The organism is Phytopseudomonas seleniipraecipitans (assembly GCF_900102335.1).
Lineage (GTDB): Bacteria > Pseudomonadota > Gammaproteobacteria > Pseudomonadales > Pseudomonadaceae > Aquipseudomonas > Aquipseudomonas seleniipraecipitans.
Genome location: NZ_FNBM01000002.1, coordinates 278593 through 335877, shown reverse-complemented (window position 1 = coordinate 335877; position 57285 = coordinate 278593). Strand labels below are relative to the sequence as shown.

52 protein-coding genes (1 of these 52 only partly in view) are annotated in these 57285 nt (G+C 63.0%); 20 read left to right on the top strand and 32 right to left on the bottom strand.

Annotated elements, in window-relative coordinates:
- From BLS60_RS06375 to BLS60_RS06345, 7 genes are all read right to left on the bottom strand, one after another.
- Window positions 1–930: the 5' portion of a Na/Pi cotransporter family protein gene (locus tag BLS60_RS06375; protein ID WP_092366012.1), read on the bottom strand. 714 nt of this gene lie to the left of the window's left edge; the window shows 930 of its 1644 coding nt (coding positions 1–930); it begins with the start codon at window positions 928–930; its stop codon lies beyond the left edge, outside the window.
- Between the two features lie 318 nt (window positions 931–1248).
- Window positions 1249–2079: a hypothetical protein gene (locus tag BLS60_RS06370; RefSeq protein ID WP_167357651.1), complete on the bottom strand. Its 831-nt coding sequence runs from the start codon at window positions 2077–2079 to the stop codon at window positions 1249–1251.
- Window positions 2079–3791, bottom strand: a complete 1713-nt coding sequence (locus tag BLS60_RS06365) for an AAA family ATPase (RefSeq protein ID WP_092366009.1) — start codon at window positions 3789–3791, stop codon at window positions 2079–2081. Before BLS60_RS06365 ends, BLS60_RS06370 begins: the two co-directional genes overlap by 1 nt.
- Window positions 3792–3805: 14 nt before the next feature.
- Window positions 3806–5275: an OmpA family protein gene (locus BLS60_RS06360; protein WP_143024586.1), complete on the bottom strand. Its 1470-nt coding sequence runs from the start codon at window positions 5273–5275 to the stop codon at window positions 3806–3808.
- Window positions 5276–5531: 256 nt separating this feature from the next.
- Window positions 5532–6305: a TerC family protein gene (locus BLS60_RS06355; protein WP_070882159.1), complete on the bottom strand. Its 774-nt coding sequence runs from the start codon at window positions 6303–6305 to the stop codon at window positions 5532–5534.
- A gap of 101 nt (window positions 6306–6406) precedes the next feature.
- Complete coding sequence (locus BLS60_RS06350) at window positions 6407–7711, bottom strand: CitMHS family transporter (protein WP_070882160.1); 1305 nt, start codon at window positions 7709–7711, stop codon at window positions 6407–6409.
- 309 nt (window positions 7712–8020) lie between these two features.
- Window positions 8021–8935, bottom strand: coding sequence for an AEC family transporter (locus BLS60_RS06345; protein ID WP_070882161.1), 915 nt, complete (start codon window positions 8933–8935; stop codon window positions 8021–8023).
- A gap of 99 nt (window positions 8936–9034) precedes the next feature.
- Between BLS60_RS06345 and BLS60_RS06340 the strand changes: the two genes are divergently transcribed.
- The 11 genes from BLS60_RS06340 to BLS60_RS06290 all read left to right on the top strand — a co-directional run bounded on the left by BLS60_RS06340 (window position 9035) and on the right by BLS60_RS06290 (window position 20383).
- Window positions 9035–9439 (top strand): GFA family protein, encoded by a 405-nt coding sequence (locus BLS60_RS06340; protein ID WP_070882162.1) that lies wholly within the window; start codon window positions 9035–9037, stop codon window positions 9437–9439.
- A gap of 287 nt (window positions 9440–9726) precedes the next feature.
- Window positions 9727–11688: a methyl-accepting chemotaxis protein gene (locus BLS60_RS06335; protein WP_092366003.1), complete on the top strand. Its 1962-nt coding sequence runs from the start codon at window positions 9727–9729 to the stop codon at window positions 11686–11688.
- Window positions 11689–11831: 143 nt separating this feature from the next.
- Window positions 11832–12218, top strand: coding sequence for a response regulator (locus BLS60_RS06330; RefSeq protein WP_092366000.1), 387 nt, complete (start codon window positions 11832–11834; stop codon window positions 12216–12218).
- 117 nt (window positions 12219–12335) lie between these two features.
- A complete protein-coding gene (locus BLS60_RS06325) occupies window positions 12336–12659 on the top strand; it encodes a hypothetical protein (protein WP_092365997.1) in 324 nt (107 codons plus the stop codon).
- A 642-nt stretch (window positions 12660–13301) separates the two neighbouring features.
- Entirely contained in the window at window positions 13302–13982 is a 681-nt protein-coding gene (locus BLS60_RS06320) for a (2Fe-2S)-binding protein (RefSeq protein WP_070882329.1), read from the top strand.
- Window positions 13982–14980 (top strand): FAD binding domain-containing protein, encoded by a 999-nt coding sequence (locus BLS60_RS06315; protein ID WP_092365994.1) that lies wholly within the window; start codon window positions 13982–13984, stop codon window positions 14978–14980. The genes BLS60_RS06320 and BLS60_RS06315 overlap by 1 nt, the downstream gene beginning before the upstream one ends.
- Window positions 14977–17199 carry a xanthine dehydrogenase family protein molybdopterin-binding subunit gene (locus BLS60_RS06310; RefSeq protein WP_092365991.1) on the top strand — a complete coding sequence of 741 codons (2223 nt, stop codon included), beginning with the start codon at window positions 14977–14979 and terminating at the stop codon, window positions 17197–17199. The genes BLS60_RS06315 and BLS60_RS06310 overlap by 4 nt, the downstream gene beginning before the upstream one ends.
- A 68-nt stretch (window positions 17200–17267) precedes the next feature.
- Window positions 17268–18236, top strand: coding sequence for an XdhC family protein (locus BLS60_RS06305; protein ID WP_092365988.1), 969 nt, complete (start codon window positions 17268–17270; stop codon window positions 18234–18236).
- A gap of 1 nt (window position 18237) precedes the next feature.
- Entirely contained in the window at window positions 18238–18801 is a 564-nt protein-coding gene (locus tag BLS60_RS06300; RefSeq protein ID WP_092365985.1) for a nucleotidyltransferase family protein, read from the top strand.
- A gap of 239 nt (window positions 18802–19040) precedes the next feature.
- Window positions 19041–20045, top strand: coding sequence for a TerC family protein (locus BLS60_RS06295; RefSeq protein ID WP_092365982.1), 1005 nt, complete (start codon window positions 19041–19043; stop codon window positions 20043–20045).
- A gap of 50 nt (window positions 20046–20095) precedes the next feature.
- Window positions 20096–20383: a hypothetical protein gene (locus BLS60_RS06290; protein ID WP_070882171.1), complete on the top strand. Its 288-nt coding sequence runs from the start codon at window positions 20096–20098 to the stop codon at window positions 20381–20383.
- 316 nt (window positions 20384–20699) lie between these two features.
- Here the strand turns inward: BLS60_RS06290 and BLS60_RS06285 are convergent, their stop codons facing one another.
- Window positions 20700–21695 (bottom strand): LacI family DNA-binding transcriptional regulator, encoded by a 996-nt coding sequence (locus BLS60_RS06285; protein WP_092365979.1) that lies wholly within the window; start codon window positions 21693–21695, stop codon window positions 20700–20702.
- Between the two features lie 168 nt (window positions 21696–21863).
- Between BLS60_RS06285 and BLS60_RS06280 the strand changes: the two genes are divergently transcribed.
- Genes BLS60_RS06280 through BLS60_RS06270 form a run of 3 tightly spaced genes read left to right on the top strand, consistent with a single transcriptional unit; the run spans window position 21864 to window position 25349 of the window.
- Window positions 21864–23030, top strand: coding sequence for a Gfo/Idh/MocA family protein (locus BLS60_RS06280; RefSeq protein WP_244153370.1), 1167 nt, complete (start codon window positions 21864–21866; stop codon window positions 23028–23030).
- Window positions 23027–24085 (top strand): sugar phosphate isomerase/epimerase family protein, encoded by a 1059-nt coding sequence (locus BLS60_RS06275; RefSeq protein WP_092365974.1) that lies wholly within the window; start codon window positions 23027–23029, stop codon window positions 24083–24085. Before BLS60_RS06280 ends, BLS60_RS06275 begins: the two co-directional genes overlap by 4 nt.
- Window positions 24086–24128: 43 nt before the next feature.
- Complete coding sequence (locus tag BLS60_RS06270; protein ID WP_092365971.1) at window positions 24129–25349, top strand: nucleoside permease; 1221 nt, start codon at window positions 24129–24131, stop codon at window positions 25347–25349.
- Window positions 25350–25392: 43 nt separating this feature from the next.
- Here the strand turns inward: BLS60_RS06270 and BLS60_RS06265 are convergent, their stop codons facing one another.
- Genes BLS60_RS06265 through BLS60_RS06255 form a run of 3 tightly spaced genes read right to left on the bottom strand, consistent with a single transcriptional unit; the run spans window position 25393 to window position 27885 of the window.
- On the bottom strand, window positions 25393–27063 hold the full coding sequence (locus BLS60_RS06265) for a phosphoethanolamine transferase (protein WP_092365968.1): 1671 nt from the start codon (window positions 27061–27063) through the stop codon (window positions 25393–25395).
- Window positions 27064–27079: 16 nt separating this feature from the next.
- Window positions 27080–27619, bottom strand: a complete 540-nt coding sequence (locus tag BLS60_RS06260; protein WP_070882177.1) for a cytochrome b/b6 domain-containing protein — start codon at window positions 27617–27619, stop codon at window positions 27080–27082.
- Window positions 27619–27885: a PepSY domain-containing protein gene (locus BLS60_RS06255; protein ID WP_092365965.1), complete on the bottom strand. Its 267-nt coding sequence runs from the start codon at window positions 27883–27885 to the stop codon at window positions 27619–27621. Before BLS60_RS06255 ends, BLS60_RS06260 begins: the two co-directional genes overlap by 1 nt.
- Window positions 27886–28032: 147 nt before the next feature.
- On the opposite strand from BLS60_RS06255, the gene BLS60_RS06250 reads away from it, so the two are divergent.
- Window positions 28033–28698, top strand: a complete 666-nt coding sequence (locus BLS60_RS06250) for a response regulator (RefSeq protein WP_070882330.1) — start codon at window positions 28033–28035, stop codon at window positions 28696–28698.
- Window positions 28695–30044, top strand: a complete 1350-nt coding sequence (locus tag BLS60_RS06245; RefSeq protein ID WP_092365962.1) for an ATP-binding protein — start codon at window positions 28695–28697, stop codon at window positions 30042–30044. Before BLS60_RS06250 ends, BLS60_RS06245 begins: the two co-directional genes overlap by 4 nt.
- A 49-nt stretch (window positions 30045–30093) precedes the next feature.
- On the opposite strand, the gene BLS60_RS06240 is transcribed toward BLS60_RS06245, so the two are convergent.
- The 11 genes from BLS60_RS06240 to BLS60_RS06190 form a co-directional block, all read right to left on the bottom strand.
- Window positions 30094–32043, bottom strand: coding sequence for a DUF7844 domain-containing protein (locus BLS60_RS06240; protein ID WP_092365959.1), 1950 nt, complete (start codon window positions 32041–32043; stop codon window positions 30094–30096).
- Window positions 32040–32360, bottom strand: a complete 321-nt coding sequence (locus BLS60_RS06235; RefSeq protein ID WP_070882181.1) for a DUF2388 domain-containing protein — start codon at window positions 32358–32360, stop codon at window positions 32040–32042. The genes BLS60_RS06240 and BLS60_RS06235 overlap by 4 nt, the downstream gene beginning before the upstream one ends.
- A gap of 76 nt (window positions 32361–32436) precedes the next feature.
- Window positions 32437–32754 carry a DUF2388 domain-containing protein gene (locus BLS60_RS06230; protein ID WP_070882182.1) on the bottom strand — a complete coding sequence of 106 codons (318 nt, stop codon included), beginning with the start codon at window positions 32752–32754 and terminating at the stop codon, window positions 32437–32439.
- A 190-nt stretch (window positions 32755–32944) separates the two neighbouring features.
- Window positions 32945–33157 (bottom strand): DUF1127 domain-containing protein, encoded by a 213-nt coding sequence (locus BLS60_RS06225; RefSeq protein WP_070882183.1) that lies wholly within the window; start codon window positions 33155–33157, stop codon window positions 32945–32947.
- Between the two features lie 411 nt (window positions 33158–33568).
- Window positions 33569–35005 (bottom strand): NAD(P)(+) transhydrogenase (Re/Si-specific) subunit beta, encoded by a 1437-nt coding sequence (locus BLS60_RS06220; protein ID WP_092365955.1) that lies wholly within the window; start codon window positions 35003–35005, stop codon window positions 33569–33571.
- A 3-nt stretch (window positions 35006–35008) separates the two neighbouring features.
- Window positions 35009–35335 (bottom strand): NAD(P) transhydrogenase subunit alpha part 2, encoded by a 327-nt coding sequence (locus BLS60_RS06215; protein ID WP_070882185.1) that lies wholly within the window; start codon window positions 35333–35335, stop codon window positions 35009–35011.
- 53 nt (window positions 35336–35388) lie between these two features.
- Window positions 35389–36510 carry a Re/Si-specific NAD(P)(+) transhydrogenase subunit alpha gene (locus tag BLS60_RS06210; RefSeq protein ID WP_092365952.1) on the bottom strand — a complete coding sequence of 374 codons (1122 nt, stop codon included), beginning with the start codon at window positions 36508–36510 and terminating at the stop codon, window positions 35389–35391.
- Window positions 36511–37106: 596 nt separating this feature from the next.
- On the bottom strand, window positions 37107–37478 hold the full coding sequence (locus tag BLS60_RS06205) for a hypothetical protein (protein WP_070882331.1): 372 nt from the start codon (window positions 37476–37478) through the stop codon (window positions 37107–37109).
- Window positions 37479–37693: 215 nt separating this feature from the next.
- A complete protein-coding gene (locus tag BLS60_RS06200; RefSeq protein WP_092365949.1) occupies window positions 37694–38503 on the bottom strand; it encodes a putative RNA methyltransferase in 810 nt (269 codons plus the stop codon).
- The gene (gene dapE / locus BLS60_RS06195; protein WP_092365946.1) at window positions 38503–39645 is read right to left on the bottom strand and encodes a succinyl-diaminopimelate desuccinylase; all 1143 of its coding nucleotides are present in this window, start codon (window positions 39643–39645) and stop codon (window positions 38503–38505) included. The genes BLS60_RS06200 and dapE overlap by 1 nt, the downstream gene beginning before the upstream one ends.
- A gap of 274 nt (window positions 39646–39919) precedes the next feature.
- The gene (locus BLS60_RS06190; protein WP_070882189.1) at window positions 39920–42517 is read right to left on the bottom strand and encodes a glycosyltransferase; all 2598 of its coding nucleotides are present in this window, start codon (window positions 42515–42517) and stop codon (window positions 39920–39922) included.
- Between the two features lie 229 nt (window positions 42518–42746).
- Between BLS60_RS06190 and tcdA the strand changes: the two genes are divergently transcribed.
- Complete coding sequence (gene tcdA, locus BLS60_RS06185) at window positions 42747–43562, top strand: tRNA cyclic N6-threonylcarbamoyladenosine(37) synthase TcdA (protein WP_092365943.1); 816 nt, start codon at window positions 42747–42749, stop codon at window positions 43560–43562.
- On the opposite strand, the gene BLS60_RS06180 is transcribed toward tcdA, so the two are convergent.
- The 4 genes from BLS60_RS06180 to BLS60_RS06165 all read right to left on the bottom strand — a co-directional run bounded on the left by BLS60_RS06180 (window position 43559) and on the right by BLS60_RS06165 (window position 46670).
- Window positions 43559–43963, bottom strand: a complete 405-nt coding sequence (locus tag BLS60_RS06180) for a SufE family protein (RefSeq protein ID WP_092365940.1) — start codon at window positions 43961–43963, stop codon at window positions 43559–43561. The genes tcdA and BLS60_RS06180 overlap by 4 nt on opposite strands.
- A complete protein-coding gene (locus BLS60_RS06175; RefSeq protein WP_092365937.1) occupies window positions 43960–45165 on the bottom strand; it encodes an aminotransferase class V-fold PLP-dependent enzyme in 1206 nt (401 codons plus the stop codon). Before BLS60_RS06175 ends, BLS60_RS06180 begins: the two co-directional genes overlap by 4 nt.
- 80 nt (window positions 45166–45245) lie before the next feature.
- The gene (dapD, locus tag BLS60_RS06170) at window positions 45246–46280 is read right to left on the bottom strand and encodes a 2,3,4,5-tetrahydropyridine-2,6-dicarboxylate N-succinyltransferase (RefSeq protein ID WP_070882193.1); all 1035 of its coding nucleotides are present in this window, start codon (window positions 46278–46280) and stop codon (window positions 45246–45248) included.
- Window positions 46281–46322: 42 nt separating this feature from the next.
- Entirely contained in the window at window positions 46323–46670 is a 348-nt protein-coding gene (locus BLS60_RS06165; RefSeq protein ID WP_092365934.1) for an ArsC family reductase, read from the bottom strand.
- A gap of 198 nt (window positions 46671–46868) precedes the next feature.
- On the opposite strand from BLS60_RS06165, the gene BLS60_RS06160 reads away from it, so the two are divergent.
- On the top strand, window positions 46869–48509 hold the full coding sequence (locus BLS60_RS06160) for a Na+/H+ antiporter (protein WP_092366551.1): 1641 nt from the start codon (window positions 46869–46871) through the stop codon (window positions 48507–48509).
- Between the two features lie 12 nt (window positions 48510–48521).
- Here BLS60_RS06160 and BLS60_RS06155 read toward each other — a convergent pair whose 3' ends face one another.
- The 6 genes from BLS60_RS06155 to leuS form a co-directional block, all read right to left on the bottom strand.
- Window positions 48522–49673, bottom strand: a complete 1152-nt coding sequence (locus BLS60_RS06155) for an acyl-CoA dehydrogenase family protein (RefSeq protein WP_092365931.1) — start codon at window positions 49671–49673, stop codon at window positions 48522–48524.
- 160 nt (window positions 49674–49833) lie between these two features.
- Window positions 49834–51123 carry a lytic murein transglycosylase gene (locus BLS60_RS06150; RefSeq protein ID WP_092366548.1) on the bottom strand — a complete coding sequence of 430 codons (1290 nt, stop codon included), beginning with the start codon at window positions 51121–51123 and terminating at the stop codon, window positions 49834–49836.
- 70 nt (window positions 51124–51193) lie between these two features.
- Window positions 51194–51361 carry an alternative ribosome rescue factor ArfA gene (arfA, locus tag BLS60_RS06145; protein ID WP_092365928.1) on the bottom strand — a complete coding sequence of 56 codons (168 nt, stop codon included), beginning with the start codon at window positions 51359–51361 and terminating at the stop codon, window positions 51194–51196.
- 86 nt (window positions 51362–51447) lie between these two features.
- Window positions 51448–52482, bottom strand: coding sequence for a DNA polymerase III subunit delta (gene holA, locus BLS60_RS06140; RefSeq protein WP_070882199.1), 1035 nt, complete (start codon window positions 52480–52482; stop codon window positions 51448–51450).
- Window positions 52483–52523: 41 nt separating this feature from the next.
- Window positions 52524–53129, bottom strand: a complete 606-nt coding sequence (locus BLS60_RS06135; protein ID WP_070882200.1) for an LPS-assembly lipoprotein LptE — start codon at window positions 53127–53129, stop codon at window positions 52524–52526.
- A gap of 114 nt (window positions 53130–53243) precedes the next feature.
- Window positions 53244–55850, bottom strand: coding sequence for a leucine--tRNA ligase (leuS, locus tag BLS60_RS06130; RefSeq protein ID WP_092365925.1), 2607 nt, complete (start codon window positions 55848–55850; stop codon window positions 53244–53246).
- 181 nt (window positions 55851–56031) lie between these two features.
- On the opposite strand from leuS, the gene BLS60_RS21835 reads away from it, so the two are divergent.
- Together BLS60_RS21835 and BLS60_RS06120 are read left to right on the top strand one after the other, a co-directional pair.
- A complete protein-coding gene (locus BLS60_RS21835; protein ID WP_092365921.1) occupies window positions 56032–56361 on the top strand; it encodes a hypothetical protein in 330 nt (109 codons plus the stop codon).
- Window positions 56362–56464: 103 nt separating this feature from the next.
- Window positions 56465–57229 carry a YdcF family protein gene (locus BLS60_RS06120; RefSeq protein WP_092365918.1) on the top strand — a complete coding sequence of 255 codons (765 nt, stop codon included), beginning with the start codon at window positions 56465–56467 and terminating at the stop codon, window positions 57227–57229.
- Window positions 57230–57285 lie beyond the last annotated feature (56 nt).

The window sequence follows — 57285 nt, the reverse complement described above, 5'->3', positions numbered from 1 at the left end:
GTCCGGGCGATCCGGCAGCAGCCAGTTGCAGAAACGCGCCATGAGACCGAGGGTCGGCAGCATCAGCACGCAACGCAGGCTGTTGTAGAGCACGTGAAAACCGATGACCAGTTCCGCCGGATGCCAGTTGAGGCTGTCCAGCCAATGCACCAGCGGATCGAGTACCGGAATCACCAGCAGCAGGCCGATCAGCTTGTAGAGCAGGCTGCCCAGGGCCACGCGGCGGCCGGCCTGGCTCTGCATGCTGGCGTTGAGAAAGGCCAGCACGCCGCTGCCGATATTGGCACCGATCACCAGACCGATGGCCACCGGCAGGCCGATTACCCCGGCGCCGGTCAGCGTGGCGGTGAGCAGCACCGCGGCGAGGCTCGAGTAGGAAATCAGCGCGAACAGCGCGCCGATCACGGCGTCGAGCAGCAGGTCGCCGGTAAGCGAGGCGAACAGTACGTGAATGCCCTTGGCCTCGGTGATCGGCGTGGCGGCCGCCACGATCAGTTGCAGGGCAAGGATCATCAGGCCCAGGCCGATGGCCACGCGGCCGAGCTGGCCAGCACGGGTCTGCTTGCGAGAGAGGAAGAACACCACGCCGAGGAAGATCAGCAGCGGCGACAGCCAGCTGAGATCGAAGGTCAGCACCCGCGCCATCAACGCCGTGCCGACATCGGCGCCAAGCATGATCGCCAGCGCCGGGGTCAGCGCCATCAGCCCCTGGCCTACAAACGAGGTAACCAGCAGCGCCGTGGCGTTACTGCTTTGCACCTGCGCGGTCACGGCGATGCCGGCGACGAACGCCATGGGCCGTTTGCCGACATTGTGGCTGAGCACGCGACGCAGCTGCGAGCCGTACACCCGCAAGATGCCCGTACGTACGATATGCGTGCCCCAGATCAGCAGGGCAATGGCGGACAATAGATTGAGCAGAGTCAACATCACGCATCTCCCTGATACGCAGATTCGATCCCGATACTGGGGGATACTGCCGATGATGGGGAATGACGCCGTGTAGCCACGGCGGATCGACCCGGCTCGTGATTTACCTATGAATGTAGTTCGCCTGGGACGGCCGTTGGCCGCGGCTGGCAACGACCACACCGCGAGAGTGAAGACTCTGCTGCGTAAAGACAAGCTGGCAGCGTACGGCAGCGGGTTTGAGGCAACGCCGGTGGTGAAGTTCGCAGGGATCTGCCTAGCAGCAGGGACAAAAAAGGGGCCTTGTCAGGCCCCTTGCGATCAACACGGACGGTTGCTTCAGCGTATATCCACGGTCAGCGCAGGCGTACCGAAACTCTCCAGTGTTGCGTTGGAGCGTTGCAGGTACTCCCTCCAGAACGCTTCCAGTTTCTGCAGGGTATTGCCTGAGCGGTAGGCGCCTTGAGCGGCACCTGAGACCAGTCCGGCACCGTGCACGTAAACACGGGCGCCGCCTAGATTGGCGAACAGCTGCTTGTGCTCGACCTTCTGCAGTTCAGCAGCCGGGTCGAGGGTGCGTACCTGGTTGGCGCTGTAGAAACTGCCGAAATCGCTGTTTTCCAGCATGTCGGAAACCAGCAGGACGACCTTGTCCAGGGCCGGGCGGCCGGCAATGTCGTCACCGATCTTCTGTAGGCTCGCAAACACCTCGCTGCGGGCGATGTCTTCACCGGGCTTGCCGAAACTGCCGACGAACTGTTTGCCGAACGTCTTCTGAAAGAACACCGTCTGCTGCTTGAGGCAGCTGTCGAGTTGCTTGAGGCTGTTAGTGCCGATGCTGTTGCGCACCTTGCCCTGCAACGGCGAGTCCAGCGTGCCGGCGAATTGCAGCTTCATGTAGTTGTTCTGCAGGAACGCGGAAAACTGATAGAGGCGCACGCTGTCGCCTGGCTTCACGTAGCGCATGGCGTGCTCCCAGGCGCTGCGCTGCAGCTCCTGGGACATCTGTACCGTCTCGTCGATGATCACCACCAGCTCGCGCCCTGACGGCGCGGGCTGTTGCTGGGTCAGTTGGGCGTGCGGGTAGCAGCCGGGAATGTCGTTTCGTTCTTCGGCCAGCGCCGCTGCCATGGGCAGCAGGCACAGGCCGAGTGCAAACAGCCTGCGCATCAGGCGCCTGCCTTGGCGCGGCTGATGGCGAGTTGTACTTTCTGCTTGCTAGCCAGTTTGCCGGTATCCACGCCCAGCTCGCTGGCGATGCTGTTGAGTTCCTCGCTGGTGTAGATGGTCAGGTCACCCAGGCTGGCGATCAGCGTGGCTTCGTCTTCAACGGCAGGGGCTGGAGCGACAACCGCAGCCGTGACGCTGTCCTCTACCAGCGGTGCCGGTGCAGCTGGTGCGGCAACTGGCTCGGCCAGCGGAGCAGGAGCGGTAACTGCCACCGGAGGCGCTGCACGCAATGCCTGGCGCTCCTGTTCGAGGGCAATACGCTCGCGTTCCTGGTTCACTTCACGGCGCAGCTTGGCGAGTTCGTCCTGGCCGGCCTTTTCTTCGGCGCTGACGAGCTCCTGAGCCTTTTTCGCGTCTTCACGGGCTTTCTTCTGTTCTTCGCCGCTGACATACAGGGCGAAGCTGCGACGGTGCCCGCGATCGGTGCTACCGCCCAACGCGTGGCGATGTTCAATGCGTTCTTGCAGGCTGCTCAGCTGGGCTTCGGCATCCCGGGCGACCTGGTCGCGTTTGAGCTGGTGGAAGCTGGCGAACTCGCTGGCGCTGCTGAACCCGGTGATGTAGCCCGCGGCTTCTTTGGACTGAATGCCCGCGAAGGAACGGAACATGCCGATCAGCACACCGATGATCTGCACACCGACAAAGATCACCGAAAGAATGATGAAGGTCAGCTTGTAGGCAAAGATGCGGTCGCCGGCGACTTCGCTGTTGGCGCGCTGGTCAGCCGCCTGACCGTCTGCCACGGCATCGGCCGGCAGTTCGAACGGCGAGTTGCTTGATGCCGCGCTGAACGGGTCGTTGCTTTCTGTCTGCGCGTAAGGCGAGTCGTTGACCTGCTGGGTTTCCAACTCGTTGATGGTCGAGGCGCGGATCAGGTAAGCACCCACGGCAAGGATCAGGATCAGCGCAACGGCAATGATGCTTTTCCACCAGGTCGGGGTGACCGTGGCGTTGTGCTGCACGCGGTTGATGATATGCAGGTACTTGGGATCAGCGTTGTCCAGCTCGGTGTGGTCGAGGTCGACGTTGTTGTCCGACTGCAGTTTCTTGGCTTCGTTATCGCGTTTGGCCTGGGTGTGCCACAGGCGCGCTTTGCTGATCAGGCCGTTTTTGTGGATCTCCGCGCCCATCAGGTGGGTCGCCGGAACCAGAATGGTGCCGATCAACACCGAGATGACGATGGCCGAGAACTCCGCCTGGTTGGCGGAAATGTTGTTGGCGATAAAGGGTGACAGCACCAGGGCGAAGATGAATGCTTCGAGGATCACCAGAAAGATGCTGGCGCCCCACAAGGCCATGCCGGTCGGCTTGCGACCGCGTTCTTCGACCTTGTTCAGGTAGTTGGCGCACTTGTCGTAGAACGCTGCATCCTTGTTTACGCGCTCGTAGAACCGGTGGTACTTGGCGCACAGCTCACGCTCGGTCTTGTACCAGACAGTGTCATTTTCATCGCGGTCTTCGACCTGGGCGCGACGTGAGGCGCTGGCCACATGGCCGATCACCGGGAAGGAGCAGGCCAGGTTGAGGAAGAAGTACTTGACCGCTTCCCACCAGCGGATGACCACGATGGTCAGCAGCATCAGCCCGAGCAGCGGCCAGACGATGTAGCGATAGGCCGCCAGGGCCGTTGTCAGCGTTTCGAACAGTTCCATTTCGTTCCCCAGGTTCAGCCGCGCACAGGCGCATAGGCAGCGGCGTAAGGTTCGCCACCGTTGTCGTAATACAGTGTGCCGTCCAGGCTCTTGTCGCCCGCCTTGCGCAGTACCACATCGATGCACGACACCGGCGCCTTGTTCGGCTGGTCGACGAACACGCGATAGAGGATGGCGTCTTCGCCCTCGTAGGTGTTGGCGGTAGCGGCAAGGGTGTCGTTTGCCTTGCCCTTGTTGTTGGCGTAGTCGCGGGTCACGTAGACCTTGGGGTTCTGCACCAGCGTGGCGTTGTCACGCAGCACCGCGACAGGCGACAGGGTCACCAGATGACCGTTGACCAGGCTGGCCCAGGCGCGCCCGTTCATGCCCGGCAGGTAGTCGCGGGTGGCATGTTCGTTGAGGCTGGCGCCGGTGGCGAAGCTCTTCACCTCGCCGCTCAGACGCGGGGTATCGGCTTGGCAGCCACTCACCGGAATCTCGTTGGCATAGGCGCTGGATATGATCGCAAAGCCGCCGCTTTTGGGTTTGATCGACTGGGCCAGGTTCCACTCGCTGCCACGCGCAGGCTGACCCCCAAAGTCGACCAGGGCGCGATTCACTGCACGTGCCGCCGGTTTGCCCGGTTTGGCTGTGCCTGGCTGCTCGGTTTTGCTGCCCGTGGCTGCAATTGGCGTCGATTTTTTCGGTGCGCTGGTTGCGGTGCCGTGGGCCAAGTATTTGGGATTGTTCTGCTCGGCGTTGACGCGTTTGACCAATGTTGCACGGTCGTTCACCTCGACGATTTCCACCCGGCGATTCTTGCCGCGCTGCAATGGGTCGGTATTGTCGGCAATCGGTCGCGAGGCGCCTGCGCCCTGAAAGTACATGCGTTCCTTGGCGATCCCCTGCTCGGCGAGAATGCTGGCCACCGCGCGGGCACGGCGCTCAGACAGCGCCTGGTTGGTCGCCGCACTGCCGGTGGCATCGGTATGGCCGACCACCAGAATCGCGGTGGTGCCTTTCTCGCCCGGCTTGCCGGCGAAGGCGCTGGCGAGCTTGCGCACCTGGCGTTGGCCATCGGTGCTCAGGGTCGCGCTGCCCAGCGGGAACATGCCTTCGTCCTGCACTTGGGCAACGATGCCTGCTTCTTCTGGCGCGGCGCCAACTTTAACGGCCGGGGTCTGCAGGGTTTCAACCTGCATGGTCAGGTTCTCTTCCCTGGCCAGTTGTTCAAGGCGCTGTAGGCGGTTCTTGTAATACAACGCCAAGCCACAACCGGCAGCCGCACCGACCGCTGCGCCGGCAATCAACGCGCCCTGGTCGCCCTTGCCTGCGGCCGCGACTGCGGCAGCGCCTGCCAACGCACCCAGCACACCGCCCGCCAGGCAGTTGGTGGTGTTGCTATTAGAACTGGAGAAATCGTTAAGGGTGGCGCAACTGGTGGTCACCAGGCAGATGGCGACCGCCGTGGCAGTCATCCGGAAGGAGTGGCTTAAAGAGGCCAATATGATGGTTCCTGTTTGTGTGGCTGAGCCGCAGAAACAGAAACGACAACGCTAACTGCTTCGTCCATGAGGCTGGCAATTCGAAATCAGCCGATCCTTGAAAGGCGCAGATTTCATCACATCGATAATGGCACGACAATGGCGTCAATAAGAAAATGTCACATTTCTTGACGCAGACCGGCGCGCGGCACCGAATCAGCCATAAAAAACGGAGCCCGCGGGCTCCGTTTTTGGGTGAGGCATCAGCTCAAGCCGATCACTGCCCAGGCACGTCCTTGCGCAGTTTCACCGGGTCGACGTCGTCCTTGCCTTCGGCGCGGCGACGCGCGGTGCGCATGCGGATGTTCAGCGCTTCCACGCCCAGGGAGAAGGCCATGGCGAAGTAGACGTAGCCTTTCGGTACGTGGACTTCGAACGCTTCGGCGATCAGTACGGTACCCACCACGATGAGGAACGACAGGGCCAGCATCTTCAGGCTCGGGTGTTTCTCGATGAAATCGCTGATAGCGCCTGCGCAGAGCATCATCACCAGAACGGCAACGACGATGGCGGCGACCATCACCGGCACATGGGAGACCATGCCGACCGCGGTGATCACCGAGTCCAGCGAGAACACGATGTCGATGATGGCGATCTGAATGATGGTGCCAATGAAGTGTTTGGCCGCGCCTTTCGGCTGGTCGACGTTTTCTTCTTCACCTTCCAGGCCGTGGTAGATCTCGCTGCTGCTTTTCCACAGCAGGAACAGGCCACCGAAGAACAGGATCAGGTCCCGCCCGGAAATCCCCTGGCCAAACACGTGGAACAGGTCGGTAGTCAAACGCATGATCCAGGTGATCGACAGCAGCAACAGAATGCGCGTGACCATGGCCAGGGCCAGACCGAAGAAGCGGGTGCGCGCCTGAAGGTGCGGCGGCATGCGGCTGACCAGAATGGCGATCATGATGATGTTATCGATGCCCAGGACGATTTCCAGGGCAGTCAGCGTCAAGAAGGCAACCCAGATTTCCGGGTTAGTCAGCCATTCCATAAAGATTCCTTGCAGGTGATTTGAACGACTGGCCCGCGAATAGGGCCAGGAGGCCAAATTCTAGCCTCAGTCATGTGAAATTTTCGTCAAAACGTTTCGGCTTAGCTACCGAATAACGGGAACACACCCAGTACCAGCGCGGCTGCGAGGATCGCCATGCAGATCAATATCGCCCACTTGAGGGTGAATCGCTGCAGGTCACCGAACTCGATTTTCGCCAGGCCGATCAGCAGGTAAGTCGACGGTACCAGCGGGCTGAGCAAGTGCACTGGCTGGCCGACGATCGACGCACGGGCCATTTCCACGGCGCTGATGCCGTATCCCGACGCGGCCTGGTTGAGCACCGGCAGAATGCCGTAGTAGAAGGCATCGTTGGACATGAAGAAGGTGAACGGCATGCTCACCAGTGCGGTGATCACCGCCAGGTGCGGGCCCAGCGCGTCGGGTATCACCGCCAGCAGGCTCTTGGACATGGCGTCGACCATGCCGGTGCCGGTCAGGATGCCAGTGAAGATGCCCGCGGCGAAGATCAGGCCAACCACCGCCAGCACGTTGCCGGCATGGGCGGAGATGCGGTCTTTCTGCTGCTGCAGGCACGGGTAGTTGATGATCATCGCGATGCTGAAGGCGATCATGAACAGCACGGGCATGGGCAGCAGGCCGGCGATCAGGGTGGTCATCAGAACCACGGTGAGGATGGCGTTGATCAGGATCAGTTTCGGGCGCCGCGCTTCGGGGAACTGCGAGACGCTGATCTCATCCTGGGTGACCTTGCCTTCCGGCAGTTGCAGCACGCCCAGGCGCTTGCGCTCACGCAGGCCATAGAGGTACGCGACGCCGAACAGCACGATGGCGCCGACGATCATGCCTGGAATCATCGGCACGAATACGTCCGATGGGTCGACGTGCAGGGCGCTGGCGGCGCGTGCGGTCGGGCCGCCCCACGGGGTCATGTTCATGATGCCGCCGGCCATGATGATAAGGCCGGCCATGATCGTCGGGCTCATCTTCAAACGGCTGTACAGCGGCAGCATGGCGCCAACGCAGATCATGTAGGTGGTCGAGCCGTCGCCGTCCAGGGAAACGATCAGGGCCAGCGCCACGGTGCCGACGGCGACCTTCAGAGGGTCACCCTTGACCAGCTTGAGGATCATGCGCACCGGCGGGTCGAACAGGCCCGAGTCGATCATGATGGCGAAATACAGGATGGCGAACATCAGCATTACGCCGGTTGGCGCGAGCTTGCTGATGCCTTCGAGCATCATCGGGCCGATCTGGGTGGCGAAGCCACCGATCAACGCGAAAATGATCGGGATGATGATCAGAGCGATGAGCGCCGACAGGCGTTTGCTCATGATCAGGTACATGAAAGTCGAAACCATGGCAAAGCCAAGGAAAGTCAGCATGGAGATTCTCCGGACGTGATTCGGCTACGGTGCGAGAAGGCGGTCAGCGTTAGCGAGGGGGCGAACGGAGGGGATGCAGCAGGCGCGGGGAGCTGGGGCGGAGCATGGTTGTTTTACCTGTTTTGTTCTTGTTGGTGGCAGCTGCGGGCCTCTCTGGCGGCAGCTCATCGACCGATCTTTTGTCGGTCAGTGGGCGGATGCTAGAACACCAAGCTTTCTGCCAGCTTTCGTCGAAAACAGATAATTGAACCGTGTTCGCGGTGTGCGTGCGCGGCCAGAGATGACGCTCCAGGCCGCGACAGCCGAGTGCTAGAGCGCGTGCTCCAGCAGATACAGCATGGCCACCAGCGAAGCGGCGGCAAACAGGTGCTGCAGGGTGATGATGCCGGCCATCAGATTTCCGTCCCCGCCCAGCTGGCGTGTCAGCACGTAGGAGGTGGGGGCAGTCGGCAGGGCGAAGAACAACACCAGCACGGTGCTTTCCATGGCCGGCAGCTGCAGCGCGTACGCCACGGCGAACGCCAGCAGCGGCATCAATAGCAGGCGCAGCACGCTGTTCCAGGCCAGGGCTGGAACTTCGCCGCCCAGCAGTTCCGGCTTCAACGCCGCACCGACACACAGCAAGCCCAGCGGCAGGCTGGCCGCAGCCAGCATGCCCAGCAGGCGATCACTGCCGCCTGGCAGCCCCAGGCCGCTGAGATTGACCAGGGCGCCGGCCAGGCAGGCGAGGATCAGCGGGTTGCGGATAATTGGGAGCAGCAGGCCGCGGGCGCTGACGCCGCGCTCGGCGGTTAGCGACCACACCGATAACACGTTGACCGTCGGCACCATCAGCGCCAGCATCAGCGCGGCCAGGGTCAAACCGGGCTGGCCAAACAGGCTGCCCACCGCAGCAAGGCCCAGGTAAGTATTGAAGCGCAGAATGCCCTGACTGAACGCGCCAAAGCGCGAGGCCGGCCAGCCGCGCAGGCGGCGGACGATCAGCAACGCCAGCCAGGCGATGCCCAGCCCCAACAGCACCGCGAGTGCCATGCGCGGCAGCTGCGGGTTGTTCAGCGGCGCGTTGGCCAGGCTGTTGAACAGCAGGGCCGGGAACAGGATGAAGTAGTTGAGGCGTTCAGCGCCGGGCCAGAAAGCCTCGCTGGGGAAGCCGCGACGACGCAATACATAGCCGCCGACGATCAGCGCGAAGAGTGGCCAGAGGGCCAGAAGCAGTTCGGTCACGGGAGCCCCCGGTGGTGGTGAGCGTGCATCTTCGCCAGTGCAGCATGAACAGGCAAGCCAGGACGAGCGGTTAATGACGACACGATTCAGGAGCGGGCGATGAGCGATATCCACCGTGGTGGCTGCCAGTGCGGCGCCGTGCGTTACCAGTTCCAGGCGCCGCTGCGCGACATCGCGCACTGCCACTGTTCGATCTGTCGGCGCAGTACAGGCGGCATTCTGGTGACGTGGATCACCGTGCCGTTCGAGGCTTTCGTCTGGCTACAGGGTGAGCCGGCGCGCTATGCCTCGTCGACGACCTGCGCGCGGTACTTCTGCGGTAGTTGTGGCGCCCACCTGGCCCTGTTCACTTCGCTCAGCCCACAGAGCCTGGATGTGACCATCGCGACGCTCGACCATCCCGAGCAGGCGCCGGCCGACCGGCACATCTGGACGCAGAGCCGGTTGCCCTGGCTCACGGTCGATGCGCAGCTGCCCGAGGAGGTGCAGGAGCACATCGACTGAGCGAATCTGCCTCAGCCCTGCCAATTCACAGACTGCTTCCATGAGGCGCCGGGCGCCCAGCTGCCCGTTGGAGGTGTCATGTTCGCGGCGGGTTACCGGCCACTCGCTCTAAAGAATGGCAGCGCCGCGCCGATGAACAGTGAGTCTGCCTTAACCCCATGCTTTGCGTGCCGCATTGATATGCGCTTCCTCCTGCCTAACGCGCCGTCATAAAAAGCGCGACCGCAGGCATTATGTTTTCGCTTCGTCAGCCCAGGTCTGCGAAGCAGATGAATAGGTGATGCACCGTGCTCAGAAATATCCCGTTGAGCCTCAAGTTGCTGTTGATACTCGCGTGCCCGGTATTGGGCTTTCTCTGGTTGGCGACGCTGCAGGTGGTGGGGAGCTACCAGACGCTGCAGGAGATGGACCGGACGCAGGAGGCCAGCGCCGCTGCCCAGAAGGTCAGCCAATTGATTACCGTGGTGCAACGCGAGCGCGGCGCCAGTGGCGTTTTCCTGGGCAGCCAGGGCAAGAGCATGCAGGACGTTCTAATACGCATGCGCGGACAGACCGATACCGCGTTGGCCGAAGCTCGCGCGCTATCTGGTGAGGCCGAAGCGCAGCTCGACGAGGCATTAGCTGCCTTGAACGGCCTGGATGCGACCCGCGGGCAGATCGACAAGCTGGCGATCAACAACCGCGAATCGGGGGCGCGTTACACCGCCATCATTCGCACGCTAATCGGCTACACCCATGCTCTGGAGCGCAGCGTCGACGACCCTTCGCTGGCGCGAGCGCTGTCATCGCTCAACCAGTTCATCGAGATGAAGGAGCGGGCAGGCCGCGAGCGCGCCATGCTGGGCGTAGTGTTCAACCAGGATCGTTTCGACGCCGACCTGCTCTCTACCTTCAGCCGCAACCTCGGCGAATTCTCCGCCTATTCGGAAGGTTTCAGGCGCAATGCGTCCGCGGCGTTCGTGGGCAAGCTCGATGAAAAGATGCAACAGCCCAGTGGGCTGGAAGTCGCCCGCCTGCAGAAGCTGGCCTTCGAAACGCCGCTCGGCCAGCCGCTGGGCGTGAAAGCGGAAACCTGGTTCCAGACCTCCACCAACCGCATCGACTTGATGGGCGAAGTGGAGACCGAGCTGGGTCAGAGCGTCAGCACCCTGGCGGGCGAGGCACGCAACCAGGCCGCTGCGGTGCTGTGGATGACGCTGATCGGCGTGCTGGTGGCGTTGGCCGTGGTGGCCGTGTTGTCGTACCTGATCATCAGCAACATCCAATTTGCCGTGCGCGAGGCGAACACTGCGTTGCTGGCGCTCTCCAAGCGCGACCTCACGGCGCGTTCCGCGTATCAGGGCAATGACGAGTTCGGCGCAATTACCCGCAACCTCAACACCATGGCCAGCGAGCTGGCGCAGACCATCCGGGAGATAGGCTCAGCCACTGCCCAGGTGGCCACCGCAGCGGAAGAATCCTCGGCGGTGACGCTGCAGACCAGTAACAGCCTGCAGCGCCAGCGTCAGGGCACCGAGCTGGTGGTGACGGCGATAAACGAGATGAGCGCGACGGTTCGTGAAGTGGCGCAAAGCACCAACGACGCCGCTGACATGTCACGCCAGGTGAACCTGAATACCACCCAGGGTCGGCAGGAGATCGAGCGTACGGTCGAGGTCATCCGTGAGCTCTCCACCCAGGCTGACGAGACGGCTCGGATCATTGGCGATCTGAAGCAGGAGAGTGATTCGATCTCCACGGTGCTCGACGTGATTCGCGGTATCGCCGACCAGACCAACCTGCTGGCCCTCAACGCGGCGATCGAGGCTGCCCGGGCCGGTGATCACGGGCGTGGTTTCGCTGTGGTGGCGTCCGAAGTCCGCACGCTGGCGCAGAAGACTCAGGAGTCCACGGTCAGTATTCAGGAGATGATCGCCAATCTGCAAAAAGGCTCCGACCTCGCCGCGCATTCCATGCAGGAAACCCTTGGCAAGGCACGCGCGGGGGCGGTCAATATCGAGCGTGCGGGTGACCTGCTGGCCGAAATCGCTGCCGGTGTCGCGGGCATCAGTGATCGCAACATGCAGATCGCCACGGCGGCTGAAGAGCAGAGTGCGGTAGCCGAAGATATCAACCGCAATGTCGTAGAGATCAACGACGTGGCCATTCAGGTCAGCTCCGGTGCCGAGCAAACTGCGGCGACCAGCCTGGAACTGGCACGGCTGGCCGAGCATCAGCAGAAGCTGGTGAGTCGCTTCCAGCTGGGGTAATCACCTCACCTTTGGCATCGCCCGGCCTGGACGGTGGGCGATGCACGGGCTGGCTGCATTGCCGGTAGTCGAAATAGCAGAAGATTTATGAATCTTGCCCAGGGCGGCGGGTCAGAGCGTGACCCCACTGCTGGATCAATGCGATGCCACTGATAGTCATAGCCGAAGACGAACGCTCCATCAGAGAGCTCCTCGTGGAAATCTTCGAAGAACAAGGCCACCAGGTAAAGGCGTTTCCTTGCGCCGATGATGCCTGGGAGTTCCTTGCCAGCTGTGATGGTCAGGTGCAGATGGTGCTGACCGATTTCAGCATGCCCGGCGATATCGACGGTATTTTCCTCGCCCACCTGATCCGCGATCGCTTCCCGGATCTGCCGATCATCATCTCCTCCGGCTTTCTGGAGGGCACCAACGATTTCGAGGGCCTCAATGTCGCGGTGATTCCCAAGCCGTGGACGGTCACCCAGTTGCTCGACATGTGCTCGGCAATGACCCCGCAACCTCCTTTGCCCGGTGCCAAGCAGGCCTGAGCGAGCCGCTTGCCGGCCGCTGTTATCGGCCGCACTACGGAGCGCATCATGTGACAGCGCAGAAACGTCGGCAGGTATGTAAAATCGCCGCCCCGTTTTACAGCTGGAGATGTCACGTTGGCCATTCACTACTCGCCTTCCCAGAACACGGTCGCCTGTGGCCGCACCGGTTCGAGCCTGAGCGTTACCGAGGATCAGACGCAGGTTTCCTGCAAGCTGTGCCTGCGTTCGCTGGAGAAGGAGGCTGCCCCTGCCGAGGCGGTCAACCGCACGCCAAGCCTTGCTGAGCTGCGCGCGGCTGCCCGTGCTGCGAAGACCGCGACCAAGCAAACCGAGCCGAAGGCAGCGGTCAGCGTCCGGGCGGCGTGGCAGCACAAATTGGCGCAATTGCCAGGCCGTAATCGCTTGCCACGTGGCGCGGCCCGTCAAGCCTTCGTCTAGGCCGCATCGACCAGGGCCTGCGGCGGATGCGTTGCGGCCCCGGTCCGATCCCTCAATAGCTGTTCTCGTTCGATTGCCTGGCTGATAGCTCACCAGGACGCTTTTTAAGCGCCGATGACAATTTTTTTATTGCCTATTACTCCGCCGCTCGCCTGTTAATCGTCATGGCGATGGTGAGTGGCTCGCAGCGTCTGTTTCCATGAATAGGCAAGTTTGCTCACGAAAATGCGGGTGGCGGGCCGCTCGATACGCGGCAGCGCCTCTGTTATCGGCAGCTGCATCCCCGCAGGTGCAACGGCCGCCACTGGCCAATTTTCGATTGATGAGCCTCGTTCATCACGCCTTGTAGAATTCAATGGCTAAACAGCCGCGAGCGCAGCTGCTAGCGTCAATGGTTGCCGGCATTCGCGACGAGGCAATTGTTTGGGCTTAAGGCTCGTTTTCTCATCCAGTCAGGTAGGCAGCCCAGGACTGATTGGTCGAGGAGCGCAGGCCCGTGCGCGCTTCCGAAAAACACTGAACCGAAGCGATAGCCGCAGCTACCAAGCTCAATGCCTTGCGCAGTGCCATTAAAACGAAATGAGTCGTGGCGGCTTCCCGGACCGGGCGGCTGCCAACATGAGCGACCTAGAGGTGACCGTGATGAAAGACCAGAAAACCGGGCCAGGTCCGGTGGTGGAAGTGGACCCGTCTGCGTTGGCAGTGATGCCGACGCGCCGCAGCTTCCTCAAGTTCGGCGCCTCGGGTATCGCTGCCAGCGCGCTGTCCGGCCTGCTGCCTGATAGCGCGCTAGCGGCCGTCCAGCAGGCTGCGCCGGTGGTGGACAGCTCCGCGCCCGGCGTCGGCGAGCAGCGTATCCGCCTGACCGTGAATGGGCAGGTACACACGCTGAACGTGCCGGCCAATGCCATTCTGCTCGACGTGCTGCGTGACCGGCTGCAACTGACCGGTACCAAGAAGGGCTGCGATTACGGGCAGTGCGGCGCGTGTACGCTGTTGGTCAATGACGTGGCGATCAACAGCTGCCTGTCGCTGGCCGTGCAGCACGACGGCGACAGCATCACCACCATCGAAGGCCTCGCCCAGGGCGGCACGCTGCACCCGGTGCAGGAAGCCTTCTGGGAACACGATGCCTACCAGTGCGGCTACTGCACATCCGGGCAGATCATGAGCGCCGTGGCAATTCTCAAGGACCCGAACATCCCCAGTGATGACGCCAGCGTGCGCGAAGCCATGAGCGGCAACATCTGTCGCTGCGGCGCCTACAAGAACATCCTCAGCGCGGTGCAATCCGCGCGTTCGAAGATGGGAGGGACGGTCTGATGCGTACGTTTACTTTCGTGCGTGCCGAGTCGCCCGCACACGCCGTTGGCTCGATGAGCGGCGACGCGCCACGCGCCTACCTGGCCGGCGGCACCACGCTGCTAGATCTGGTCAAGCTCGACGTGATGCAGCCCGAGCAAATCGTCGACATCAATCACCTGCCGTTGAAGCAGGTCGAGCGCCTGGCTGATGGCCGGCTGCGGGTCGGCGCGCTGGTCAGCAATACTGAACTGGCCAATCACCCCCTGGTGCGCGAGCACTACCCGGTGTTGGCCGAGGCGATTCTTGCCGGTGCGTCCACGCAACTGCGCAACAAGGCCACTACCGCCGGTAACCTCATGCAGCGGGTGCGCTGCAATTATTTTCGTGATGGCGCCTCCGCCTGCAACAAGCGTGAGCCGGGCTCCGGCTGCGCGGCCATCGGCGGGCTGAACCGTAGCGTGCACGCGGTGCTGGGCACCAGCGATCAGTGCATTGCCACGCATCCGTCGGACATGTGTGTGGCGATGGCCGCTATCGGCGCACAGGTGACGGTACGAGGCGTTGCTGGCGAGCGCGAAATTCCGTTCGCCGACTTCCACCTGTTGCCCGGCGACACGCCATGGCGCGAGCATGCGCTGGAGCGCGGCGAGCTGATTACCCACGTGACCCTCGACGCGCCGCTGGCCGGCAGTCGCTCTGCCTACCTCAAGCTGCGCGACCGCGCTTCCTACCAGTTCGCCCTGGCTTCCAGCGCGATCATCCTGGTGCTCGACGGGCAGCGCATCGCCGACGCACGCATCGCCCTTGGCGGTGTGGCCAGCAAGCCGTGGCGCGCCCGGGAGGCCGAGCAGGCGCTGATCGGCCAACGGGCAACGCCGAAAATCTTTGCCCGCGTTGCTGAGCTGGCACTCAAGGGCGCGCGCGGCTATGAGCACAACGCCTTCAAAATCCCACTGGGTCAGCAGGTGGTTGCACGCAACCTTCGCGACCTGACGGCCCAGGAGCTTTCTTCATGAGCGATAAGATCATTGGCGTCCCTCATCGGCGCGTCGAAGGCCGCCAGAAGGTCAGCGGTGCGGCGCTGTATGCTGCCGATCATCATCTCGATGGCCAGCTCTATGCCTACGGCGTTTACAGCACCATTGCCAGCGGGCGGGTCGTGGCCATTCACGAAGATGAGGCGCGGCGTATGCCAGGCGTCGTCGAGATCCTCCATCACGGCAATTTCCCGCGCCTGCATCGCACGCCGAGCGGCAACAAGAACCTGCTGCAGAACATCCTCGCCGCCAGCAAGGTGGATGAACATCGACTTCCCTTCGAAGATGATCGCGTCTACTACCCGGGGCAGTTCGTCGCCCTGGTAGTGGCGAAAACCTTCGAGCAGGCGAGGGCGGCAGCGTATCGGGTGCGTGTCGATTACCAGGCCGAGGAGGCCATCAAGAGCCTGCAGGAAGCGCTGCGGACACGCGGTGCGCGGGCAGGTGGTGGTGGTCACGAGCGGGGTGAGCCCGAGCCAGCGTTTCAACAGGGCGCGCACCGCATTGATGTGACCTATACGACGCCGGTAGAAACCCATAACCCGATGGAGATGCACGCCACCACCGCACACTGGCGCGACGGCCGGCTGTTCGTTTACGAGAGCAGCCAGGGCGTGGTCAACCACCGCAATGTGCTGGCCAAGGTTTTCGACTTGTCACCCGATCAAGTCGAGGTGCTCGCGCCCTATATCGGCTCTGGTTTCGGCGGCAAACTCTGGCCCTGGCCACATTCGATTGCCGCCTGCGCCGCTGCTCGCGTCACTCAGCGCCCGGTGCAGTTGGTGGTGCCTCGCGAGCAGATGTTCACCACCGTCGGCCATCGCCCGGAAACCCGTCAGCGCCTGCGCCTGGCCACCGATGCGCAGGGTAAGCTGGTGTCCCTTCGTCATGAGTCGTACAACAGCACCTCGACGTTGGATAACTACACCGAGACCTGCGGTGCGGTGACCCAGAGCCTGTATTCGTGCCCGAATGTCCTGGTCAGCCATAACATGAGCCCGGTCAACCGCGGCACGCCAACATCGATGCGCGCGCCCGGAGCAGCGCCCGGACTGTTTGCGCTGGAGTCGGCCATCGATGAAATGGCCCTGGCCAGTGGCGTCGATCCGCTGGTCTTCCGCCAGGTGAACCTCGCCAGCAAGGACGAAAGCCTCGACCTGCCATGGTCCAGCAACCATTTGCCCGAAGCGATAGAGAAAGCCGCCGAGCGCTTCGGCTGGCATCAGCGCAATCCGGCGGTCGGCGCCATGCGTGACGGTGACGAGGTAATCGGTTACGGCATAGGCGCCTGCAACTGGGAAGCCTTCCAGGTGGCCACCGACGCGCGGGTGATCCTGCGCAGCGATGGCAGTGCGCTGGTGCAATGCGGTTTGCAGGACATCGGCACCGGCACCTACACGGTCATCGCGCAAACGGTCAGCGAACTGACCGGCCTGCCGATGGAGCGCGTCGAGGTGCAGCTGGGCAATTCGTCGTTTCCTCCCGGCGCGCTGTCCGGCGGCTCCTGGGTGACGGCTAGCATGATGCCAGCCGTCGCGGGTGCAACTCGCCAGGCGCTGGATACGCTGCGCGAGTATGCGGTGATGAACAACGGCCCGTTCGCCGGGGGCGACCCGCAGAGCCTCGAACTGGGCGAAAACGGGCAACTGCGCAAGGGTGATGTGAGCGCCAGCTTCGCTGATGTACTCACCCGGCAGCGCTTGTCGCGTGCCGAGGCCACTTACCACAGCGGCGGCTCGCAGAACGACAAGTACTCGTTCCGCTCGTTTGGTGTGCACTTCGTCGAAGTGCGCTGGGACCCAGGCATCTCGCACCTGCGTGTGTCGCGTGTGGTGAGTGCGATCGACGTGGGTAAGGTGGTCAACCCGCTGGCGGCGCGCAACCAGGTCGAAGGCGCGATCATCATGGGCATCGGTATGTCGCTGTTCGAGGCCGCCGAACACGACCCGCGCGACGGCCTGCCGGTGAACAACAACTTCGCCGAATACATGGTGCCGGTGCATGGCGATCAACCGGACATCGACGTGTTGTTGCTCGACTACCCCGATTACCAACTCGGTGAGTTCGGTGCCCGTGGCATCGGCGAAATCGGCGTGACCGGGTTGGCTGCGGCGGTTGCCAATGCCGTTTACCACGCCACCGGGCGGCGAGTGCGCAGCTTGCCCATCACCAAGGAAAAATTGATGGCCGCTCGCTAGGGGCTTCCAGTAGCAGGCTGCCAGTCGGCGGCCTGCCTTGCGTGGGTTGATGGGACGAGGTGGTGTGAATGAAGCAACTTGACCTGCAGGTGATCCAGCAGGCCCTGACATGGTTGGCGCAGGGGCAGCCGGTGTGGTTGTGCACCGTGCTGTCGACCTTCGGCTCGGCGCCCCGTGCGCCGGGGGCGATGCTGGTGGCGCTGCCCAGTGGCGCGTTCTGCGGTTCGCTGTCCGGCGGTTGCGTGGAGGAGGATTTTCTTGAACGTGTGGTAAGCGGCTCGTTCGCCACGCGCAATCAGCTGGTGCGTTATGGCGAAGGCGGTCTTACACCGACCCGAGCGTTACCCTGCGGCGGGGTGCTCGATGTGCTGGTCGAATATATCCCTCCGGGTAATGGCGCCGAGGCGATGCTGCGCCAGGTCGAGCAGGCCTTGGGCGGAGGCGAGCTGCTTGTCCGCGACGTGCCGCTTGGCGCTGGCGGCGCCGAATGCCGGCCCGGCAGCATGGTCGACGCAAAGATCCAGCGCGGCGAAGAGTGCGTGTCGATACGAGTCGGTGCCGTGTTGCGGGTGATTCTTGCCGGCTGGTCACCAGTCGCCGAGTTCTGCGCCAGCTTCGCTCTGTCGCTCGGTTACGAAGTGATCCTCTGCGATCCGCGACCCGAGGTGGTCGCCGAGGTGGATGTGCCGGGCATGCAGGTGCTGGAACTGCTGCCGGCGCGTTTCATCGCCGAGCAGGGCGCCCACCGTGCCACGGCGATTCTGGCGCTGACGCACGACCCGCGCATGGACGACCTGACGCTGATCGAAGCGGTGCGTACCGAGGCGTTCTACATAGGCGCCATGGGCTCACAGCGCACCAGCGCCAAACGTCTGGAGCGCCTGGCGCGCCTGGGTGGCTTGCAGGCGGATGACATGGCGCGCATCCATGCGCCGATCGGCTTGCAGCTGGGCAGCAAGTCACCGGCGGAAATCGCCCTGGCGACGATGGCCGACGTGCTGCGGGCCGCCAATGGCATCGCGCGGAGCGAGCTCTAGCGTGCCGTCGGCAATGCCGGTGGTGATTGTCCTGGCGGCCGGGCGCGGCACGCGCTTTCGGGCCTCTGGCGGCACCGGTAGCAAACTGCAGGCCGACTTGTACGGCAAGCCGGTGCTCACCCATGTGCTCGCCGCAGTGGAGCGTTCGGGGCTGGCTGTGCATGTGGTGCACCGCGCCTGCGGTGACGGCATGAGCGACTCGATTGCCGAAGGCGTGCGCGCCACCCCAGCTGCGTCCGGCTGGCTGGTGCTGCCGGGCGATCTGCCGCTGGTAAGTGGCGAGAGCATCAGCCGCGTGGCGGCGGCTCTGGCGCACAATCCGGTGGTGGTGCCGGTCTTCGAGGGCCGCAAGGGCCACCCGGTCGGCTTTGGCCGGGTCTGCTTCGAGGAACTGGCGGCACTTAGCGGCGAAGCTGGCGCGGTGTCGGTGGTTCGGCGCCACCAGGCCGAGGGTCGCGTGCTGCAACTGAAGGTCGACGATGCTGGCATTCTCACGGACATCGATACCCTCGAAGACCTGCAGCGGCTGCGTGGCCTGGTCGACGTGCACGGTGATCGCCTATAGCCGCCACGGCGTTCCAAGCTCCGCTGCCTGCGGCCTAAAGCCGCAGTGCTGCTGCCCGCTCCGCCGCCATAGCAGGTGAAAGGCAAATGCGCCTCCCGCTGAAATACTTTGCAACCAGGAGACCATTGAGCTGCGCGTGGCGCCTGCTAAATTGGCGCCGCGACGCCGGGCCCCTCTGACAGCTACCCAGCTGCCATGTCGGAGTTGCAGTTTGTACAACTCTGACTTAGGAGGGGCTTATGAGCACCCTAGAACCGTTCTTCATGGCCGAGTTCCTCGGCACCGCCACCTGGTTGTGGCTCGTCTTCATCACTATCGTCATCAGCCTGCTGGTCTTCGACCTCGGGGTGCTTCACCGTGAGCACCGCGAAATCGGCGTCAAGGAAAGCCTGCTGCTGTCCGGCGGCTACATCACCGCGGGCCTGCTGTTCGGCCTGTGGGTGTGGCAGGTCAAAGGCGACACTGCCGGTATGGATTTCTACACCGGCTTTCTGATCGAGAAGTCGTTGTCCATGGACAACGTGTTCCTCATGGCGATGATCTTCAGCTTCCTGGCCATCCCGCGTAAGTACCAGCACGAAGTACTGTTCTGGGGCATTCTCGGGGTGATCGTGCTGCGCGCGATCATGATCGGCCTGGGTGCGGCACTGATCGCCGAGTTCAGCTGGATTCTCTACGTGTTCGGTGCCTTCCTGCTGCTGACCGGCGTGAAGATGCTGTTCAGCAAGGTTGACGACCACCCAGATCTGTCCGAGAACAAGCTGATCAAGTTCGTGCGCAAGCGCATGCGTGTTACCGACCGCTTGCACGAGGGCCGCTTTTTCGTGCGTCAGCCGGACGAACAGGGTCGCATGGTGCGTTGGGCCACGCCGCTGTTCCTGGCGTTGGTGCTGATCGAGTGTGCCGACCTGGTGTTCGCGATCGATAGCGTGCCGGCGATTTTCGCCATCACCCAGGACCCGTTCATCGTTTACACCTCGAACATCTTCGCGATCCTCGGCCTGCGTGCGTTGTACTTCGCCCTGGCGGCGATGATCCATCGCTTTGCGTACCTCAAATACGCGCTGGCCCTGGTGCTGGTGTTCATCGGCGGCAAGATCTTCCTGGTCGGCATCATCGGCAAGACCCCGCCAGTGATTTCCCTGAGCGTGACGCTCGGCCTGCTGATCGGTGGCGTGCTGCTCTCGCTGTGGAAAACCCGCAACGACCCGCCGGTTATCGATGCTGAAGCCAGCCGCCACTAATCACTCATGCCCCGGCGTGCCGGGGCCTCGAACATTGCTGGAGTAATCTCATGAAATCATCATTGCTATCGGCCTGGAGCTTGATCGCCATCATTGGCTTGACCCTCGCGGGTTGCGACGCCGCTGAAGAGTCCGCGCAGAAACTCACCGAAAAGGCCGAGCAGGCGGTGCAGCAACTGGCACGAGAAGCGGTCAGCGATACTGCCAAGGCATTCAACGAGCAGATCGATAAAGCGCAGAAGTCCACCAGCGAGTTGCTGGGCCAACCCGAGGACGAGGCGCAGCGCGATGAGCGTGAACGGGATAGGGAGCTTGAGAAAGAGGGCGTGGAAACCTGAGCGCCGTCAACGCGTTCCGCAGTGAATTCGTCGTACTGGCTGACGGCTAGGGTGATAGAGCGATTATCACTATCGACGCAAATGATGCGGCTGCAGGCGCTTTTGTCGATACCATTCTTGGCGATGAATTCATAACCACTGGCTTGCTAGCCAGTCGGTGCTCTCCGGTTCATCATCTTTTGGTTCCGCCTCTTCATGAGGCGGTTTTTTTGCCTTGAGAAAAGTGAAGTCTGCCGCCTGGCTTCGTTTGGCCTTGCACAAGGCGTCTGGATTTTTCCCCGGCGCATGGGGCGCGAGTCCGGTTGCCCGGTACTGACTAAGCTGGCCTGGAATTAGCCGCCGTGCTCGCCCGCACGACCAGTTCGAAAGGCAGGATCAGGTGATGCTCGGCAAGGCGCCTGCCGTCGAGCTGCGCCAGCAACATCGCCACCGCGTGCTGGCCGAAGGCTGCGGCCGGTTGGGCAATGGTGGTCAGCGGTGGATCGCAGAAGGCAGCGAAGGAAATATCGTCGAAGCCGGCGACCGAGATGTCGTCGGGAACCCGCAGGCCAGCCTGGCGAATGCACTGAATGGCGCCTATGGCCATCTCGTCGTTCTCGCAGAAAATCGCTGTCGGGCGCTGGTCGTTGGCAAGCAGCTGCGCCGTCGCCGCATGCCCGGACGGGCAGTCGTAGCGGCCGTACTGCACCAGGCCGGGATCGAACTCGATGGCCGCAGCGGCAAGGGCTTCGCGGTAGCCGGCAAAACGCTCGCGGGTCAATGGGCTGTCTGCCGGCCCCTGGATCAGGCCGATGCGACGGTGCCCCAGGGCCAGCAGGTGGTCGGTCATGGTGCGCGCCGCGCCACGGTTGTTCAGGCTGACAGTGGGCCATGGCGCGTCGTCAACGATCTCGCAGATGTTCACCAGTGGCGGATGATCGTCGCGGGCGAACGGGTCGAAGGCGCGCAGCTGAATCACGCCGTCGGCCTGCCTGGCGTCCACCAGCTCGGCAAATTGCCGCTCGGTGTCCGGGTTACCCAGGGTGTTGCACAGCAGCACCCGATAGTCGGCCGCGCTGGCTGCTTCCTGAATGCCGCGAATGACCTGTGCGAAGAAGGTGTTGGCGATGTCCGGCACCAGCACCACCAGGTTGCGGGTGCGCTGGGAGCGAAATTGCACGGCCATCAGGTTGGGTTTGTAGCCGGCGTGCTCCACGGCCTCGAGCACTTTCTCGCGGGTTTCCGGTGAGACCTGAGTCGGGCTTTTCAGGGTGCGCGACACCGTGGCAACCGAGACCCCGGCCAATGCGGCAACCTTGCGAATATTGGTCATGCACCCTCTGTTTTCTGGCCAGCGCTGAGCACCAAATCGCCGCTAGATTACCGTAACCCGGCCGTCATTGTGCGCTTGACCAGTGCCTGTTCGGGGTCTATACAGATTTTAATGTAACCGGTTACATGAAAGAAAATACTACCGAAATACCGTAAACGGAGGGTTTCAATGCCTGCTTCACGCGTAAGGCTGGGAATGATCGGTGGCGGCGCTGGTGCCTTCATCGGTCAGGTCCATCGACAGGCGGCCGCCCTGGCCGGTGGTGTCGACCTGGTGGCTGGCGCCTTCAGCCGCGACCCTGCCAGTAATGAAGAAACCGGCAGCGCCTGCGGCTTGGCGCCGCAACGCGTTTACCCCAGTTGGCAGGCGTTGCTGGAGGGCGAGTCGCAACTCGATGTGCAGCAGCGCATCAACCTGCTGGCCATCGTCACGCCCAACCACCTGCATGCGCCCATCACTGCCGCTGCCCTGCGTGCCGGCATCCATGTGTTCTGTGAGAAGCCAGCGGCCATGAGCAGCACCGAGACTCGCGACCTGGCGCAGCTGCTGGGTACTGTCGATGCGAGTTACGGCCTCGCTCACACCTACCAGGGTTATCCGATGGTTTGGCAGGCGCGGCATATGGTGGCGGCTGGCGAGATAGGCCGGGTGCGCAAGCTCTACGTCGAATACCCACAGGGCTGGCTCAGTGACGACCTCGCCGGCCAGGGCAACAAGCAGGCGACCTGGCGCGGCGACCCGCAACTGGCCGGGCAGGGCGGTTGCATTGGCGACATTGGCATTCACGCCTTCAGCCTGGCCGAGTTTGTCAGTGGTCAGCGTATCGAGCGCCTCTGCGCGCACCTCGGCACCCACGTGGCCGGCCGTGTGCTGGATGACGACTGCTCGATGCTGTTCCTGACAGACCAGGGTGCCAGCGGTGTGCTGCTTGCCAGTCAGGTCTGCGCCGGTGAAGAGAATGCGCTGACGATCCGCATCTATGGCGACAAGGGCGGCCTGGAGTGGCGTCAGGAAGAGCCCAGCAGCCTGATTCATCGCTCACTCGACCAATCGATGCGCGTGCTGCGTGCCGGGGCCAACCATAGCTGGCTGTGTGATGAGGCGCTGCAGCGCATTCGCCTACCTGCCGGCCACCCCGAGGGGTATTTGGAGGCCATGGCCAATCTCTACAGCGATTTTGCCCAGGCGATTGCTGGCTCGCCTAGCGCCGCGGCCGCACTGCCCGGTATCGAGACGGGTATGCGCGGCATGGCGTTCATCGAAGCGGCGCTGGCCAGCCACGCCAGTGAGGCCAAGTGGACTGCATTGGCATCCAGTGAAGGAGCGCAGCGATGACTTCTGGTATCCGTGGGCCGGCCATTTTTCTTGCCCAATTCCTGTCCGCCGACGCACCGTTCGATAACCTGAAGAACCAGGCCAACTGGGCGGCCTCGCTCGGCTACAACGGCATCCAGCTGCCGACTCTGGGGCCGCAGTGCATCGATTTGCAACGCGCCGCGGAGAGCCAGACCTATTGCGATGAACTCAAGGGTATCTGTGCCGAGGCCGGCGTCGCGATCAGCGAATTGTCCACGCACCTGCAAGGCCAGTTGGTGGCCGTGCACCCGGCGTTCGACAGCCTATTCGACGACTTCGCCCCAGATCACCTGAGGGGCCGTCCGCAGGCGCGCACTCAGTGGGCCATCAACCAGTTAAAGCTGGCGGCCCAGGCTAGCCGGCGCCTGGGGTTGGAGGCTCACGCGACCTTCTCTGGCGCGCTCCTCTGGCCCTATCTCTATCCCTGGCCGCAGCGCCCGGCGGGCCTGGTGGAAGAGGGTTTCGCCGAGTTGGCGCGGCGCTGGCTGCCGATCCTCAATGCCTTCGATGAGGCGGGTGTCGACCTCTGCTACGAGCTGCACCCCAGCGAAGACCTGCACGACGGCGCCACCTTCGAACGCTTTCTCGCCGCGGTTGGTGATCATCCGCGCGCGCATATTCTCTACGACCCCAGCCACATGCTGCTGCAGCAGATGGACTACCTGGGCTTCATCGACCGTTACCACCAGCGCATCCGCATGTTCCACGTCAAGGATGCGGAGTTCCGGGCCGATGCCCGTTCCGGGGTGTATGGCGGCTACCAGGCGTGGGTCGATCGGCCAGGGCGTTTTCGTTCCCTGGGCGATGGGCAGATCGACTTCAAGGCGATTTTCAGCAAGCTCACCCAATACGGCTACCAGGGCTGGGCGGTGCTGGAGTGGGAGTGCTGCCTCAAGGACTCGGCCCAGGGTGCGGCCGAGGGTGCCGGCTTCATCGAGCGCCACCTGATCACCCGCGCCGAACGCGCCTTCGACGATTTCGCCGGGGTCACCACCAGCGCCTCGCGCAACCGGGGGCTGCTGGGCTTGGACTGAATATTTTTAACGCTGTCTCGTGAACAACAACAAGGATAAGAACATGAGCACTTTGACTGTCAGGTTGGGCGTGATGATGTTTCTCCAGTTCTTCATCTGGGGCGGCTGGTTCGTCACCCTGGGCACTTTTCTCGGGCGCACCCTGGAGGCCAGTGGCGGACAGATCGGCATGGCCTACGCGACCCAGTCGTGGGGCGCGATTCTGGCGCCCTTCGTGGTCGGGCTGATCGCCGACCGCTTCGTCAACGCCGAACGGTTGCTGGCGGTGCTGCACCTGGGCGGCGCGTTGCTGCTCTACCAGCTCTACCGGGCCGAGGATTTCGCCACTTTCTATCCGCTGGTGCTCTGCTACATGGTGGTGTACATGCCGACGCTCGGGCTGGTGAACGCAGTGGCGTTCCGGCAGTTGAGCGACCCCGCGGCGCAGTTTTCCAGGGTGCGGGTGTGGGGCACGCTGGGTTGGATCGTCGCCGGTCTGGTGATCAGCTTCGTGTTCGCCTGGGATGCCCAGCAAGCCATTGCTGAGGGTGCGCTGCGCAACACCTTCCTGCTCTGCGCCATCGCCTCGCTGCTGCTCGGGCTGTACAGCTTCAGCCTGCCGGCCACCCCACCGGTGCCCGGCCAGCAGACTGGCATCAAGCGCCTGCTCGGCCTGGATGCCCTGCAGATGCTCAAGGACCGCGGCTTTGCGACCTTCTTCCTGGCGTCCATCCTGATCTGCATTCCGCTGGCTTTCTATTACCAGAACGCCAATCTTTTCCTGACCGAAATCGGCGTCGCCAACCCGACCGGCATGATGACCCTCGGCCAGGTGTCGGAAGTGTTGTTCATGCTGCTGTTACCGCTGTTCATCAAGCGCTTCGGGATCAAGGTGACCTTGCTGGTGGGCATGGCGGCATGGGCGCTGCGCTATGTGCTGTTCGCCTACGGCAACAGCGGTGAGCTGGTGGCCTTTCTGGTGGCGGGGATCGTGCTGCACGGCGTGTGCTACGACTTCTTCTTCGTGTCGGGGCAGATCTACACCGACGGCAAGGCCGGCGAGAGCATCAAGAGCTCCGCGCAGGGGCTGATCACCCTAGCCACTTACGGTGTCGGCATGCTGATCGGCTTCTGGGTGGCCGGGATGGTGTCCGACCACTACTCCATCCAGGGCGCTCACGACTGGTTCAGCATCTGGTTGTTCCCGGCGGTGTTCTCGGCTGGCGTGCTGCTGGCCTTCCTGCTGACCTTCCGCGAGCGTGCCGCGGGCAAGCCGGTTGGCTGAGGGTTGCCGTCGCAGGTGGTGCAAGCCACCTGCGACGTGCGGGTCAGCCCTCGCAGCGGGCCTCGGGCTGTTTGAGCAGCATGCTTAATTGCTGCGGCGGATGATGAATCAGGCCGTCTGGCGTTTCGCAGACCCGCTGGATGAAGTTGTCGGTGAACAGCAGCTTACCATGCACGAAGTGCTCGTTGGGGCGCAGGTTGGGGTTGTCGATACGCGTACCCAGGCGTGCGGCCAGCCATTTGCCGGCCTCGTAGTGGCTGATCCAGCGTTCCGCCGACAGGCTGGCCATCGTTTCCGGCTGCGCCTCGCGGCCAATGACGATCACCGGCACGTCGCTGACTTCCGGTACCAGGTCGTTGTGGCCCCAGTGGCCGCCTTCGCCGAGGCGCTGGCCGTGATCGCCGGTGATGATCAGGTAGCGCTCGCCTTCCAGTCGGTCGAAATCGGCGACCACCTCGGCCAGCAGGCTGTCGAGGTAATGCACCGAATTGTCATAGGCGTTGCTCTGCCCGTTCGGCCCCTGGTCGACCCAGGGCGCGGGCTTGGCTTCATGGCGATAGTTTTGCGCGTAGGGCAGGTGCGCGGTGCGCAGGTTGAGCACCACGAAGTTGCGCTCGGCCCAGCGTTGGTTGTCGAGCACGTCGAGCAGGGCACGATCCTGGCGCTTGAGAAATTGCATCGGGTGGTCTTCCCGGGTGATCGACACGTCCAGGTAGCGGCTGCCCAGGTTGGCCAGCAGCTTGGATTCCTGGGAGGAAATCCAGTGGGTGCGAAAGCCCGCCTGCTTGGCGAAGCGGAACAGGTTGATGTCGCCGGTGCGCAGCAGGGCGTCCTTGCCCGGTTCACGAATCGGGTTGATCAGGTACGGCAGGCTGACATCGGTGGCCACCCCGGCGGCGATGCCGGGGCGTACGAAGGCGCTGGGGTTGTCGCGCAGGTAAGCGGCCAACTTCGGCGTGGTGTCGCGCCCGTAGCCGAATACGCCGAGGCGATCACTGCGCAGCGAATCGGCGACTACCAGCCAGACGTGATTCGCCCCGCTCAGGCTCGGGCTCAGTCCGTAGGGGGCGTAGGCAGTCGGCGGCAGCTCGACCTCCGGCTTGAAGGCCAGGTGCACGGCCCAGGCAGAGAACACGTTGAGGTTGTTGTGCAGTGCGCTGCGGCTGGGGCTGGCAGCGAAGGAGTCGAGGTTGCGGTAGGTGGCGCGGTAAGGCTTGGAGAGCAGCACCACCGCTATCAGCACCAGCGCCCAGCGGCTTTCTGGCAGGCTGACGCGCCCTGGCAGGCGCCAATGCAGGGCCAGCAGCAGGCCATAGGGGATGGCCACGCAAAGCAGCACCGGCCAATGCCCGGCCAGGCTGTGGGCGGCGGTCTCGCGCACCTCGCCCGGGTCGTTGAGCAGCGACTGGATGTCAATGGCGGTCAGCGGTTCGCCAAAGAAGCTGATATTGGCCAGCTGCATCAATTGCATCACCGCAAACAGCAGCAGGATGCCCAGGCTCAGCCAGCGCAGGTTGCTCAGCCACAGTCCGAGGCTGAACAGCCAGAGCACGGCGACGTAACCGGCTTCTAGTTCGGCATGGTTGTTGGGCGTGAACAGCTGCTGCAGAAAGTCATCGGCGAGCAGCAGCAGACAGCTGAGGGTGGCCAGGGCCACGAGCGACAACCAGGAGCGCAGCGCTCCCGAGCTAAAACGCGCACGTACGGGCAGCATGGGTTTTCCTGAGGTATCAGCGGTCTTCGGAGGGCGCGCGGCGCTTGCCGGTGATCATCGATAACGGCAGGTTTTCACGCAGGTGAACACTTTCAATCAGCGCGGCAAGCACATGGAGGGCGACCAGAGCCGCCAGGCCATCGGCGACCCAGCCGTGCAGGGTCAGCGGCCAGTCGACACCCCACAACGCATCCACTTCCTGCATCAGAAAACCGCTGATGCCAAGCGTGGCGATGGCGGCCATCATCAGCAGCATGACCAGCGCGCCCAGCGGCGAGTGGCCGAGACGGCGATAGGCACGGCCTTTCAGCACCAGGCCGAGGTGCGCCTGCAAGCGCGTACGGGTCGGCCAGAAATCCGTCCAGCGGGCGCTGCGCGTACCGACGAAGCCCCATATCAGGCGGGCCGCCAGCCAGGCGCAGGCATAGTAACCGAGCCAGGTGTGCCAGTCGTCACCTTCCTCGGTGAAGAAATAGTTGGCGACGAAGACCCCGGCCACCGACACATGGAACAGCCGGATCAGCGGATCCCAGAGGCGTATCGTCGCCGGTTTCATCAGTCTTCGATCTCGGTCTTGATCGCTTTGCCGGACACCGGATCGTGGTAGATCTCGACCTTGCGCTTGTCCTTGTCGAAGCCGTAGATCTCGTAGCAGTTACCCTTGGTGATCTTGAATTTGCTGATCTGGTAACCCTGCTCCTTCAACTGAGCCTGAAACTGCTCCGGGTCCTGCCAAGTCGAGCGGTCGGCGGTTGTGCATTCGGTGCTGGCCAGCGCCAGCGGGCTGCCGAGCATCAGGGCGAAAAGGGCGATGTAGCGCATGGTGGGACTCTCCTGTGATGGTGAGCCTCACCTTGCGACGCGAAGCTTAGGAAAGTCTTAATGGGCAAATCTCGGTAACAACAGTCCGTGCAAATCGCGCTGCGGACGGCGCATCATGGCTGCCGCCATTCTGACGAGGTGCGTTGCGTGCGTGTCCTGCTGGTTGAAGATGACCGCGCCTTGGCGCGCGGAATCCGCGTCGCCCTGCGCGGCGAAGGTTATACGCTGGACTGGCTGGAGGACGGCGTCGAAGCCGCCCATGCGCTGCGCAGCGAGCAGTTCGACCTGGTGCTGCTCGACCTTGGCCTGCCGCGCCTGGATGGCATGACGCTGCTGCGCCAGTTGCGCGCCCGCACTGAAAACGCCGTGCCGGTGCTGGTGTTAACCGCCCGCGATGCCATGGAAGACCGCATTCAGGGGTTGGATGCGGGGGCCGACGATTACCTGGTCAAACCCTTCGATCCCGAAGAGCTGAAGGCGCGTATCCGCGCCCTGTTGCGGCGCAGCCAGGGGCGCGCGCAGCCGGTGCTGGAGTTCGCCGGGGTGAGCCTCGATCCGGCTACCCAGGAGGTGCGCTATCAGGGCCGCAGCGTGCCGATGACGCCCATGGAATATCAGCTGCTGCATCAATTATTGATCCGTCCGGGCGTGGTGGTCACCCGTGAACGGCTCGCCAACGCCCTCTACGGTTGGCAGGAAAGCGGGCCGGGCAACACCCTGGAAGTGCTGATTCACAACCTGCGGCGCAAATTATGCAGCGACCTCATCCGCACCGTGCGCGGGGTCGGTTACCTGGTGGAGCGAACGCCATGATTTCCATCCGTACGCGCATTCTTGCGCCGACTATCGCCCTGGTGCTGGCCGGCAGCCTGGCGCTGGTGCTGCTTGCCCTGCGCGATAGCCACCGGCAGACCGAGGCGGTCTATGACGCCCAGCTGGTGCAGGCGGCGCGGGTGCTGCAAGGCATGCTGCAGCAGCCGGACGGCCAGCCGATCGACTGGCCGTTCGTCAGGCGTGCGTTGGATAACGCCCTGGATCTCTCGGCCGATGGCATCTTCTCGCACCCTTATGAAATCAACCTGGCGTTCCAGGTGTGGGGCGCAGACGGCACGCTGCTGGTGCGCTCCGCACACGCGCCCGCGCTGGCAGCACCGCCCGCGCCGGGTATCCACGATTTCTTTCTCAATGAGCAGGAATGGTGTGGGGTGCTGCTGGAGGACGCCGGGCAGGGATTGCGCATCTGGGTCGGCGAGCGCGAAGACCTGCGCCAGGACCTGATCCATCAGATTCTCCAGCACACGCTGATGCCGACCCTGGTCTGCCTGCCGCTGCTGGCGGCGTTCATCTGGTTGCTGCTGGGCTGGGGCCTGCGACCGCTGCAGCGTCTGGCCCAGCAATTGCGCGAGCGCCCCGAACACAGCTTGGAGCCTTTGCCGGCCGGCCCGCTGCCGCCGGAGCTTGAGCCGATGCGTCTGGCTCTGGATGACGTGCTGAGCCAGTTGCGCGCCCTGCTGGAGCGGGAGCGGCGCTTTCTTGCCGATGCTGCCCACGAGCTGCGTACGCCGCTGGCGATTCTGGATATTCACGTGCGTAATGCGCTGCAGGCCGGCAGCGTGCAGGAGCGCGAGGAAGCGTTGTCCTTCCTGCAGCAGGGCGTGCATCGCGCCACCCGCATCGCCAGCCAGCTGTTGACCATGGCCCGCCTCGAAACGCCGTCGCAAAGCCTGCAGCCCCTTGACCTCACCGCTGTGGTGCGTGAAGAACTGGCCGACCTGGCGCCGCTGGCGCTGAACCGACGCATCGACCTCGCCCTGGACGCTGACGAGACCGCGGTGATTCAGGGCGATCGCGGCCTAATCGTGATCCTTCTGCAAAACCTGGTCAGCAACGCGTTGACCTTTTCCACCCCCGGCGGCGAGGTGAGCGTGCGGGTGCGCCGTGACGGCCAGGGCGTGCAGCTGCAGGTTGTCGATCAGGGGCCGGGTGTCGAGGAGGCCCGCCTGCCACGCCTGGGCGAGCGGTTCCATAGCGCCGGCAATCCTCAGGGGGCGGGGTTGGGGTTGGCCATCGTCGGTATGATCGCCGGTCACCTGGGTGGCTCCATCGGCTTCAGCAACGCCAGCCCGAAGGGCTTCAGCGCCGTGGTGACGTTTCCCTGATTACGGGTACGCGACCGCGGGCTGACCTGCGCTGAGCGGGGCGCCGCTGCTACAGCTGCAGGCCGCCGCTGGCCTTGTGCAGCGTGCGTAGATGGGCGCCGAGCAGCTTGAGGTTCTCCTCGTTGGCTTCCAGTTCGGCCAGGCGCTGAGGCTCCAATAGCCGCCGTACCTCCTCGTCGAGGTCAGCACTGAGCAGGCTCAGTTGCTGCTGCCGATTGCGCGTTTCGCTTTCCAGGCGCTGCCATTCGGCCTGCTGTGGCAGCCCGTAGCCGCCTTCGAGCAATTCGGCCGGGCGGCTGAGGAAACCGGTGTTGGCCAAAATCTGTTCCAGTGCATCGCCGGCCTTGTTCAGGTTCGGGTCCTTGGCGGCGCGGCCGGTCAGGTAGCGCTGCTTGAGCTCGTCCTGGGAGAGCAGCAACTGCCGGCGCATGGCCGCCTGCTCGAGCAGCAGCATGGCAGCACTGGCACGCAGGTCGGCTTTCTCGAACCACTGGCGGCGTTCACTGGATGGCTGCTCCAGCCAGTCCTCGACGCGCTGCTGGCGGATCGGCAAGCGCTGTTGCAACACCTTGAACATCGCCTGGTAGCGGTCACGGAACGAGTCGAAGCGGTAACCCAGGCGCAGCGCTTCGCGGGCGTCCTCGAGCATGCTGGCATCGGCCAGGCCGCGGGCTTCGAGCACTTCCAGCAAGCCGATTGGGGTGATGCTGTCGAGGTCCTGCAGGCGCGGCAGATCGGTGCCGCTACGCAGCAGCTTGAGGGTTTCCACCGCGCAGTTGTTGGACACGAAGAAGTAGTCGCCGTCGTAGCTCCAGTGCTGCTCGACGGCGCGGGCGACCAGCTGTTCGAGGCGATCGCGGGGCAATGTCAGTGGCACCGAGGCCAGGCTGCGCAGTTCGACCTTGGTGTATTCCTCGATCACCTGGGCCAGGGGCAGCACGAACAAGCGTGACGGGTAGGCGCCGGTGAGGCCATCCCAGCTCGACAGCTGCACGTCACCGACGAACGCACGGTAGGACAGCACCAGATGCTGGTCGAGGTCCAGGCGGCAATCGGGCCCGCGTGGCCGGCCCGGTGCACAGATCACCAGGCGCAACATGCTGTGGCCCCAGCGACTGGCCATGTTCTGATTGGCTTCGGCGAGCAGGTAATCGACTTCGTAGACCCGCTCGGGATCGAGATTGGCCAGCGCCTGCTTGTCGAAATCGCGGCCCGCGTTGAGGTAGGCGTAGCCCGTGTCACATGGCGTGGCGTTGGTCGGTGACCAGCCGAAATGCTCACTGAAGAAGCGCGCCAGGGAAGGGCGGCGGCAGGCGTATTCGGGGTCGAGGAGAAAATACTCCATGTTCACCGCGACGAATTCGCGGGCGTTGCTGAGCTCGTAAATATCGGGGCTGCGTGCCACCTGGCCGTTGTGCAGCTCGCGTTCACCACGGGTGCCGACGCGCTGCGGCCAGCCGGCCAGATCGAGCAGGCGGGGATCATCGCTGAGGGTGAAGCGGCGCGCGGTCTGGCCACGGCATTCGGCTGGCAAACCGACTGCGCCCATGCTGCCGTTCTGGCGCTGGCAGCCACGCAGCAGCGTGCGCTGCTCAGCGCCCCAGAAAGCGCCACGATCATAAAGGTGTGTGACTTCATGGAGCACGGTGGCCAGCAGCTCGCGGCGCACCGTGCCGTGCGGGCGGCCGGTGGCGGCCTTTGCCGCACTGCCGTCGGTAAGGCCGGGCAGCAGGTTGGCATTGAGCTCGACACCACTGAAGCGGCCAGCGCGGCCATAGATCTGTTCGGGCAGCGGAACCCAGCGCACGGTGACGTCGCGATCCACGGCTTCGCGCAGGCGCGGTGGCAAGGCTGCGAAGGCCTCATCAAGCAGCGCCTGGCTGGCCTGACGTTGCGAGTCATTGAGCGGCCCGTCATCCAGGGCGAGGTGGAGCTGGGCGTGACTGGCCGTGCTGACCAGCAAGGTCAGCAGCAGGAGACAGCCACGCAGGGTGATCACAGCGCGAGAATGGCTTCGGCCAATACCTGATCGGACGCATTCTGCGCTTCGGGCAGTTGGCTGCGCAGCGCGCCAAAGGCGGCTTCCAGCTGGGCGCCGCGGATGTCGCCCTGGCTGGCGACGAAGCTGGCGGCGTCATCACGCGCCTCGATGACCACTTTCATGTCGCGCACCGACGTGGTGGTGTCCGAGGTGAAATCGATGGTGCGGTCGAGGGCGCGGACGATGATATTGCTGGTGGCTACCAAGGTCTGAGCCTGAACGGCGCCGGCGAACAGGGCAAGGGATGCGACGGCGGCGAACAACGGACGCTTCATGAACAGTCTCCGAAAGGGATTGGAATGGCTGGTTGGACGAGGAACAGGTGCCGCAGTTCCGGCAATGATGCGCTGTTTAAAGCGCCAGAATGGCCTGCGCCAGCTGGCCATCATCGGCTTGCAACGTGGGCATGCGGCCACGGATATGCTGCAGCGCGGCTTCCAGGTGTACACCACGCAGCGCGCCTTGGCTGGCGACGAAGCTGGCGGCGTCATCCTTGGCGGCCAGAACGATCTTGTTGTCGACCACCGAAGAGGTCGCGTTGGAGGTGGTGTCGATGGTGCCTGCGAGTGCATCGACCAGAGTGTCGGTAGTCACCAGAAAGCTGCTGGCAGAGGCGCCAGCGGCCAGGCTGAACAGGCTGAAAAACGCGAGGGTGCGGGCGATGGGCATGGTCTGGACTCTACGGCTTACTGAAAGGGGCCATTCTAACCGCTCTGCACGGGGCAGTAGAAAAAGAGCTGCAGCGTTTGTGTAAAGGCGTGTGCCCTCTGCGTATCGACAATCGCAGGCCCGGAAACGACAAAACCCCGCTGGCGCTGCATGCCGGCGGGGTTTTGCGGGAGAAGCTCAACGGTCGCGATTAACGCCAGAACGGTTTGCTCAGTTCGGCATAACGCTGGCTTTCGCTGATACCGGCATCGGCCAGCAGGCGAGTGTCGAGACGCGCCAACTGGCGGCGGCTGACGATGCGACGCTGCCACAGGAGCAGGGTAGCGAGAATATTCAGCGGCAGGCTGGTGGCAGATTTGGACGAGTTATCGACAAGCAGATCGGAACTGAGGGTACGTTCCATGGTGTGCATCCTTCCGCTTTTGGCGGGATTGGTTAGGTTCTGGTGTCTATTTTCGTCCTCGCGCGGGGTTTGCAGTAGCCACAGCTGCAGTAAATAAGCGGCGTACTAGATAGGTTGCTTTGTAACTGTTTTGCTGATTTAGAGCGCAACTGTACCGGTGTTTGTGGATTTGCCGTGACTCGTGACGTTTGGCAGTGACTTGCTCTATAAATATTCGTATTTTCAGTGATTAGGCGCCGGTACAGTTGAGATTGTTCGCGGTCATTGCGTTGCTCACTATTTTGATTTCTTGAGTCTTTGGTTTGAAATGCCCTCGGCTGTGCTTGTTGGCAGAGCCTGTGCAAGGAATTGCGGTTGGGCATGAAAAAGAGGCGAGGGCAGAAGCCCGTCGCCTCCTTGCTGGCAAAGCAATCAATCCACCGCTTTGAGCATCTCCTCGATGACCTTCTTGGCGTCGCCGAATACCATCATGGTCTTGTCCAGGTAGAACAGTTCGTTGTCCAGGCCGGCATAGCCGCTGGCCATGGAGCGCTTGTTGACGATGATGGTTTTGGCTTTGAAGGCTTCGAGAATCGGCATGCCGGCGATGGGCGATTTTGGATCGTTCTTGGCGGCCGGGTTGACCACGTCGTTGGCGCCCAGCACCAGCACGACATCGGCCTGGCCGAATTCGGCGTTGATGTCTTCCATCTCGAACACCTGGTCGTACGGCACTTCCGCTTCTGCCAGTAACACGTTCATGTGCCCTGGCATGCGGCCGGCCACCGGATGGATCGCGTATTTGACGGTTACGCCCTTGTGCGCCAGCTTTTCGGTCAGCTCCTTCAAAGCATGTTGCGCGCGGGCCACAGCCAGGCCGTAGCCGGGAACGATGATCACGCTGTCGGCGTTACCGAGCAGAAACGCCGCATCGTCGGCCGAGCCGGATTTGACCGGCCGTTGCTCGCCACTGCCTGCTGCCGGGCCGGCGTCGGTCGCACCACCGAAACCGCCGAGAATCACGTTGAAGAACGAGCGATTCATCGCCTTGCACATGATGTAGGAGAGGATCGCACCGCTCGAACCGACCAGGCTGCCAGCGATAATCAGCATCGAGTTGTTCAGCGAGAAGCCAATACCCGCCGCCGCCCAGCCCGAGTAGCTGTTGAGCATCGACACCACCACCGGCATGTCCGCGCCGCCGATGGGGATGATGATCAGCACGCCGATGACGAACGCCAGGGCCACCAGCACGGCGAATGCGGTCAGGTTGCCGGTGAAGGTGAAATACAGGCCAAGTGCGACGATGGCCAGGCCAACAGCCAAGTTGATCAGGTGCTGTCCGGCGAACTGTACGGGTGCGCCCTGAAACAGGCGGAACTTGTACTTACCAGATAGCTTGCCAAAGGCGATCACCGAGCCGGAGAAGGTGATGGCACCAATCGCCGCACCGAGGAACAGTTCCAGGCGATTGCCATGAGGGATCGGATCACTGATGACGGCGACGATGCCCAACGACTGCGGTTCGACCACCGCGGCGATGGCAATGAACACGGCGGCCAGGCCGATCATGCTGTGCATGAAAGCGACCAGTTCCGGCATCTTGGTCATCTCGACGCGCTTGGCCATGATCGAGCCAGCGGTGCCGCCAACCAGTAGGCCGACAATCACGTAACCGATGCCCTGTACGGCCAATTCGCTGCCGAGCTTGTAAATCAGGCCGAGGGTAGTGAGGACGGCAATGCTCATGCCGATCATGCCGAAGGCATTGCCGCGCCGCGAGGTGGTCGGATGGGATAAGCCCTTGAGCGCCTGGATGAAGCACACCGAGGCCACGAGGTAGAGGAGGGTGATCAGGTTCATGCTCATCGATTACTTCTCCACCGGTGCGGCAGCCGATGCTGCTTTCGGCGCCTTTTTCTTGAACATTTCCAGCATGCGCCGGGTAACCAGGAAGCCACCAAAGACGTTGACCGCCGCCAGCGCCACAGCCAGGGTGCCCATGGTCTTGCCCAGCGGGGTGACAGTCAGCGCGGCGGCAAGCATGGCGCCGACGATGACGATCGCGGAAATCGCGTTGGTCACCGCCATCAGTGGCGTGTGCAGCGCCGGGGTGACATTCCAGACCACGTGGTAGCCGACATAGATGGCCAGCACGAAGATGATCAGGTTGTAGATACCGTCGGAAATCAGATCCATCGGGAAGATCCTTTTTGTTGTGATTAGCCCTCTCGCTCAGGAGAGGAAGATCATCATTTATTGACGCGTTTGATCTCGCCGCCAGTGCACATCAGGCAGGCAGCGACGATGTCGTCTTCCAGGTTGAGGTGGAAGGTGCCGTTCGCATCGATCACCAGCTTGAGAAAGTCGAGCAGGTTGCGCGCATACAGCGCCGAGGCATCGGCGGCGACCAGGGCCGGCAGATTGCCGTGGCCGACCAGCGTCACGCCGTGCTTGATCACCACCTTGTCCAACTCGGTCAGCGGGCAGTTGCCGCCCTGAGTTGCGGCCAGGTCGATGACCACCGAGCCGGGTTTCATTTCCGCAACCGTGGCTTCGTGCAGCAGCGTCGGCGCCTTGCGGCCGGGGATCAGCGCGGTAGTGATAACGATGTCGGCCTGCTTGGCGCGTTCGTGCACTGCCCTGGCTTGGCGCTCCATCCACGAGGCGGGCATCGGCCGGGCGTAGCCGCCAACGCCTTCGGCGCATTCGCGCTCCTCGTCAGTCTCGAACGGCACGTCGACGAACTTGGCGCCGAGGGATTCGATCTGCTCCTTTACTGCCGGGCGCACATCGGACGCCTCGATCACCGCGCCCAGTCGTTTGGCCGTGGCGATCGCCTGCAGGCCAGCGACGCCAGCGCCGAGGATCAGCACCCGGGCGGCTTTCACCGTACCGGCAGCAGTCATCAGCATCGGCATGAAACGTGGGTAGTGATTGGCCGCCAGCATCACCGCCTTGTAGCCGGCAATGTTCGCCTGGGAGGAGAGTACGTCCAGGCTCTGCGCGCGGGAGGTGCGCGGTGCGGCCTCAAGCGCGAAGGCGGTGATGCCGCGAGCGTTGATGCGCTCGATAGTCTCCACGCTGAACGGATTGAGCATGCCAACCAGCACGGTGTCGGGCTGCATGCGAGCCAGTTCGGTATCGTCTGGCGCCACCACCTTGAGTATCAGCGCCGCGCCAAACGCGGCGGCCGCATCGCCAATGCTCGCACCCACCGCTTCATAGGCGCTGTTGGTGATGCTGGCTGCGATGCCGGCACCGCTCTGAACGGTGACCTGATGGCCAAGGCCAATCAGCTTCTTGATGGTTTCCGGCGTCGCGGCAACCCGCGTTTCGCCTGCATGGGTTTCGAGGGGAACACCTATGTGCACGCTTGCATCTCCTGCGATCGTTGCAGATTCACCCTGAGGCGACGAAGGTCCGGTATCGACTAAAGTCGATAGGCCGCATTCTGCAAAGGAAGCCGATCAGTAAGCAATATTCATGGAGCGTTTATTTCGCATGACTACAAGTTATCGGAGATATTGTTATTTTTCATGCGGGATAAGTCGGATAAATAATTATAACTTGCAGCTATTTTCTTCTAATTTGCCGATATCAAGAATAAACACCTGAAAAATGTTAGCAGGCTAACGGCGGGTGTGCGGCGCGGTGTCGCACCGGTCAATATCATTATCAGGTGATTGAGTAGCGTTTTTAGTCTTTATGTAGCGTTTTTTCGATGTCGCTACAATTCGTGGGTGTCGCATCTCGGGCATCGGAAACTGGGTATCGCTTTGCTCAACGCCAGGCTACACGGGGAGTTGCGGGTGCTTGGCTCGCCAGCGTGTTGTCGACAAGACGCTGTGAGTGGAACAGATCGAACGCTGTTCATGAGGCGTGCAGCCGAATGGCACGCCTGCGGTGCTGATCACTCAACCGTAGCGTGGGTTGAGCGAAGCGATACCCGGGTTGCAGTCTGGCGCGATCAGCCTGTGCGCCAGGTGATTTCCTGCACGCCGTCGGCGCTGATGCGCAGCCACTGATCGGCCTGCTCATCGCTTTCTTCTTCTTCCCAGCTGCCCGGTGCGCAGCGAACTTCTACGTCCAGCGCTGCGTAAGCCGCCTGGGCGCAGGCCAGGTCGTCGTCCCAGGGCGTGGCGTCGCTTTCCAGGTACAGGCTGTGCCATTTGCCTACCGCTTTGGGCAGCCAGGTCACCGGCACGTCGCCGGCGTGGCATTGGAAGGTCTGGCCTTTCTGGTGCCAGTCGGAGCAGGGGCCGATTGCCGTGGTCAGCCAGGCCGCGATGGCCTGGTGGTCGGCGTCTTTCAGGTAGATCTCGATATCCGGTTGGCGCATTTTCATCCTCATCTCGATCTGTTGCGCGTCGGCCTTGCCGCGTTAAAAACAGGCTCAGAAAGCCGCTTGCGGCTAACGCACTTGAGTGCGGCCCCGGAGGGGCGAGCGAAGCGAGTTATGCCCATATACAAGAGTACACTGCGCTTTCTCGTCTGTTTTTTACGGGGGCGCCTAGGCATTGTAGGGCTCTGGCTCGCAAGATCGTGCACAGGTTTTTAGGAAGCGTCACGCTCGATCCAATCGTAGCGGATGGCGACTGTCACTTCGAAGTTTTCGGCAATCACCGCAGCACGGCGTTCGGCGCTTGCGCGCCAGCCGTGGGGGGTCATCGCCAGCAGGTCGGCGCGTGCTTCTGGCGTGTCGAGCAGCAGCGTAAAACTCAGGGTTTCGCTGTGCGCCAGATGCATGCCGGGCGGTATCAGCTCAAGGTGTTTCTGGTCATCGTAATCGCGCACTTCGTCGTAGAGCTTCTGGCGCAGCTCCATCAGGTGCTCGCGCGTCGGCCCCATGCGCAGCAGGCCACCACCGGGAGCGAGCAGGCGTTTGGCTTCCTGCCAGTCCAGCGGGCTGAACACGCTGGCCAGCAACTGGCAGCTGGCATCGGCCAGGGGGACTCGGGCCATGCTGGCGATCAACCAGTTCAGCTGCGGCGCGCGCTTGCAGGCGCGCTTCACCGCTTCCCGGGAGATATCCAGGGCATAGCCGTCGGCCTCTGGCAGCGCCTCGGCGATCTGCGCGGTGTAATAACCTTCGCCACAACCGATATCCAGCCAGTGCTGCGGCATGTAGCCAGCCGCCAGCTGCGCCAGTCGGGCAGCCAGCGGCGCGTAGTGGCCGCCATCGAGAAAACGCCGGCGCGCTTCGACCATGGCGGCGTTATCGCCCGGGTCACGGCTGTTCTTGTGCTGCACCGGCAGCAGGTTGAGGTAACCCTGGCGGGCACGGTCGAAGCGGTGGTTGGCCGGGCAGGCCACGCCGTTGTCGACGGCCTGCAGCGGCATCTGGCAGATCGGGCAACTGAGCATCAGGCGAGCAGCTTGACCAGGGTCTGGTAGTAGATCTCGGTGAGTACGTCGAGATCGCTGGCCAGCACACGTTCATTGACCTGGTGGATGGTCGCGTTGACGGGGCCGAGTTCGACCACCTGGGTGCCGAGGGTGGCGATGAAGCGCCCATCCGACGTACCGCCGCTGGTGCTCGGCGTGGTTTCCCTGCCGGTCACACTACGGATGCTGGCGCTGACCGCATCGAGCAGGGCGCCCGGCTCGGTGAGGAACGGCAGGCCCGACAGCGCCCATTCGATGTGATAGTCCAAACCGTGCTTGTCGAAGATGGCGTTGACCCGCTGTTGCAGGCCTTCGACTGTCGATTCGGTGGAGAAGCGGAAGTTGAACACTGCCGCCAGTTCGCCGGGAATCACGTTGGTGGCCCCGGTACCGGCATTCAGGTTGGAGACCTGGAAGCTGGTCGGCGGGAAGAACGCATTGCCGTCGTCCCAGTGCTCGGCGGCCAGTTCGGCGAGCGCCGGAGCGGCCAGGTGAATCGGGTTCTTCGCCAGGTGCGGGTAAGCCACGTGGCCCTGGATACCGCGCACAGTGAGGGTCGCACCCAGTGAGCCGCGGCGGCCGTTCTTGACCACGTCACCGACCAGCGAGGTACTCGACGGTTCACCGACGATGCACCAGTCCAGGCGCTCGTTGCGCGCGGCGAGGCGTTCGACCACCGCCTTGGTACCGTGGTGGGCCGGGCCTTCTTCGTCGCTGGTGATCAGGAAGGTGATGCGGCCCTTGTGGTTCGGGTGCTCGGCGACGAAGCGCTCGACGGCAATGATCATCGACGCCAGGCTGCCCTTCATGTCGGCAGCGCCGCGCCCGCAGAGCATGCCCTGTTCGTCGACCAGCGCCTCGAACGGGCCGTGTTGCCAGGCCTGCACCGGACCGGTGGGTACCACGTCGGTGTGGCCGGCAAAGCACAGCACCGGGCCGTCCTGGCTGCCATGGCTGGCCCAGAAATTGTCCACGTCCTCGATGCGCATCGCTTCGATGGCGAAGCCCAACGCAGCGAGCCGGCGCATCATCAGTTCCTGACAGCCTTCATCCAGTGGCGTCACGGATGGCCGGCGGATCAGGTCGCAGGCAAGCTCGAGGGTAGGGGACAGGGCCGTCATGGAAACTCCGGTAAAGTCATGCTCGTAAAGCAATGCGGGGCGGGAAAGGGCGCATAGCTTAAAGCAAAACGCCCGCGCCTCGTAGGCGTTCAGCCTTTTGGCGCAAGAGGCAAAGGCGCTTCGCTCGACCCGGCTACAAGAGCCGATGCACTGCGCACCCGTAGCCTGGCGTTGAGCGAAGCGATACCCAGGGATTGTTTGCGCGGTTACCGCTCACCAATCCGAAAAGAAAACGGCGGCCAATTGGCCGCCGTTATCGTGTCGCTCACCGGAATCAGGCGTTCTCCGCCTCGGTCTGTACCACCGGAATCTCCAGCGGCTTCGGGCTGGACGACAGCAGCGCCATGATCAGCGCAGCCAGGTACGGCAGCGACTGTACTAGCAGCATGATCACCCAGAACTTCACGTCGTAACTGGGCAGGCCCTGCACGATGGCGATGCCCAACGCGGCGCCCCATAACAACAACATGATGAAGACCTCCTCACGGGCTTCCGCGAGGGCCACCATCAGGCCGTGGCTGGAACGCATCTTCGGCGTACGGAAGAATGGAATGCTCTTGGTGAACATGCCGTACAGCACCGCCTTGGCGATGGTGTGCGACAGCGCCAGCCCGGCAACCGCCGCGCAGAACGCATCCTTCAGATTGACGCCCATTGCCCGCTGGTACAGGAAGATGATCTTGCCGACCTTGAACAGGAACAGCGCCAGCGGCGGGATCGCGAAGATCAGCAGCGGTGGGTCGACCCGTTGCGGCACGATGATCATCGCCGCCGACCACAGCAGCGCGCCGGCGGTGAAAAAGATATTCAGGCCATCGGCAACCCACGGCAGCCAGCCGGCGATGAAGTGGTAGCGCTGGCCGCGCTTGAGTTGGCTGTCTTTGCCGGCAAGCAATTCCCGGGCGTGGCCCTTCATGATCTGGATGGCGCCGTAGGCCCAGCGGAAACGCTGCTTTTTGAAGTCGATAAAGGTGTCCGGCATGAGCCCCTTGCCGAAGCTGTCATGGGCATAAGCGGCGGAGTAACCCTTCTCGAACACGCGCAGGCCCAGTTCGGCGTCTTCGCAGATAGTCCAGTCGGCCCATTTCAGCTCGTCCATAACGGTACGGCGAATCATCGTCATGGTGCCGTGCTGGATGATCGCGTTGCGGTCGTTACGCGTCACCATGCCAATGTGGAAGAAGCCCTTGTACTCGGCATAGCAGAGCTTCTTGAAGGTGCTTTCCTCGCCATCGCGGTAATCCTGTGGCGATTGCACCACAGCGATCGACGGATCGGAGAAGTGCGGCACCATGTACTTGAGCCAGTTGGGGTCGACGCAGTAGTCGGAGTCGATCACCGCCACCACTTCGGCATCCGGCGCGGTGTGCGGCAGGATGTAGTTCAGCGCGCCGCCCTTGAAGCCATGCAACGGCGCCACGTGGAAGAAGCGGAAGCGCGGGCCGAGCTCTTCGCAATAGTCGCGTACCGGCTCCCACACCGCGGGGTCCTTGGTGTTGTTGTCGATGATCAGAACTTCGAAGTCCGGATAATCCAGATTGGCCAAGGCATCGAGGGTCTGTTTGACCATCTCTGGCGGCTCGTTGTAGCACGGCACATGGATCGACACCTTGGGCCGGTAGTGACTGTCGCCGACCACCGGGGTGAACGGCCGTCGCCGTTGCGTCCACACTGTTTCGGCCAGTTCGTGGGCTTCGGTGAGCAGCACGATGAATACGCCAATGGCGCCGACGCCGAGCAACAGGCCGACCAGCATGCTGAACCAGGTGCTGTATTGCTGGCTGTAGTCGTAGCCGATCCACACCAGCGCCGAGCCGCCAGCGAACGCGACGAAAGTCAGGAAGGTACGGCCGCGCTGGTGCAGGGCGCTGCCGTCGATGAGCATCAGTGCCAGCGACAGCAGGGCCATGACCACCGAGGCGACCGCCAACAGACGCCATTGCGGGATGGCCACGACCGGGCCTTCAAAATTGAACTTGGGGTTGCGGTCCAGGTTGTAAACGCCCCAGTAAGCGCCCACGGAACCTTCTTCACCAGCCTTCCAGGGCTGGTCGAAGGCTTCGATGACGAAATAGTTGTAACCCTGAGCGTTGAGGGTGGTGACCAGGGTGCGCAGGTAGATGGCCTGGTCAGCCTGGGTTGCTTCGGCGCCGCCGCGTACCCGGCCATTGCTTGGCCAGCCCACCTCGGAAAGCAGCAGGGGCTTTTTCGGGAACAGCTTCTTCAGGTCCCGCGCGCGGTCCAGGGTGAACTGGGTGGAATCCTCCATGGGAATGAATTCCCAGTAGGGCAGCACGTGCGCGGCGATCAGATCCGCGTGGTCGGCCAGTTCGGGATACTCATCCCAGATGTGCCACTGTTCAGAGGTGGTAACCGGCACCTTGACGGCCGAGCGGACGCGGTCCATGTAGGCGGTCAGTTGCTTGACGGTGACTTCGCGGCGAAACAGCGCCTCGTTGCCCACCACTACGCGCACCACACTGCGCGAGTTGTTGGCGATCTCGATGGCCTTGGCGACTTCGCGTTCGTTGCGCGCTTCGTCGGTGCCGATCCACACGCCCAGCGTCACGCGCAGACCGAACTCTTCGGCGAGCAGCGGGATCTTGTCCAGCGCGCCATCCACCGAGTAGGTGCGGATGCTGTCGGTCTGGGTGGCGAGCAATTCGAGGTCCGCACGCATCTCCTCATCGCTGGGGTAGACGCCCGTCTGCGGGCTCTGCCCTTGACGGAACGGCGAGAACGAATAGCCGGATATCTGCTCGGGCCAGTCCGGTGCGGTGACGGGGCGGTTGTAGAGCGCCCAGATACCGGTGAACAAGGCAGCGATAGCCAGGAATACAATCAGATTGAGGCCGAACTTGCGCGAAAGCATGCTGTGTCAGGTTCCGAAGGGTGGAACGGGGAGAGGGCCGGCGAGCGCCGGTTGGCGCGCATGCTACTCCGTCGATGAAAGACTGTATAGCACAGCCCCACACGCCCGTTCGCATCATCGGGGGTGGCTATTTTGCGATGGTGCGGCGGATGTGGATGCCGCATGCCGGGCGGTGCTTGGGCTGCTTCGCTGACCTCCCTATAATGCGCGCCCATCAAGAGGAGCTGCCATGTCGTTCGATGAGCAACGTTTCGCCGGAATCGCCCGGCTGTATGGCCGTGAAGGCGCACAGCGGCTGGCGGCTGCGCATGTCGCCGTGGTCGGCATCGGCGGCGTCGGTTCCTGGGCAGCCGAGGCGCTGGTGCGATCCGGCGTAGGCGAAATTTCGCTGTTCGATCTGGATGACGTCTGCGTCAGCAACACCAATCGCCAAGCCCATGCCCTGCAAGAGCAGGTCGGCCGCGCCAAGGTCGAAGTGATGGCCGAGCGGCTGCGGGCGATCAACCCGGCTTGCGTGGTGCATGAAGTGGCCGACTTCGTGACGCGTGACACCATGGAGGACTACATCACCGTGCAGCTGGACGCGGTGGTCGATTGCATCGACAGCGTGGCGGCCAAGGCGGCGCTGATCTCCTGGTGCAAGCGACGCAAGATCACTGTTATCACGACCGGCGGCGCAGGCGGGCAGATTGATCCGACCCAGGTGCAGGTGGGCGATTTGAACAAGACCTTCAACGACCCGCTGGCCGCCAAGGTGCGCTCAACGCTACGTCGAGACTACGGTTTCTCGCGTACACCAGGGCGCAACTACAGCGTGCCCTGCGTGTTCTCCACCGAACAGCTGCGCTACCCCGGCGCCGATGGCGGCATCTGCCTGAGCAAGGCGTTCGTCGGTGACGGGGTGAAGCTCGACTGCGCCGGAGGTTTTGGTGCGGTGATGATGGTCACCGCGACCTTCGGCATGGTCGCGGCCGCGCGTATCGTCGACAAGCTGGTCGCAGGCGCGCGGCGCCCCTCCGAGCGGCTCGCGGCAAAGGTGGATTAACCCGCTTCGCTCAGCCGACGCATTTGCTGCACCACGGCGTTCATGCCGTTGGCGCGCGAGGGCGACAGTTGCCGCGACAGCCCCAGGGTGGTGAACCAGTCAGCGATGTCCAGTGCGGCCAGTTCTGCCGCACTCAGGCCATTGACCCTGGCCAGCAGTACGGCAAGCAGGCCACTGATCAATCGTGCATCACTGGCTGCGCGAAAGTGCCAGCGGCCGTCGTGTGCGGCTCCGACCAACCACACCTGGCTCTCGCAGCCATGCACGCGGTCGGTTTCGTTGCATTCGCTGAGCGGCTCGAGCCGCTCGCCCCATTGCATCAGCAGGCGTGCGCGCTGTTCCCAGCCCGGGCAAGCAGTGAAGGCTTCGAGGGCTTCGCGGGCGTTATCAGGAAGGTTCATTGCAGCAGCTCCAGGGCTTTGTCCAGCGCAGTGAAGAAACGCTGCAGATCGCTCTGATCATTGTAGAGACCGAGCGATACGCGAATCGCCCCGTTCACCCCGAGCCGCTTAAGCAACGGCATCGCGCAGTGATGGCCGACCCGCACGGCTATGCCTTGTTCGGTGAGCAAATGGGCGAGATCACCGCTGTGCACCCCTTCCACGGTGAAGCAGGCCAGCGCCGTTTGCGGTTCGCCGAGCAGGCGCATGCCATCGTAGCCGTGCAAGCCCTGCAGCAAGATGTTGTGCAGACCGGCCTCATGGGCGGCAACCGCAGCAGCGTCGAGCTGGCTCAGGTAGTCCAGGGTTGTCCCGAGGGCGATCACGCCCGATACCGGTGGCGTGCCGGCCTCTAGGCCCAATGGGGCGCTTCGCAAGCTCGCCTGGTGATAATCGGCCTGCTGGACCATTTCGCCGCCGAACTGCCAGTGCTGCAGGCATTGCAGCGCGCTGCGGCGACCATATAGCAGGCCGACGCCATCCGGGCCATAAAGCTTGTGGCTGGAACACACGTAAAAGTCGCAGCCCAACGCCTGCAGATCATGCCGACCGTGGACGGCGCCTTGGGCCCCGTCGACGATGGTCAGTGCGCCCTGATTGCGCGCGTGAAGCAGCAACGGCTCCAGCGACTGCCAGCGGCCCAATACGTTGGACAGCTGGCTGACCGCGAGGAGCCGCGTGCGTGGGCCAATCAGCGCAGCGGCCTGCTGCGGGTCGATGTCGCCCTGTTCGGTCAGTGGCAGCACTACCAGTTTGAGCGCCTTGCGTGCAGCCAGTTGCTGCCAGGGCAACAGGTTGGCGTGGTGTTCTGCGGCGCTGATGACGATCTCGTCACCAGCACTGAACAGATGCTCCAGCCCGTAAGCGAGCAGGTTGAGGGATTCCGTTGCGCCGCGGGTGAAGACGATTTCTTCCGCGCTGACGGCATTCAGCCAGCGTGCGGCCTTTTCACGGGTACTTTCGAAGGCGCGCGTGGCGCGTTCGCCTGGCAGATGCTGGGCACGGTGCACATTGGCTACGCCACCGGCGTAGTAAGCGAGCAGGGTATCCAGTACCGCTTGCGGCTTCTGCGCCGTGGCGGCGCTGTCGAGGTAGGTCTGGCCTTCTTTATCGAGGGCCAGCATGCCGGGGAAGTCGGCGCGCCAGGGGGAAATCAGGGTCATGGTTTATCCAGAAAGCATCTGGCGGTCAACAGTTGGGTTTAACGCGGTGCGAGCGAGCGCAGCCGCGTTAAACCAACTTTTTAGTTGTGAGCGTGCAGGGCTTCGTTCAGCTCGATGGCCGACTTGTTGGTCTTGCACTCCACGGCGCCGCTCTGCGAGTTGCGACGGAACAGCAGGTCGGTCTGGCCAGCCAGGTCACGACCCTTGACCACCTTGACCAGGTTGTTCTGGTCGTCGAGCAGGGCGATCTTGGTGCCAGCGGTAACGTACAGGCCTGCTTCGACGATGTTGCGATCGCCCAGCGGAATGCCGATGCCGGCGTTGGCGCCGATCAGGCAGCCTTCGCCCACGGAAATAACGATGTTGCCACCTCCGGACAGGGTGCCCATGGTCGAGCAGCCGCCGCCCAGGTCCGAACCCTTGCCGACAAACACACCGGCGGAAACGCGGCCTTCGATCATGCCCGGGCCGGCGGTACCTGCGTTGAAGTTGACGAAGCCTTCGTGCATCACGGTGGTGCCTTCGCCGATGTACGCGCCCAGACGAACACGCGCGCTGTCAGCGATACGCACGCCAGTCGGCACCACGTAGTCGGTCATTTTCGGGAATTTGTCTACCGAGAAGACTTCCAGCAGGTCGCCTTTCAGGCGGGCTTCCAGCTGACGCTCGGGCAGCTCGACCAGGTCGACCGCACCCTGGCTGGTCCAGGCCACGTTGGGCAGCAGCGGGAAGATGCCGGTCAGGTTCAGGCCGTGGGGCTTGACCAGGCGATGCGACAGCAGGTGCAACTTGAGGTAGGCCTCAGGCGTGCTGGTCAGGGCGGCATCTTCGGCCAGCAGGGTGGCGACAAGCGGTTTGGCGCTTTCGGCCAGGCGAGTGAGCAGGGCGGCTTGCACGGCATCGATGCCTTTCAGGGCGCTTGCGAGTTCACCGGCCTGCTGGTTGGTCAGCGCGATGGCCTGGTTGCCGCCGCGGTAGCCGAGCTTCTCGGTGACCTTGGCGACCAGTTCGGCGTTCGGGTTGAGCAGAGGCTGTGCGTAGAACACTTCCAGCCAGGTGCTTTGACGGTTTTGTGTGCCGACCCCGAAGGCCAGGCTGAACAGGGTGTTGGACATGGGCTTTTCCTTGCAACGAATTCGATTGGGGGTGACGGAGTATCAGGCCAGTTCGGCGGCGTAACGCTCAGGTTTGAAGCCGACCAGCGTGCGCGCACCGAGATCCAGTACGGGGCGCTTGATCATCGACGGTTGGGCCAGCATCAGGTCGATGGCCTTGGCCTGGTCGAGGTCGCTTTTCTGAGCGTCATCAAGCTTGCGGAAGGTGGTGCCGGCGCGATTGAGGATGGTTTCCCAGCCGTGCTCGTAACACCATTTCTGCAGATTGCCGCGGTCAATGCCGGCGGTCTTGTAATCGTGAAACTGGTAAGTGACACCCTGCTCATCGAGCCAGGTGCGGGCCTTTTTCATGGTGTCGCAGGCCTTGATCCCATAGAGGACATTACTCATTGATTTTCCTCGGAAGGATTCCACTCGTCGAATCCTTCTCAATACTTGTTAGTGTCGAACTGTCGATTATGCCACGTCGCCTCTGCTTAGGTCGCTGTTGCGGGATAACCCGGGCATTCCCCGACTGCCGCAGCACTCCGCAGGCGAGCTAGAATGCCGGGCGACCTGCGGCTCTGTTTGTTGAGGACCTGTCCGTTCATGCAACTTCTCTACACCATCCTGATCATGTTGCTGGTGGTCAGCGGCACGCGCATCAGCGCTCAGTTCATCCCACTGCCGCTGCCGATCCTGCAGATTCTGATCGGCGCGCTGCTGGCGATTCCGGCACTCGGGCTGCACGTGCGGCTTGATCCCGAACTCTTTCTGCTGCTGTTCATCCCACCGCTGTTATTCGTCGACGGCTGGCGCATGCCCAAGGGGCAGTTTCGCAAGCTGCGCATGCCGATCCTGTTCCTGGCCTTTGCACTGGTGTTCTTCACCATTCTCGGTGCTGGATATTTCATTCATTGGTTGCTGCCGCAGGTGCCGCTGGCCGCCTGTTTCGCGCTGGCCGCAGTGTTGTCTCCGACCGATGCGGTGGCGGTATCGGCCATCACCCATGGGCGCCTGCCCAGCACCTTGAACAACCTGCTGCAGGGCGAGGCGCTCATGAACGATGCGTCGGGACTGGTGGCGTTCAAGTTTGCCGTGGCAGCCACCCTGACCGGGATGTTTTCATTCGCCGATGCCAGCCTGCAGTTCGTGCTGGTGGCCGTTGGCGGGCTGCTGATCGGCATGGCGCTGAGCTATCTGTTGGGGCGCATGCGTGCCTGGATGATCGCGCGCGGCTGGGAAGAGCCGGCGCCCCACGTGCTGCTGATGCTGTTGCTGCCGTTCGCCGCTTATGTGGCCGCCGAGCACCTCGGGCTGTCGGGGATTCTCTCAGCCGTGGCCGCCGGCATGATGCAGAGCCGCCTCGACCTGCTGCCGCGGCAGACCACCACGCGCCTGCTCAACCGCGGGGTGTGGGCGATGCTCGAGTTCACCTTCAATGGGCTGATCTTTCTGCTGCTGGGCCTGCAGTTGCCAGACATCATCAAGGCCGTTGTCGGCGAGCACTCCGACCCCTGGCAACTGCTCTGGCCGGCGCTTTGCTATGTGCTGGCGGTGTATGCCGTGCTGATGGCGTTGCGGTTTGCCTGGGTGTACAGCTACTGGCGGACTTCCGGCATGCTGCGGCGCTGGCGGGGCAAACCGACCCGTTTCGCCGGACAATCGCGTGTTGCGCTCACGGCTGTGCTGACCCTGGGCGGTGTACGTGGCGCGGTGACGCTGGCTGGTGTGATGTCGTTGCCCTTGTTGCTCAACAGCGGCGATGCCTTTCCCGAGCGTGATCTGCTGATCCTGATCGCCGCCGGGGTGATTCTGCTATCGCTGCTCATCGCAAGCGTGGCGCTGCCAAGGCTGTTGCCGCTGCTGCCGGAGGACAACGTGGCCCTCCACGAGAGCGAACTCAATCGACACCGCGCGCAAGTGCTGCAAGCTGCCATTCGTGCTCTCGAGGCGGATAACGAAAAAGCTGCAGACGCCGAAGGCGCGATTGCCATGGCCGAGATCAGGGCCAAGCTGATGAACGAGTACCGTGATCTGCTCGAACGCACCCGTACTCCTGATGCCCAGGAGTCGCGCGATTACCAGCACCAGGCCGACCAGCTGGAACACCGCCTGCGGCTCCAGGCGCTGCGCACCCAACGCCTTGAGCTATACCGGATGCGCAAGGAGCACCAGCTGGACGACGACATACTGGCGGACATCCTGCGCGACCTCGACAACGCCGAAGCACGCCTGCTCAAGCGCTGAGCGCCTGCTGCGCTAAAGCGCGTAGTGCTTTAGTTCGCGTGCAATCAACAGACGCTGGATCTCGCTGGCGCCTTCGTAAATCTGCGTGACGCGCGCGTCCCGGTAATAGCGCTGCACGGGGAAGTCCTCCAGGTAGCCATAGCCGCCGTGCACCTGCAGCGCCTTGGAGCACACCCGCTCGGCCATCTCCGAGGCGAACAGCTTGGCCTGGGACGCCTCCGACAGGCATGGCTGACCGGCGCTGCGCAGGCGTGCTGCGTGCAGGGTCAGCAGGCGCGCCGCATTGATCTGGGTGTGCATGTCGGCAAGCAGGTTGGCGATGCTTTGGTGTTCGCCGATGGGCTTATCGAACTGCACCCGCTCACGGGAATAGACCAGCGCCGCCTCGAAGGCGGCCCGGGCGATGCCGACGGCCTGTGCGGCGATGCCGATGCGCCCGCCCTCGAGATTGGACAAGGCAATGGCCAGGCCCTTGCCGCGTTCGCCGAGCAGATTCTGTGCAGGAATGCTGCAGTTTTCCAGGACGATGGCGCAAGTATCCGAGGCGCGAATGCCCATCTTGTGTTCGCGCCGTTCGACGCGAAAGCCGGGCGTGTCGGTCGGCACCAGAAAGGCTGAGATACCCTGCTTGCCGAGTGTGGCGTCGCTGACCGCGAAGACGATGGCCAGCCCGGCGCGCTGGCCGTTGCTGACGAACTGTTTGGAACCGTTGAGCACCCAGTGCTCGCCGCGCAGTTCGGCGCGAGTAAGCAGGTTGTGGGCTTCAGAGCCCGCCTGGGGTTCGGTGAGGCAAAAGCATCCGATCACTGCGCCGCTGGCCAGGCGCGGTAACCACTCGTTCTTTTGTGCGTCGGTGCCGTAGTTGAGCAGCGGGCCACAGCCCACCGAATTGTGCACACTCATCAGCGTGCCAGTCGCCGCATCAGCGGCAGAGACTTCTTCAACCGCGAGGGCGTAAGCCACGTAGTCGAGATAACTGCCGCCCCAGGTATCGGGAACAATCATTCCTAGCAGGCCCATCTCGCCCATCTGCGCCACCAGCGCATCGTCGATCCAGCCGGCCTTTTCCCAGTCCTGCGCATGGGGGGCGATGGCGCGGCGCGCGAACTGTCGGGTGCAGTCGCGGATCATGCGTTGTTCGTCGTCTAGTTCGATGTCGTGCATAGCGACCTCTCTGTTGTCATTGGCCCGCGCCGGATCACGGCTAACGGACAGGCGCGGCCGCCACGGATCGCATGGCTGGCCTGGCTACAGAGTCGCTCAGGAAGGGGCTAATCGCAAACGCAAGTGCGCGCGGTGACGGTCGTCACCGCGCTGGAGGGGATCAGTTCTGTTGGCGTAGCTGGTCGAGCAGTTTGCTGTCCGGGTAGCCATCAGCTGGCCAGCGAAGGTGCAGCTGGAAAGCTCGAATCGCCTTGCGGGTGTTGGCGCCAATGATGCCGTCCGGATGACCGGAATCAAAGCCGCGTGCGTTGAGGCGCTCCTGCAGTTCGACGCGCTCGCTGCGGCCCAGCTGCCGATCACCTTCTGGCCAAGACCCTTGCACGCCATTGCCGCCACGCAGGGCGTCGGACAGCAAGCCGATCGCCAAGGCGTAGGAGGTTGAGTTGTTGTAGCGCAGGATGCTGCGGAAGTTGCCGAACAGCAGGAAGGCAGGCCCACGGTGCCCTGCAGGCAGCAGCAGAGTGGCGCTTGCATCGTCACGCGGGGTGCTCAACGGCTGGCCCACCGGACGAATACCGAGTGCGCGCCATTCGTTCAGGCTGCGGCGCACTTCCGGGTCGGCCAGCGCGTAGTCGAAGCCCTGTGGCAGCTGTACTTCGAAACCCCATGGCTGGCGCAATTGCCAGTTGGAGCTTTGCAGGTAGTGCGCGGCCGAGGCCAGGGCGTCGGCCTGGGAGGTCCAGACATCGCGCTTGCCATCGCCATCGAAGTCCACGGCATGCTCGTTGTAGGTGGTTGGCATGAACTGGGTCTGGCCCATGGCGCCGGCCCAGGAACCAACCAGGCTTTCCGGGGCGATATCGCCATGCTGGAGAATCTGCAGCACGGCCAGCAACTGGCTGCGCCAGAACGCTTGACGGCGGCCTTCATAGGCCAGGGTCGCCAGCGAGCGCACCACGTTGTGGCTACCGATATTGCTGCCGAAGTTGCTCTCCAGGCCCCAGATGGCGACCAGTGTCTCGGCATCGACGCCATAACGCTGTTCGATCTGGCTGAGCACGGCGCGGTTCTGCGCCAGCAGAATACGGCCACGGGCGACGCGGCTCGGCGACACGGCACCTTTCAGGTATTCCCACACCGGTCGGCTGAACTCGGGCTGGCTGCTGTCTGCCTTGACCACGTCCGGGTTCGGTACCACGCCTGCAAAGGCTCGGTCGAACAGCGTCGGATTGATGCCGGCGGCGATCGCATCACTGCGCAGCAGGTCGCGCCATTGTTCGAAGCTCAGTTGCTCCTGAACGGGTTGAGGCAGCGCGTTGGTCGAGGTAGTGCTCTGCGGGGTGCTTGGCGTCGCCAGTGGCTGGGCAGGGGCATCGGCGCAGGCCGTGAGCAGGAGCAGAAAGCTGGCCGCAGCGGTAACAGGTAGGCCGCGAAGGAACAGGTTGGGCATGGTCATCTCAACACGTTTTGCAGGCGACCACCTTAGCACGGATGAGCGGGAATGCGGGCTGAGCGAGCGATCAAGGCAACTTTTTCAGCAGCCCCAGAAACGGAAAAGCCTCCCAGTTTTGCTGGGAGGCTTGGCGGCGGTAGCTGCCTTTTCCTTTACCGGGTCGTTCCTGGCGTGAGCGGAACAGTGGCTGGGCGATGATGGATTTAGCCTTGTTCGGGCGTACTTTCTTGCTCATGGCAGGTCCTCGATCAATGCTCGCGCCGGTGCGAGCGGCATCAATGATGCGCCGCTCGATCAGCCATGTCCATACGGGGAGTAGGTTTAAGCACCGAGCTTCAAGCGCTGTCCGGCCATCATCAGTACCAACCGCGACAGGCTGGCCCAGGGATCGCCTGCCGCCTGGCCCTTTACCTGCGCATCAATCTGCTGAGCATCCATCAGCAACGCATTCCAGCGCGCTGGCGAGTGCCGCTGCAGAGCTTTGCTAACCAGTGGGCGGCGCTTGTCCCAGACTGGTGGACGGGCTGAGGCAAAGGCCTTGTCCAATGGCACGCCCTGGCTGAACTGGTAGGAAATGTTGGCCAGCTGGCGCAGTTCGCGGGCCAGCATCACCACGATGAACAGCGACTCCTGACCCTCGCCACGCAAGCCGTCGAGCATGCGCAGGGCGTGGGCCGCTTCGCCGTTGAGGATCGCATCGATGAGGCCGAATACGTCGTAGCGAGCGCTGTCGGCCACGGCCGCCTGCACGGTGCCGGCATCGATCTGCTGGCCGTCAGCAAGCAGCTTGAGCTTCTCGATCTCCTGTGCAGCAGCCAGCAGGTTGCCTTCAACTCGCGCAGCAATCAGGTCCACGGCGTCGGCGGTGGCGTTCATGCCGGCCTGGGCCAGACGCTGGCGAATCCATTGCGGCAGCCCGTTGGCGTCCACCGGCCAGATCTGCACGAACTGGCAATGCGGCCCGTCGATCAGGGCTTTGGCCCACTTGGTTTTCTGCGCGCTGCCGTCGAGCTTTGGCAGGCTGATCAACAACAGGGTGTCTTCAGGCGGACGCCCGAGGTACTCGATGATCGCAGCTGCACCCTTGTCGCCAGGCTTGCCGTTGGGAATGCGCAGTTCGATGACGCGCTTGTCGGCGAACAGCGACAGGCTGGCGCCCGCTTCATAAAGCATGCCCCAGTCGAAATTGGCTTCGGCGTGGAACACTTCGCGCTCGGTGAAGCCTTGCGCACGACTGGCATTGCGGATGGCGTCGCTGGCTTCCTGGCAGAGCAGGGCTTCGTCGCCGCAAACCACGTAGACGGGCGCCAAGGGACCTTGCAGGTGTTTACCGAGTTGGGCGGGGGCGAGTTTCATAAGCCTCTAAACCGAAGGGCCACCGAGTGGCCCCTACTGGCTTATTGCACCGGCAGTTCGATGGGCGATTGCTGCGGCTGAGCAGCTTCACGCTGACGTGCCGCCTCAATGGCGTCGGCTTCCGCCTTGGCCTTGGCTTCAGCGGTCTGCTGGAGGGCGTCGAGCTGGTCCGGGGTGATCTGCTGCAGGCGCTGAGCCAGTTGCTGCACCAGGTCGCGGCGCATTTCGGTGCGCAGCTGAGCGGACTCCTGATCGTTGCTGATCAGGTTGTTGGAGTCCTGCACGTAGTAGCTCTGCACTTCCAGCTGGTTGCTGAGCAGCAGCAGGTCCTTGGCGCCACGGATCTCGTAGTTCAGGGTCAGGGTGCGCTCATATTCAACGCTGCGAGCTGAGCTGGTGTAGCTGGCGGAACGTTGATTTTCCTGTTCATTGGCCAGGTACAGCTTATAGGCAGCGCCAGGGAATACGCGCACGCCGTTGTTTTCCAGCACGTCACGAACGTCACGGACGGTATCGCCGTAGCTGTCTCGTGCGCTGACCTCAAGTTCCTTGAGGGCGAACTGTACGTCGCCGGTGCCGCGCAGCTGGAAGCCGCATGCACCCAGCAGGGCAGCCAGACCAATTACCAACAGATTGCGCTTGATCATCTCGTTATCCCCTTGTCCTGCCGGCTCCGCCGGCCAGCATGGGCAGGCACGGGTGCCTGCGTTGCCGATACGTTGACCCAGTGTCGGCAGCATGCCGACACCTCACCTTTCGCCTCAGTTGGCGACGATATTGACCAGCTTGCCAGGCACCACGATGACCTTGCGGATCGTCAGCCCTTCGGTAAAGCGTTGTACGTTTTCATTGTCGCGAGCTGCCGCTTCGACCGCTTCGCGGCTGGCGTCGGCCGGCACGTCGATCTGGCCGCGCAGCTTGCCGTTGACCTGAATCACCAACTGCAGGCTGTCTTGCACCAAGGCAGATTCGTCCACGACTGGCCATGTGGCGTCGATGATCGCTTCCTCGTGACCCAGCTCCTGCCACAGTTCGTGGCTGATGTGCGGGGTGATCGGGGCGAGCAGCAGGGCAACGGTTTCCAGACCTTCTTGCAGCAGAGCACGCTGTTGATCGTTGTCCTGTGGGGCTTTCTCCAGCACGTTCATCAGCGTCATCACCTGGGCGATGGCCGTGTTGAATTTGTTGTGCTGGCCGATATCCAGGCTCGCCTGTTTGATTGCCAGGTGAATGGAACGGCGGACTTCCTTGCTGCTGTCGTCAAGTTCGGCGACATCCAGTACGCCCGGCAGCCCTTTGCTGACGTGACCCTGAGCCAGGCGCCAAACGCGGCGCAGGAAACGGTTCGCACCTTCAACGCCGGCGTCTGACCATTCGCAGCTCATGTCGGGTGGGGATGCGAACATCATGAACAGGCGGCACGTGTCCGCGCCGAACTGGTCGATCATCGACTGTGGATCGACGCCGTTGTTCTTCGATTTGGCCATTTTCTCGGTGCCACCGATTTCCACCGGCAGACCATCGGATTTCAGCTTGGCGCTGATGACCTTGGCTTTGCTGTCACGCTCAAGCTCGACATCGGCCGGGTTGAACCAGGTAAAACCACCATTGGCTTCGCGACGGTAATAGGTGTCGGCGACCACCATGCCCTGAGTCAACAAATTCTTGAAGGGTTCATTCGACGACACCAGGCCTTCGTCACGCATCAGCTTGTGGAAGAAGCGCGCGTAGAGCAGGTGCAGGATGGCATGTTCGATCCCGCCGATGTACTGATCGACTGGCAACCAGTGGTCGGCCGCGGATTTGTCTACCAGGCCGCCTTCATAATGCGGCGAGGCGTAGCGGGCGTAATACCAGGACGACTCCACAAAGGTGTCCATGGTGTCGGTTTCCCGCTTCGCTGGCGCGCCGCATTTCGGGCAGTTGCATTCGTAGAACTCGGGCATGCGCGCCAGAGGCGAGCCAGCGCCATCGGGCACTACGTCTTCCGGCAGTACGACTGGCAGTTGATCTTCCGGCACGGGTACGTCGCCACAGGCGCCGCAGTGGATGATCGGGATCGGGCAGCCCCAGTAGCGCTGGCGGCTGATGCCCCAGTCGCGCAGACGGCACTGAGTGCGCGAGGCGCCGAGTTGCTTCTTCAGCAGGGCGACTTCGATGGCGTCGAAGGCACCTTCGAAGTCCAGGCCGTCGAACTCGCCGGAATTGATCAGTTGGCCGTGCTCGTTGTACGCGGCTTGCCACGGTGCAGGTGTTTCGTCGCCGGCACTGGTGCGAACCACAGCCTTGATCGGCAACTGGTACTTGATGGCGAATTCGAAATCGCGCTCGTCGTGAGCGGGCACGGCCATGACCGCGCCGTCGCCGTAGTGCATCAGCACATAGTTGGCGACCCACACTGGCAGTTTCTCGCCGGTCAGTGGGTGTTCGACGAACAGTGGCGTGGGCATGCCACGCTTTTCCTGAGTGGCGACGTCGGCTTCCGCCACGCTGCCGGCTTTGCATTCAGCGATGAACGCCTGCAGCTCAGGGTTGTTCTGTGCGGCCAGAGTAGCCAGTGGATGTTCGGCGGCCACCGCGACATAGGTCGCGCCCATCAGGGTGTCGGGACGGGTGGTGAAGACTTTCAGTACGCCCGCTTCGCCGATGGAGTCGACGTCGTAAGGGAACTGTACTTCCATGCCGCGGGATTTGCCGATCCAGTTGCGCTGCATGGTCTTGACCTGTTCCGGCCAGCCATCGAGCTCGTCCAGACTGCTCAAGAGCTCATCCGCGTAGGCGGTGATCTTGAAGTAGTACATGGGGATTTCGCGTTTCTCGATCACTGCGCCGGAGCGCCAGCCACGGCCGTCGATGACCTGCTCGTTGGCCAGCACGGTCTGGTCGACCGGATCCCAGTTCACGGTGCCGTTCTTGCGATAGATCACGCCTTTTTCGAACAGGCGGGTGAACAGCCATTGTTCCCAGCGGTAGTAGTCCGGCTTGCAGGTGGTGATTTCGCGGGACCAGTCCACCGCCAGGCCCAGGCTACGCAGCTGGGTCTTCATGTAGGCGATGTTTTCGTACGTCCACTTGGCGGGTGCCACGTTGTTTTTCATGGCGGCGTTTTCCGCCGGCATGCCAAAAGCGTCCCAGCCCATGGGCTGCAGCACGTTCTTGCCCTGCATGCGCTGGTAGCGCGCAATCACGTCACCGATGGTGTAGTTGCGCACGTGCCCCATGTGTAGCTTGCCGCTCGGGTAGGGGAACATCGACAGGCAGTAGAACGTTTCCTTGCCGGGCTGTTCGCTGACTACAAAGGAGTTCTGCGAATCCCAGTGGGATTGCGCGGCGGCTTCGATTTCGCGTGGCTGATACTGTTCGTGCATGGCTACTTTGCGCTAGGGAAAGGGGCTTTCGGGAAACGCCGTAGCATACATGACCCCCCTTGACGGAGGAAACGCTGATTGCTCTCGCCGGGCGTGCGCGTCGCCGTTTGTCGCGGTAGGCCGCTCGCGGCGAGGCCAACGCTAAGCTCACTGACAGGGCCACATTGCCCGGAGGTGTGTGATGGCGTATCCAGCGAAGTTCGATAACCAGGCCGACCCTTACGGCCACTTGCTGCAACGGCTGGCGTCGGCCCTGGATGAAGCCAGCAACCTGGATCATCTGTCTGACGAGCCTGCCACGGAGATGGAGGTGCGCGGCTTGTCTGCCACTGAGCTGGCGCTGATCACGGCCTATCTGGCCAATGATTACGCTTGGCTGCGCGGCTGGCATATCACGGGCGCTGCGCCTCGGGTGCCCCTGTCGCCGCCCTTCGAGCGTCACGCTGGCGCCGTCATTGGCTGCGCTGCGGGCACGGCACCGCGCGGTGCTCAACTGGTCGCGGATGACTGAGCGGCGGTTCTCCGCGATTGTCGGTTGGTCATCTGCGCCGCGGCTTGGCTTGTGCTGTAGCCACAAGTGCACCTAGGCTTCGAGCCTTTCCTGGAGGTGCTCGATGCCGCTTCGCTACATGCTCAAGCAATTCTTCATGCCGCCCGGCATCCTGCTGCTTCTGCTGGTGCTCGCCTGGTTTTTGCGCCGGCGCTTCCCGCGGCTGGCAGCTGGTTGCTTTGCGGTCGGCCTGAGCGGCCTGTGGCTGATGAGTCTGCCGGTCGCCGTGGAGTGGGGCGCGCGGCAGATCGAGAGCGAGCCGGCACTGGCGCAGCAACAGTGGGCCGAGCTGGCGCAGCACGCGGATGTCATCGTGATATTGGGGGCGGGACGGGACTCTGCCGATCCGGCCTGGGGCGGTGACCAGCCCAGCGCCATGGCGATGGAGCGTATTCGCTATGCGGCGCGACTCGCCAAGGCGTCTGGTCTGCCTGTTCTAGCTACCGGTGGTCTGCATTTTGGGCGCCCGCCGAGCGAAGCAGCGCTGGCCGCGCAGGTGATGCAAGAAGACTTTGGCGTGGCAGTACGCTGGCAGGAGGAGCGCAGCCGCACCACTTGGGAGAACGCCGTGGACACCGCTGCCATGCTGCAGCCGGAGGGTATTCGCCGTGTGCTGCTGGTGACCCAGGCCTGGCATATGCCACGCTCGCGCTGGAGTTTCGAGCAGGCGGGCTTCGAGGTAGTGACCGCGCCCGTCGGTTTCATTGGCGTACCTAACGACCGGCCACTGGGCGGCTGGTTACCGGAAGGCAAGTCGTTCTGGCAGAGCACCCAATTGCTGAATGAGCTGATCGGCTCGTTGGCCTATCCACTGGCCTACGGGCTTTAGTGGTGGGTAGCGCGGTTCGCTGTCGGTAGCTGGCGTTTCGCTCGTCCAGCATGGCG

Coding starts and splice junctions, on each gene's coding strand:
- BLS60_RS06370 (WP_167357651.1), bottom strand. CDS start 2,079: ATGCGCAGGCTGTTTGCACTCGGCCTGTGCCTGCTGCCCATGGCAGCG.
- BLS60_RS06365 (WP_092366009.1), bottom strand. CDS start 3,791: ATGGAACTGTTCGAAACGCTGACAACGGCCCTGGCGGCCTATCGCTAC.
- BLS60_RS06355 (WP_070882159.1), bottom strand. CDS start 6,305: ATGGAATGGCTGACTAACCCGGAAATCTGGGTTGCCTTCTTGACGCTG.
- BLS60_RS06350 (WP_070882160.1), bottom strand. CDS start 7,711: ATGCTGACTTTCCTTGGCTTTGCCATGGTTTCGACTTTCATGTACCTG.
- BLS60_RS06340 (WP_070882162.1), top strand. CDS start 9,035: ATGAGCGATATCCACCGTGGTGGCTGCCAGTGCGGCGCCGTGCGTTAC.
- BLS60_RS06330 (WP_092366000.1), top strand. CDS start 11,832: ATGCCACTGATAGTCATAGCCGAAGACGAACGCTCCATCAGAGAGCTC.
- BLS60_RS06320 (WP_070882329.1), top strand. CDS start 13,302: ATGAAAGACCAGAAAACCGGGCCAGGTCCGGTGGTGGAAGTGGACCCG.
- BLS60_RS06315 (WP_092365994.1), top strand. CDS start 13,982: ATGCGTACGTTTACTTTCGTGCGTGCCGAGTCGCCCGCACACGCCGTT.
- BLS60_RS06310 (WP_092365991.1), top strand. CDS start 14,977: ATGAGCGATAAGATCATTGGCGTCCCTCATCGGCGCGTCGAAGGCCGC.
- BLS60_RS06305 (WP_092365988.1), top strand. CDS start 17,268: ATGAAGCAACTTGACCTGCAGGTGATCCAGCAGGCCCTGACATGGTTG.
- BLS60_RS06295 (WP_092365982.1), top strand. CDS start 19,041: ATGAGCACCCTAGAACCGTTCTTCATGGCCGAGTTCCTCGGCACCGCC.
- BLS60_RS06290 (WP_070882171.1), top strand. CDS start 20,096: ATGAAATCATCATTGCTATCGGCCTGGAGCTTGATCGCCATCATTGGC.
- BLS60_RS06285 (WP_092365979.1), bottom strand. CDS start 21,695: ATGACCAATATTCGCAAGGTTGCCGCATTGGCCGGGGTCTCGGTTGCC.
- BLS60_RS06280 (WP_244153370.1), top strand. CDS start 21,864: ATGCCTGCTTCACGCGTAAGGCTGGGAATGATCGGTGGCGGCGCTGGT.
- BLS60_RS06275 (WP_092365974.1), top strand. CDS start 23,027: ATGACTTCTGGTATCCGTGGGCCGGCCATTTTTCTTGCCCAATTCCTG.
- BLS60_RS06270 (WP_092365971.1), top strand. CDS start 24,129: ATGAGCACTTTGACTGTCAGGTTGGGCGTGATGATGTTTCTCCAGTTC.
- BLS60_RS06265 (WP_092365968.1), bottom strand. CDS start 27,063: ATGCTGCCCGTACGTGCGCGTTTTAGCTCGGGAGCGCTGCGCTCCTGG.
- BLS60_RS06260 (WP_070882177.1), bottom strand. CDS start 27,619: ATGAAACCGGCGACGATACGCCTCTGGGATCCGCTGATCCGGCTGTTC.
- BLS60_RS06255 (WP_092365965.1), bottom strand. CDS start 27,885: ATGCGCTACATCGCCCTTTTCGCCCTGATGCTCGGCAGCCCGCTGGCG.
- BLS60_RS06245 (WP_092365962.1), top strand. CDS start 28,695: ATGATTTCCATCCGTACGCGCATTCTTGCGCCGACTATCGCCCTGGTG.
- BLS60_RS06235 (WP_070882181.1), bottom strand. CDS start 32,360: ATGAAGCGTCCGTTGTTCGCCGCCGTCGCATCCCTTGCCCTGTTCGCC.
- BLS60_RS06230 (WP_070882182.1), bottom strand. CDS start 32,754: ATGCCCATCGCCCGCACCCTCGCGTTTTTCAGCCTGTTCAGCCTGGCC.
- BLS60_RS06225 (WP_070882183.1), bottom strand. CDS start 33,157: ATGGAACGTACCCTCAGTTCCGATCTGCTTGTCGATAACTCGTCCAAA.
- BLS60_RS06220 (WP_092365955.1), bottom strand. CDS start 35,005: ATGAGCATGAACCTGATCACCCTCCTCTACCTCGTGGCCTCGGTGTGC.
- BLS60_RS06215 (WP_070882185.1), bottom strand. CDS start 35,335: ATGGATCTGATTTCCGACGGTATCTACAACCTGATCATCTTCGTGCTG.
- BLS60_RS06205 (WP_070882331.1), bottom strand. CDS start 37,478: ATGCGCCAACCGGATATCGAGATCTACCTGAAAGACGCCGACCACCAG.
- BLS60_RS06200 (WP_092365949.1), bottom strand. CDS start 38,503: ATGCTCAGTTGCCCGATCTGCCAGATGCCGCTGCAGGCCGTCGACAAC.
- dapE (WP_092365946.1), bottom strand. CDS start 39,645: ATGACGGCCCTGTCCCCTACCCTCGAGCTTGCCTGCGACCTGATCCGC.
- BLS60_RS06190 (WP_070882189.1), bottom strand. CDS start 42,517: ATGCTTTCGCGCAAGTTCGGCCTCAATCTGATTGTATTCCTGGCTATC.
- tcdA (WP_092365943.1), top strand. CDS start 42,747: ATGTCGTTCGATGAGCAACGTTTCGCCGGAATCGCCCGGCTGTATGGC.
- BLS60_RS06180 (WP_092365940.1), bottom strand. CDS start 43,963: ATGAACCTTCCTGATAACGCCCGCGAAGCCCTCGAAGCCTTCACTGCT.
- BLS60_RS06175 (WP_092365937.1), bottom strand. CDS start 45,165: ATGACCCTGATTTCCCCCTGGCGCGCCGACTTCCCCGGCATGCTGGCC.
- dapD (WP_070882193.1), bottom strand. CDS start 46,280: ATGTCCAACACCCTGTTCAGCCTGGCCTTCGGGGTCGGCACACAAAAC.
- BLS60_RS06165 (WP_092365934.1), bottom strand. CDS start 46,670: ATGAGTAATGTCCTCTATGGGATCAAGGCCTGCGACACCATGAAAAAG.
- BLS60_RS06160 (WP_092366551.1), top strand. CDS start 46,869: ATGCAACTTCTCTACACCATCCTGATCATGTTGCTGGTGGTCAGCGGC.
- BLS60_RS06155 (WP_092365931.1), bottom strand. CDS start 49,673: ATGCACGACATCGAACTAGACGACGAACAACGCATGATCCGCGACTGC.
- BLS60_RS06150 (WP_092366548.1), bottom strand. CDS start 51,123: ATGCCCAACCTGTTCCTTCGCGGCCTACCTGTTACCGCTGCGGCCAGC.
- arfA (WP_092365928.1), bottom strand. CDS start 51,361: ATGAGCAAGAAAGTACGCCCGAACAAGGCTAAATCCATCATCGCCCAG.
- holA (WP_070882199.1), bottom strand. CDS start 52,482: ATGAAACTCGCCCCCGCCCAACTCGGTAAACACCTGCAAGGTCCCTTG.
- BLS60_RS06135 (WP_070882200.1), bottom strand. CDS start 53,129: ATGATCAAGCGCAATCTGTTGGTAATTGGTCTGGCTGCCCTGCTGGGT.
- leuS (WP_092365925.1), bottom strand. CDS start 55,850: ATGCACGAACAGTATCAGCCACGCGAAATCGAAGCCGCCGCGCAATCC.
- BLS60_RS21835 (WP_092365921.1), top strand. CDS start 56,032: ATGGCGTATCCAGCGAAGTTCGATAACCAGGCCGACCCTTACGGCCAC.
- BLS60_RS06120 (WP_092365918.1), top strand. CDS start 56,465: ATGCCGCTTCGCTACATGCTCAAGCAATTCTTCATGCCGCCCGGCATC.